Source organism: Streptomyces sp. Inha503, assembly GCF_047215865.1.
Classification (GTDB): Bacteria; Actinomycetota; Actinomycetes; order Streptomycetales; family Streptomycetaceae; genus Streptomyces; species Streptomyces lycopersici.
Map to the genome: position 1 here is coordinate 1318767 of NZ_CP178360.1, position 57671 is coordinate 1376437.

42 protein-coding genes and 2 pseudogenes (2 of these 44 cut by a window edge) are annotated in these 57671 nt (G+C 71.5%); 16 read left to right on the forward strand and 28 right to left on the reverse strand.

Features of this window, described 5'->3' with window-relative positions; translation table 11 throughout:
• From ACJX2R_RS05530 to hemA, 4 genes are all read right to left on the reverse strand, one after another.
• On the reverse strand, nucleotides 1-5599 hold the beginning of the coding sequence (locus ACJX2R_RS05530; RefSeq protein ID WP_413099050.1) for a type I polyketide synthase. It extends 32246 nt beyond the left edge of the window; only the first 5599 of its 37845 coding nucleotides appear in the window; the start codon lies at nucleotides 5597-5599; its stop codon lies beyond the left edge, outside the window.
• 282 nt (nucleotides 5600-5881) lie between these two features.
• The gene (locus ACJX2R_RS05535) at nucleotides 5882-6949 is read right to left on the reverse strand and encodes an arylcarboxylate reductase (protein WP_413099051.1); all 1068 of its coding nucleotides are present in this window, start codon (nucleotides 6947-6949) and stop codon (nucleotides 5882-5884) included.
• Complete coding sequence (locus tag ACJX2R_RS05540; protein ID WP_413099052.1) at nucleotides 6946-7656, reverse strand: ACP S-malonyltransferase; 711 nt, start codon at nucleotides 7654-7656, stop codon at nucleotides 6946-6948. Before ACJX2R_RS05540 ends, ACJX2R_RS05535 begins: the two co-directional genes overlap by 4 nt.
• Nucleotides 7657-8113: 457 nt before the next feature.
• Nucleotides 8114-9361: a 5-aminolevulinate synthase gene (hemA, locus tag ACJX2R_RS05545; RefSeq protein WP_413099053.1), complete on the reverse strand. Its 1248-nt coding sequence runs from the start codon at nucleotides 9359-9361 to the stop codon at nucleotides 8114-8116.
• A 260-nt stretch (nucleotides 9362-9621) separates the two neighbouring features.
• Between hemA and ACJX2R_RS05550 the strand changes: the two genes are divergently transcribed.
• The 3 genes from ACJX2R_RS05550 (at nucleotide 9622) to ACJX2R_RS05560 (ending at nucleotide 14629) form a co-directional block, all read left to right on the forward strand.
• Nucleotides 9622-11163 (forward strand): class I adenylate-forming enzyme family protein, encoded by a 1542-nt coding sequence (locus ACJX2R_RS05550; protein ID WP_413099054.1) that lies wholly within the window; start codon nucleotides 9622-9624, stop codon nucleotides 11161-11163.
• Nucleotides 11160-12701, forward strand: a complete 1542-nt coding sequence (locus ACJX2R_RS05555; RefSeq protein WP_413099055.1) for a long-chain-fatty-acid--CoA ligase — start codon at nucleotides 11160-11162, stop codon at nucleotides 12699-12701. The genes ACJX2R_RS05550 and ACJX2R_RS05555 overlap by 4 nt, the downstream gene beginning before the upstream one ends.
• A gap of 152 nt (nucleotides 12702-12853) precedes the next feature.
• A complete protein-coding gene (locus ACJX2R_RS05560; RefSeq protein ID WP_413099056.1) occupies nucleotides 12854-14629 on the forward strand; it encodes a ricin-type beta-trefoil lectin domain protein in 1776 nt (591 codons plus the stop codon).
• A 78-nt stretch (nucleotides 14630-14707) separates the two neighbouring features.
• On the opposite strand, the pseudogene ACJX2R_RS05565 reads toward ACJX2R_RS05560, so the two are convergent.
• Nucleotides 14708-14806 (reverse strand): annotated as a pseudogene (locus ACJX2R_RS05565) (class I SAM-dependent methyltransferase); the annotation flags it as partial.
• Nucleotides 14807-14991: 185 nt separating this feature from the next.
• Here ACJX2R_RS05565 and ACJX2R_RS05570 point away from each other — a divergent pair.
• Nucleotides 14992-15261 (forward strand): hypothetical protein, encoded by a 270-nt coding sequence (locus tag ACJX2R_RS05570; protein WP_413099057.1) that lies wholly within the window; start codon nucleotides 14992-14994, stop codon nucleotides 15259-15261.
• A gap of 28 nt (nucleotides 15262-15289) precedes the next feature.
• Nucleotides 15290-15556, forward strand: coding sequence for a hypothetical protein (locus tag ACJX2R_RS05575; RefSeq protein ID WP_413099058.1), 267 nt, complete (start codon nucleotides 15290-15292; stop codon nucleotides 15554-15556).
• 711 nt (nucleotides 15557-16267) lie between these two features.
• Here ACJX2R_RS05575 and ACJX2R_RS05580 read toward each other — a convergent pair.
• On the reverse strand, nucleotides 16268-20263 hold the full coding sequence (locus ACJX2R_RS05580) for a protein kinase domain-containing protein (protein WP_413099059.1): 3996 nt from the start codon (nucleotides 20261-20263) through the stop codon (nucleotides 16268-16270).
• A 313-nt stretch (nucleotides 20264-20576) separates the two neighbouring features.
• Between ACJX2R_RS05580 and ACJX2R_RS05585 the strand changes: the two genes are divergently transcribed.
• Together ACJX2R_RS05585 and ACJX2R_RS05590 are read left to right on the forward strand one after the other, a co-directional pair.
• On the forward strand, nucleotides 20577-21467 hold the full coding sequence (locus ACJX2R_RS05585; protein WP_413099060.1) for a DUF6192 family protein: 891 nt from the start codon (nucleotides 20577-20579) through the stop codon (nucleotides 21465-21467).
• A gap of 51 nt (nucleotides 21468-21518) precedes the next feature.
• Nucleotides 21519-22340 (forward strand): annotated as a pseudogene (locus ACJX2R_RS05590) (IS5 family transposase); the annotation flags it as partial.
• A 35-nt stretch (nucleotides 22341-22375) separates the two neighbouring features.
• On the opposite strand, the gene ACJX2R_RS05595 reads toward ACJX2R_RS05590, so the two are convergent.
• The 9 genes from ACJX2R_RS05595 to speB form a co-directional block, all read right to left on the reverse strand.
• Entirely contained in the window at nucleotides 22376-22642 is a 267-nt protein-coding gene (locus tag ACJX2R_RS05595; RefSeq protein WP_413099061.1) for a hypothetical protein, read from the reverse strand.
• A 349-nt stretch (nucleotides 22643-22991) separates the two neighbouring features.
• The gene (locus ACJX2R_RS05600) at nucleotides 22992-23906 is read right to left on the reverse strand and encodes an alpha/beta hydrolase family esterase (protein ID WP_413099062.1); all 915 of its coding nucleotides are present in this window, start codon (nucleotides 23904-23906) and stop codon (nucleotides 22992-22994) included.
• A 107-nt stretch (nucleotides 23907-24013) separates the two neighbouring features.
• The gene (locus tag ACJX2R_RS05605; RefSeq protein WP_413099063.1) at nucleotides 24014-24778 is read right to left on the reverse strand and encodes an SGNH/GDSL hydrolase family protein; all 765 of its coding nucleotides are present in this window, start codon (nucleotides 24776-24778) and stop codon (nucleotides 24014-24016) included.
• 155 nt (nucleotides 24779-24933) lie between these two features.
• Nucleotides 24934-25446, reverse strand: coding sequence for an N-acetyltransferase family protein (locus tag ACJX2R_RS05610; protein ID WP_413099064.1), 513 nt, complete (start codon nucleotides 25444-25446; stop codon nucleotides 24934-24936).
• Between the two features lie 93 nt (nucleotides 25447-25539).
• Nucleotides 25540-26988, reverse strand: a complete 1449-nt coding sequence (locus ACJX2R_RS05615; RefSeq protein ID WP_413099065.1) for a gamma-aminobutyraldehyde dehydrogenase — start codon at nucleotides 26986-26988, stop codon at nucleotides 25540-25542.
• Nucleotides 26985-27488, reverse strand: a complete 504-nt coding sequence (locus tag ACJX2R_RS05620; protein WP_413099066.1) for a YybH family protein — start codon at nucleotides 27486-27488, stop codon at nucleotides 26985-26987. The genes ACJX2R_RS05615 and ACJX2R_RS05620 overlap by 4 nt, the downstream gene beginning before the upstream one ends.
• A 42-nt stretch (nucleotides 27489-27530) precedes the next feature.
• Entirely contained in the window at nucleotides 27531-28175 is a 645-nt protein-coding gene (locus ACJX2R_RS05625; RefSeq protein WP_413099067.1) for a cyclase family protein, read from the reverse strand.
• Between the two features lie 7 nt (nucleotides 28176-28182).
• Nucleotides 28183-29724: a purine-cytosine permease family protein gene (locus ACJX2R_RS05630; RefSeq protein ID WP_413099068.1), complete on the reverse strand. Its 1542-nt coding sequence runs from the start codon at nucleotides 29722-29724 to the stop codon at nucleotides 28183-28185.
• Nucleotides 29717-30679 (reverse strand): agmatinase, encoded by a 963-nt coding sequence (gene speB, locus ACJX2R_RS05635; RefSeq protein ID WP_262701036.1) that lies wholly within the window; start codon nucleotides 30677-30679, stop codon nucleotides 29717-29719. Before speB ends, ACJX2R_RS05630 begins: the two co-directional genes overlap by 8 nt.
• A gap of 110 nt (nucleotides 30680-30789) precedes the next feature.
• Between speB and ACJX2R_RS05640 the strand changes: the two genes are divergently transcribed.
• Nucleotides 30790-32250 carry a PucR family transcriptional regulator gene (locus tag ACJX2R_RS05640; protein ID WP_413099069.1) on the forward strand — a complete coding sequence of 487 codons (1461 nt, stop codon included), beginning with the start codon at nucleotides 30790-30792 and terminating at the stop codon, nucleotides 32248-32250.
• Between the two features lie 64 nt (nucleotides 32251-32314).
• Here ACJX2R_RS05640 and ACJX2R_RS05645 read toward each other — a convergent pair whose 3' ends face one another.
• The 5 genes from ACJX2R_RS05645 to ACJX2R_RS05665 form a co-directional block, all read right to left on the reverse strand.
• Nucleotides 32315-33145 carry a methyltransferase domain-containing protein gene (locus ACJX2R_RS05645; protein ID WP_413099070.1) on the reverse strand — a complete coding sequence of 277 codons (831 nt, stop codon included), beginning with the start codon at nucleotides 33143-33145 and terminating at the stop codon, nucleotides 32315-32317.
• Nucleotides 33142-34746 carry a PucR family transcriptional regulator gene (locus ACJX2R_RS05650; protein ID WP_413099071.1) on the reverse strand — a complete coding sequence of 535 codons (1605 nt, stop codon included), beginning with the start codon at nucleotides 34744-34746 and terminating at the stop codon, nucleotides 33142-33144. The genes ACJX2R_RS05645 and ACJX2R_RS05650 overlap by 4 nt, the downstream gene beginning before the upstream one ends.
• A 96-nt stretch (nucleotides 34747-34842) precedes the next feature.
• Complete coding sequence (locus ACJX2R_RS05655) at nucleotides 34843-36237, reverse strand: NAD(P)/FAD-dependent oxidoreductase (protein WP_413099072.1); 1395 nt, start codon at nucleotides 36235-36237, stop codon at nucleotides 34843-34845.
• Between the two features lie 55 nt (nucleotides 36238-36292).
• Nucleotides 36293-36958: an HAD-IA family hydrolase gene (locus tag ACJX2R_RS05660; RefSeq protein WP_262701041.1), complete on the reverse strand. Its 666-nt coding sequence runs from the start codon at nucleotides 36956-36958 to the stop codon at nucleotides 36293-36295.
• A gap of 38 nt (nucleotides 36959-36996) precedes the next feature.
• Entirely contained in the window at nucleotides 36997-38376 is a 1380-nt protein-coding gene (locus ACJX2R_RS05665) for an MFS transporter (RefSeq protein ID WP_413099073.1), read from the reverse strand.
• Between the two features lie 94 nt (nucleotides 38377-38470).
• Here ACJX2R_RS05665 and ACJX2R_RS05670 point away from each other — a divergent pair, with 94 nt between their 5' ends.
• Nucleotides 38471-38728: a hypothetical protein gene (locus tag ACJX2R_RS05670; RefSeq protein WP_413099074.1), complete on the forward strand. Its 258-nt coding sequence runs from the start codon at nucleotides 38471-38473 to the stop codon at nucleotides 38726-38728.
• Complete coding sequence (locus tag ACJX2R_RS05675) at nucleotides 38721-39692, forward strand: D-2-hydroxyacid dehydrogenase (RefSeq protein WP_413099075.1); 972 nt, start codon at nucleotides 38721-38723, stop codon at nucleotides 39690-39692. Before ACJX2R_RS05670 ends, ACJX2R_RS05675 begins: the two co-directional genes overlap by 8 nt.
• A gap of 37 nt (nucleotides 39693-39729) precedes the next feature.
• Here ACJX2R_RS05675 and ACJX2R_RS05680 read toward each other — a convergent pair whose 3' ends face one another.
• Complete coding sequence (locus ACJX2R_RS05680; protein ID WP_413105776.1) at nucleotides 39730-41334, reverse strand: CocE/NonD family hydrolase; 1605 nt, start codon at nucleotides 41332-41334, stop codon at nucleotides 39730-39732.
• Between the two features lie 234 nt (nucleotides 41335-41568).
• Here ACJX2R_RS05680 and ACJX2R_RS05685 point away from each other — a divergent pair, with 234 nt between their 5' ends.
• On the forward strand, nucleotides 41569-42291 hold the full coding sequence (locus tag ACJX2R_RS05685; RefSeq protein ID WP_413099076.1) for a TetR/AcrR family transcriptional regulator: 723 nt from the start codon (nucleotides 41569-41571) through the stop codon (nucleotides 42289-42291).
• A gap of 35 nt (nucleotides 42292-42326) precedes the next feature.
• Here ACJX2R_RS05685 and ACJX2R_RS05690 read toward each other — a convergent pair whose 3' ends face one another.
• Nucleotides 42327-42785, reverse strand: coding sequence for an RrF2 family transcriptional regulator (locus tag ACJX2R_RS05690; protein ID WP_086880265.1), 459 nt, complete (start codon nucleotides 42783-42785; stop codon nucleotides 42327-42329).
• Nucleotides 42786-42818: 33 nt separating this feature from the next.
• Entirely contained in the window at nucleotides 42819-44015 is a 1197-nt protein-coding gene (locus tag ACJX2R_RS05695) for an acyl-CoA dehydrogenase family protein (protein ID WP_413099077.1), read from the reverse strand.
• 154 nt (nucleotides 44016-44169) lie between these two features.
• Here ACJX2R_RS05695 and ACJX2R_RS05700 point away from each other — a divergent pair, with 154 nt between their 5' ends.
• A complete protein-coding gene (locus ACJX2R_RS05700) occupies nucleotides 44170-47181 on the forward strand; it encodes a SpoIIE family protein phosphatase (RefSeq protein WP_413099078.1) in 3012 nt (1003 codons plus the stop codon).
• A 539-nt stretch (nucleotides 47182-47720) separates the two neighbouring features.
• Here the strand turns inward: ACJX2R_RS05700 and ACJX2R_RS05705 are convergent.
• Nucleotides 47721-48461 carry an SDR family NAD(P)-dependent oxidoreductase gene (locus tag ACJX2R_RS05705; protein ID WP_413099079.1) on the reverse strand — a complete coding sequence of 247 codons (741 nt, stop codon included), beginning with the start codon at nucleotides 48459-48461 and terminating at the stop codon, nucleotides 47721-47723.
• A 226-nt stretch (nucleotides 48462-48687) separates the two neighbouring features.
• On the opposite strand from ACJX2R_RS05705, the gene ACJX2R_RS05710 reads away from it, so the two are divergent.
• Nucleotides 48688-49506: an SDR family oxidoreductase gene (locus tag ACJX2R_RS05710; protein WP_413099080.1), complete on the forward strand. Its 819-nt coding sequence runs from the start codon at nucleotides 48688-48690 to the stop codon at nucleotides 49504-49506.
• 52 nt (nucleotides 49507-49558) lie between these two features.
• A complete protein-coding gene (locus tag ACJX2R_RS05715; RefSeq protein ID WP_413099081.1) occupies nucleotides 49559-51292 on the forward strand; it encodes an IlvD/Edd family dehydratase in 1734 nt (577 codons plus the stop codon).
• 70 nt (nucleotides 51293-51362) lie between these two features.
• Here the strand turns inward: ACJX2R_RS05715 and ACJX2R_RS05720 are convergent, their stop codons facing one another.
• From ACJX2R_RS05720 to ACJX2R_RS05735, 4 genes are all read right to left on the reverse strand, one after another.
• The gene (locus ACJX2R_RS05720; protein WP_413099082.1) at nucleotides 51363-52373 is read right to left on the reverse strand and encodes an alpha/beta hydrolase fold domain-containing protein; all 1011 of its coding nucleotides are present in this window, start codon (nucleotides 52371-52373) and stop codon (nucleotides 51363-51365) included.
• Nucleotides 52374-52506: 133 nt separating this feature from the next.
• A complete protein-coding gene (locus ACJX2R_RS05725; RefSeq protein ID WP_413099083.1) occupies nucleotides 52507-53319 on the reverse strand; it encodes a TIGR03943 family putative permease subunit in 813 nt (270 codons plus the stop codon).
• Nucleotides 53316-54344, reverse strand: coding sequence for a permease (locus tag ACJX2R_RS05730; RefSeq protein ID WP_262701053.1), 1029 nt, complete (start codon nucleotides 54342-54344; stop codon nucleotides 53316-53318). Before ACJX2R_RS05730 ends, ACJX2R_RS05725 begins: the two co-directional genes overlap by 4 nt.
• 128 nt (nucleotides 54345-54472) lie before the next feature.
• The gene (locus ACJX2R_RS05735; RefSeq protein ID WP_413099084.1) at nucleotides 54473-55627 is read right to left on the reverse strand and encodes a Gfo/Idh/MocA family protein; all 1155 of its coding nucleotides are present in this window, start codon (nucleotides 55625-55627) and stop codon (nucleotides 54473-54475) included.
• A 133-nt stretch (nucleotides 55628-55760) separates the two neighbouring features.
• Here ACJX2R_RS05735 and ACJX2R_RS05740 point away from each other — a divergent pair, with 133 nt between their 5' ends.
• Entirely contained in the window at nucleotides 55761-56768 is a 1008-nt protein-coding gene (locus ACJX2R_RS05740; RefSeq protein ID WP_413099085.1) for a LacI family DNA-binding transcriptional regulator, read from the forward strand.
• Nucleotides 56769-56874: 106 nt separating this feature from the next.
• On the forward strand, nucleotides 56875-57671 hold the 5' end (the start) of the coding sequence (locus ACJX2R_RS05745) for an alpha-L-arabinofuranosidase C-terminal domain-containing protein (protein ID WP_413099086.1). 1783 nt of this gene lie beyond the right edge of the window; the window shows 797 of its 2580 coding nt (coding positions 1-797); the start codon lies at nucleotides 56875-56877; the stop codon falls past the right edge of the window.

Here is a 57671-nt window from a genome sequence, read left to right on the forward strand (position 1 = left end):
CGCTCCGGCCATCGCGCAGCACCGACGCGAAGACCGCGTCGGAGACGCACTCCTGCCCCATCCCGGACAGCACTCCGTCCGGACCCAGCTCCAGGAAAGTGGTGGCTCCCGCGTCCGCCAGGCTCCGCACCCCGTCCGCGAACCGCACGGCCTCACGCACATGCCGCACCCAATACTCGGCCGAGCACAGCGCCCCGGGATCCGCCACCAGACCCGTCACGTTCGATACGACGGGGATGCGGGGAGGCGCGTACGACAACCCCTCGGCCACCCGCCGGAACTCGGCCAGCATCGGCTCCATCAGGGGCGAGTGGAAGGCATGCGAGACCCGCAGCCGCTTGGTCTTGACGCCCTCGGCCTCCAGCAGCCCGGCGACCTCCAACACCGCCGCCTCCACACCGGAGATCACGGTCGAACGCGGACCGTTGATCGCCGCCACACTCACCTCAGCCTCACGACCAGCCAGCAACGGCAGCACATCCGCCTCGGCGGCCTGCACCGACACCATCACCCCACCCGGCGGCAACGCCTGCATCAACCGCCCACGAGCCGCCACCAACACACACGCATCCGCAAGCGACAACACACCCGCCACATACGCGGCCACCAGCTCACCAATCGAATGCCCCGCCACACAATCCGGCCGCACACCCCACGACTCCACCAACCGGAACAGCCCCACCTCTACCGCGAACAACCCACACTGCGTAAACGCGGTCTCATCCAGCCCCTCCGCACCCCCACGAATCACATCCCGCAGCGAACGCCCCAACACCCCATCGAACTGCCCACACACCTCATCGAAGGCCTCCGCGAACACCGGGAACGCCTCATACAGCTCCAGCCCCATCCCGGCACGCTGACTACCCTGACCCGAAAACAACACCGCAAGCTTCCCCGGCACCACCGCACCCCGCACCACACCAGCCGCCGGTACGCCATCCACCAGCGCTTCCAGCCCGGCCACGAAGCCCTGACGGTCACCGGCCAGCACCACCGCACGATGCTCGAACACCGACCGGGTGGTCACCAGCGACGAGGCCACATCCACAACGGATGCCTCAGTGTCCAGCTCCCCACGCACCGCCGACAGCAACCGCTCCGCCTGGACCCGCAACGCGCCCTCGGACTTCGCCGACACCACCCACGGCACCGACGCCGGGGCCTCCCGCCCCTCGTCCACCGGCTCGGCAACGCCCGCCTCTGCGGGAGCCTGCTCCACGATCACATGGGCGTTCGTGCCGCTGATGCCGAACGACGACACACCCGCACGCCACGAACGGCCCGTCTCCGGCCACACCACCGCGTCCGTCAACAGCTCCACCGCACCCGCCGACCAGTCCACATGCGGCGACGGCTCATCCACGTGCAGCGTCCTCGGGAGCACACCGTGCCGCATCGCGAGCACCATCTTCATCACACCCGCCACACCAGCCGCCGCCTGCGTATGACCGATGTTCGACTTCACCGACCCCAGCCACAGCGGCCGGTCCTCGGCGTCCCGCTCCCGCCCGTAGGTCGCGAGCAGCGCCTCGGCCTCGATCGGGTCGCCCAGGGCCGTGCCCGTGCCATGCGCTTCGACCGCGTCCACGTCGGCGGGCGAAAGCCCGGCATTCGCCAACGCCGCCCGGATCACGCGCTGTTGGGAGGGCCCGTTCGGCGCGGTCAGACCGTTTGACGCACCGTCCTGGTTGACCGCGCTGCCCCGCACCACCGCGAGCACCTGGTGACCGTTGCGCCGCGCGTCCGACAGCCGCTCCAGCAGCAGCATCCCGGCGCCCTCGGCCCAGCCCGTGCCGTCCGCCGCCGACGCGAACGGCTTGCACCGGCCGTCCGGAGCCAGCCCTTGCTGCCTGCTGAACTCCACGAACAGCCCCGGTGTCGGCATCACCGTCACACCACCGGCGAGCGCCAGCGCGCACTCGCCCTGGCGCAGCGACTGGACCGCCAGATGAAGGGCCACCAAGGAGGACGAGCAGGCGGTGTCCACCGTCATCGCCGGGCCCTCGAAGCCCATGGTGTAGGAGATACGGCCGGAAGCGGCGCTGACGGTGTTGCCGGTCAGCAGGTATCCCTGCAACTCGTCCGAGGCGTCGTGCATCCGCGGGCCGTAGTCCTGGGACATCGCGCCCACGAAGACGCCGGTCCGGCTCTTCTCCCGCCCGGCAGGGTCGATGCCCGCGCGTTCGAAGACCTCCCAGGAGGTCTCCAGCAAGAGCCGCTGCTGCGGGTCCATCGCCAGCGCCTCGCGCGGCGAGATCCCGAAGAAGGAGGCATCGAAGTCCCCGGCGTCGTAGAGGAATCCGCCCTCCCGGGCATACGTCGTCCCAGCTCGTCCGGGATCCGCGTCATACAGCCCGGACAGATCCCAGCCCCGGTCCGCCGGAAACGCCCCGATGGCGTCGCCACCGGAGGCGATCAGCTGCCACAGTTCCTCGGGCGACCGCACACCACCGGGGTAGCGGCAGCTCATGCCCACGATCGCGATGGGCTCGTCCGGAGCCACGCCGACCGGCACCGACGCGATGTCCTCGCGCCCGTCGTCACCCAGGAGCCTGTCCCGCAGATGGCGAACGAGGATCCGGGGCGTGGGGTGGTCGAACAGCAGCGTGGTCGACAGTCGCAGTCCGGTGATGGTGTTCAGACGGTTGCGGAAGTCGACGGCGCCGAGCGAATCGAAGCCCAGTTCCTTGAAGGTCCGGCCGAGATCGACGGCGTCCGGCCCTTCGTACCCCAGCGCGATGGCAACCTGTTCACGTACCAGGTCCGCCAGTGTCTCCCCTCGCTGGGCGTCGTCCAGCGGGGCGAGACGCGCACGCAGGAACGATGCCCCGTCGGTCGCCGAGGTGTGCTCCGCGCTGTCATCCGGGTCGGTCGCGTCGGCCTCGGTGAGCGGGCTCGACTGCGGCAGGGCCTGGACGTCCAGCCAGTACCGCTTGCGCTGGAAGGCGTACGTGGGCAACTCGACCCGACGCGCACCCGTCCCCGCGAACATCCCCGCCCAGTCGACGGAAGCCCCGCCCACATAGGCCTCGGCCACGGAAGTCAGGAAGCGATCCAGGCCACCCTCGTCACGGCGCAGCGACCCGACGGCCGCCACGTCGCAGCCATACTGCTCGGCGGTCTGCTCCACCCCCACTGTGAGTACGGGATGGGCGCTGGCCTCGATGAACACCTGAAGGCCATCCGACAGCAGGGCGCGTACGGTCTCCTCGAAACGCACGGTCTGCCGCAGATTCCGATACCAGTACCCGGCATCCAGCTCGGCCGTATCGAGCACCCCGCCAGTCACCGTCGAATAGAACGGCACTGACGACGACCGAGGGCTGATCCCCACGAGCGCTTGCCGAAGCTCGTCCTCAATGGCCTCAACGTGAGCGCAGTGCGAGGCGTAATCCACCGGAACGCGCCGCGCCCGGACCCCCTCGCCCTCGCAGGCCGCCAGCAACTCGTCCAACGCGTCGGCGTCACCGGAGACCACCACCGACGAAGGCCCGTTCACCGCCGCCACTGACAACCGCTCACCCCACGCCCCAAGCCGCTCCCGTACGGTCTCCACCGGCAGCGACAACGAGACCATGCCGCCCAGTCCCGACAACGCCCGCAACGCCTTGCTCCGCAACGCCACCACCCGCGCCGCATCCTCCAACGACAACGCACCCGCCACACACGCCGCCGCAATCTCACCCTGCGAATGCCCCACCACCGCAGCAGGCACCACCCCATACGAACGCCACACCTCAGCCAACGACACCATCACCGCCCACAACACCGGCTGCACCACATCCACCCACCCCAACGCCACCGCATCACCCAGCACATCGCCCAGCGACCAGTCCACAAACGGCGCCAACGCCGCCGCACACTCACCCATCCGCTCCGCGAACACCGAAGACGACCCCAACAACCCCGCCGCCATCCCCACCCACTGCGACCCCTGACCAGGGAAAACAAGCACCGCACGACCATCACCACCCACAACCACACCCCGCACCAACCCCGGAGCACCACCACCCTCAGCCACCGCACCCAAACCCCCGACCAGAGCCGCACGATCGGACCCCAACACCACCGCACGATGCTCGAACGCACTACGCGTCACCGCCAGCGAGAACCCAACGTCCCCGGCCGACAGCTCCGCCCGCTCCCCCACATACGACGCCACGTACGACGCCAGCCGACCCGCCTGCGCCCGCAACGCCACCTCGGAGCGCCCCGACACCACCCACGGGATCCGGCCCGGAGCACCCGTCCCCTCAGCTCCCTCCGCGTCCCGGGCCGCCACCGGCTCCGGGGCCCCGGAGAGCACCACATGGCAGTTCGTCCCGCCCACTCCGAACGAGCTCACCCCGGCGGTCAACGCCTCCCGCGTCCCCGACGCATCCGCGGTCCACGGCTCGGATGCCGTCTGCACCCGCAGCCTCAGCCGGTCCAGCGGAATGTCCGGGTTGGGCGTCCGGAAGTTGAGGCTGGGGAAGAGCTCGCCGTATTTGAGCCCCAGGGCCGTCTTGATGAAACCGACGACACCGGCCGCGCCCTCCAGATGGCCCACGTTGGTCTTGGCCGACCCCACCAGCAGTGGAGCGTCGGTGGGCCGCCGTGCCGTGCCCAGGACCGCGCCCAGCGCCGCCGCCTCGATCGGGTCGCCGACCTTCGTACCGGTGCCGTGGAGCTCCACGTACTGGACACCGGCCGGGTCGACCCCGGCCTGCCGGTAGGCCCGGCGCAGAAGGTCCTCCTGGGCCGCCTGGTGGGGGGTGGTGAGGTGGTCCCCGCCACCGTCGTTGTTGAGCGCGCTGCCCCGGATGACGCAGTACACGGGGTCCCCGTCGGCGAGGGCGTCCGCGAGAGGCTTGAGAACGACGGCGCCGCCGCCCTCGCCGCGTACGAAGCCATTGGCGCGGGCGTCGAAGGTGTAGGTGACGCCGTCCGGTGACAGCCCGCCGAACCGGGCGGCGCTGATGCCGCTCTCGGGGGCGAGGTTGAGGTGGACGCCGCCGGCGATGGCGATGGATGTCTCGCCGCGGCGGATGCCTTCGCAGGCCAGGTGGATGGCCGCCAGCGAGGACGCCTGTCCGGCGTCGAGGGTGAGGCTGGGGCCGCGCAGGCCGAGGTGGTAGGAGACGCGGTTGGCGATGATGCCTCGGTGGAGTCCGGTGAAGCTGTGCCGGTCGATGGCCTCCGGACCGCCCCGCCGGATCAGCGTGGCGTAGTCGTCCGCGATCACACCGATGTACACGCCGGTGCGGCTGTCGCGGAGCCGGTCCGGAACGATTCCGGCGTCTTCGAGGGCCTCCCAGGTCAGTTCCAGGGTCAGGCGCTGCTGAGGGTCCATGGCCGCGGCTTCGCGTGGCGAGATGCCGAAGAAGGCGGCGTCGAAGTGGTCGATCCGGTCCCGGTCCAGGAATCCGCCCCGGCGCGGGGCGCCGGTGTCCCCTCCCCACCGTCCCTCCGGGGCCTCCGTGATGGCGTCGGCGCCGTCGCGGAGCAGTTGCCGGAAGGTGGCGGGGTCGGGTGCTCCGGGGAGACGGCAGGACAGTCCGACGACCGCGATCGGCGCGTCCGTCGTGCTCGGCGAGGTGCCGTCGGAACCCTTCATGGGCGTAACTCCCTGGATCCAGGAACGTAGGACGCCGGGCGCACACCAGCGCAACGCGAAGGTCTGCGCCGCGTCCGGGCAGGACAGCGGGACAGCGGGACAGGAGGACGAGAGTGGCGAAGCGCGCGGGGAACGGACGGGCATGGGCGGGCGGGGCCCTCCCGCGTGGCGGATGCCACGCGGGGCGCTCATGTCCCGTGGCCGGTGGCCGGTGGCCCGCGGTCCGTGATTCGTGGACCGTGTTCCCCGGGCTCCGTGGATGTCTTGTGGGTCTGGCGGTGCTTAGTAGATGCCTTCCGGCGCCGATCGCACGACCTGTAGTGGCTTGACGTTGGCGACGCCGTCACACGGCCACTCCGGGCCCGTGTCGTACCGCACCGCGAGGTCGCGCTCGAGCACATTGGGCAGGAAGAGGTCGTCATGCAGGACGGTCAGCCGGACCTGGCCCTGTTCGCCGTATCCGACCACCTCGGACCAGTCGTCCTTGTCGACGACCGCCATGGTCACCTGCGGGTAGTTCGGCAGGTACGGCATGAGGGCGCCGTCGTCCTCCGCGGGCAGGCCCACGGTGTTGCCGAAGGTGTTGGCGTAGGTGACGACGACCAGTCCGCCACCCAGGGCCTGGTGGAAGGATCTGCGCATGGCGGGGGTGGCGTGTGTCCCGCTGAGCCGTACGCCCTTGAGCCGCGCCACCAGTTCGGGCCTGGCCTTGATCAGGGCCTGTAGCAGGGCCGGGGTGGTGACGAGGTAGTCGACCGGCTGATGTTCCAGGACCGCGGCGATCTGCTCGGTGATGTGGGCCGTGTACTCCTGCGCGTCCTTCAGCCGGCCGTCGCGGAGCAGCCGCTTGACCCAGCGTGGATCGAAGTCGATGCCGTACACCCGGCCGTCGTACAGGTCGGCCAGATCCACGGCGCCCTGTCCGATGAGATGCGGTCCGGTGGGGGTGGCCTGGAGCCAGGTGCGGCCGGGCTCGAATCCCTCACGCTCGATCACCCAGCGCCGCCACGCGGCGCGGTGCTCAAGCATCGGCTCGGTGTAGAACACCCGGCAGGGGTTGCCGGTGGTGCCTCCGGAGTCCCAGATCCGGCCGGTCAGGGGCCGGGGCACGGACTGGGGCACGAGCTCGGCGGGGTCCAGGGTGCGCAGCTCGCCCAGCGGCATCGGGCCGAACGCGGTGAGCTCGTCGTGGCGGGTGATGTCCCGTGGATCGATGGCGAGTTCGGCGGCACGCTTGAGCCAGTACGGGGTGCCGGTGTCCGGGTCGAAGTGGCGGCGGACGACCCGACGGGTCCAGGCGTCGATGTCCTGTGACAGCCACTGGTCGATCTGCTCGGTCACGTCCTTCACTGGGTCACCCCGGCTTCCGTGGAAGGGAGTTCGATGCCGAAGTCGTAGACCGCGGTCATCGCCTCGAAGACATGGTCCGGGGATTCCACGTGGACCACGGGGAACTCCGCGTTCTGAAAGGTGCCGAACGCGGCGGGGCCGAGCACCAGGCCCAGTTCGATGCCGCCGTCCTCCAGTCCGCCGATCATGTGCGGGACGCTCACGGGGGCGGTGGGGTTGCGGCGGAAGAGATCGCGGATCTCCTCGGCGGTGGTGAGGGCCTTGCGCTCCATGCACGAGTGCACCGGCACCCGTGGGTCATGGAAGGCCATGGCCTCCAGCGTGGGCTCGAGGTAGTCGCTGATGTGCTGCTGGAGTGGCGAGTGGAAGGCCGCGCCGTGGTCGTCGGACACGTGCAGCGCACCGGCCGGGAACCCCGCGCCGAACTCCTGGAGCGCGGAGCGGTAGCCGCCCAGCAGCACCATGCGCTCCTGGCCCGTGCCGACCTTCCCCAGGTCGGCGGAGAGATACACATCGGGGACGCCGGCGAGCAGGTCGTCGGCGGCGGTGTCGTAGGGGATCCGCAGCATGGCGACGGCCTGCGGGCCGTTGTCCGCGGCCGGCGGGGGTACTTCCCGCAATCGCATCAGAAGGGTGAAGAGATCCTGACGCCCGACGGCTCCGGCGAGTGTGGCGCCGACCAGTGCGCCGAAACTCAGTCCGCACACGGCGGCCGGTGTTATGCCGTATTCCTCGGCGAGAACATCCGCAATTCCTAATACGGCCGCGGCCTGACGAATGGCACCGATCCCTTGTCGGTGCTCCTGTCCGGGTTGCCGTTCTTCTTCGAATATCCGCTGGACGTCGATACCCGTCCACTCGGCGATTCGTTGATAGGTGTGCTGCACACTCGGAAAGAGCTCATACAGCTCTGCGCCGGCTCCCGGCTGATCGTTCATACCACCGTCGAGGACATACGCAAGCGTCACCCCGAAACCCCCGTTTCCGCCCGTTCACGCCGGGCCAAAGCGTGCCACATCGCCGCGGCACCCCATGAACTGCTCCCCCGAGATCCCCGTTCCGCTAGCGGGTCTCAAGAATCACCCAACTGTTCGCGTGGGCTCATCAAACCTCCCGCCGCCAAGGCGTGTCAAGCAAGATCGACATGCCTTGCGCCACCTTTGCCTAACCCCGGTGGGCCCCATTGCGCACCCGTATTTCGGCCTCCTCGCGGGGGCCGCCGAGCTCCTCCCAGACCTGGTCAAGGGCCTTGACGAACATCTCCACCTCGGAGGTGGAATGCACGGCTCCGGGTGCCACCCGGAGGATCTCCTCACCGGCCCGTACGCTGGGCGCGTTGATCGCCTGCACATAGATGCCGTGCCGCTCCAGCAGGGCCGCGGACATCCGCTTGCACAGGGCCTCGTTCCGCACCAGCACGGACACTATGTGGGTGAGGTCGGAGATGAACGGTATCCGGCGCTCCTTCAGCAGCCGGTGCATCAACTGTGCGTTTGCCCACAGCCGTTCCCTTTCGGCCTCCGAGGAGCGCAGATGGCGGACGGCGGCGAGGGCCGCGGCGGCCACGGCGGGCGGCATCGCGGTGGTGAAGATGAAGGAGCGGGAGAACATCCGCACCGCCTCGATCACCTCGGCCGGGCCCACGATGTACCCGCCGTTGGTACCAAAGCCCTTGGCCAGCGTGCCCATGATGACGGTGAACCGGTCGGCCAGCCCCTCGCGCGCCGCGATGCCCGCGCCCTGCGGGCCGTACATGCCCACCGCGTGCACCTCGTCGAGGAAGGTCATGGCACCATGGCGCTCGGCGATGCCGGCGATCTCCGCGAGTGGCGCGATGTCGCCGTTCATCGAGTAGACCGACTCGGCGACGATCAGCTTCGGCGCACCGGGGTCGGCGGCCGCGAGCAGCTCCTCCAGGTGCGCGGTGTCGTTGTGCCGGAAGACCCGCTTCTGGGCGCCGCTGTGGCGCAAACCATCGATGATGGAGGCGTGGTTCAGCGCGTCGGAGAAGACGACGCACCCCTCCATGCGGCCCGCGATCACGGACAGCGCACCGTCGTTGGCGGTGTAGCCCGAGGTGAACAGCAGCGCGTCGTCCTTGCCGTGGAGCGCGCTGAGCTCCTTCTCCAGGGTCACGTGGTAGTGGTTGGTGCCGCCGATGTTCCGCGAGCCGCCGGCGCCCGCCCCGTACTCGTCGACGGCTTCCTTCATGGCCTCCAGGACGGCCGGGTGCTGGCCCATGCCGAGGTAGTCGTTGCTGCACCAGACGCTGATCCGGGAGGTGTCCTCGACGCCGCTGACGCTGGCGGCGGGGAACTGACCGGCGAGCCGTCCGATCTCCAGGAACTCCCGCTTTCCACCGTCAGAACCTTCGGTGAGGCGCGAAAAAAGGTCCAGATATTGGGTCGTCACGTCCACTCACTTCGCTTTTAGGCTACTTGAGGATCGCGCAGAAAGCGGGATGAGCCGTAGCGACCCCCCGCCGACGCCAATCTACATGCGGTCGGCCGCCAATCGGTATGCCGAAAGGCAACCTCCGCACATCCGACCCGGTTTCACGGCAGGAAACTGACGGGTGGTTGGAAGAAGGTTGCCATGCCGGGGGCAGGGTGTCATCCTTCAGCGGGAAACGGCACCTTGAACTCATCGGCACACGGCGAACTGGAGTTTCGATGTCTCCGACCGACAATTACGTCCGACGGGTCCTCGAGGCTCTATCGGCCGATTCGGAGCGGGTTGCCCTGCTCCGCGACGGCGAGCGGTTCACCGCCGGTGAGTTCACCCGCACCGTGGTCGCTGCGGCGGAATTGCTGCGCCGCCAGATAGCGGAGGAAGAAATTCCGGTCGTGGCCGTGCTGACGGTCGCCAACACCCCGGCCACCATCATTCTGCGCTATGCGGCGAACCTCATCGGCGCCACGGTGGTCCATCTGCACTCCACCAACGCGGTGGACCCCACCGATCAGCTGGCCGCCCGCGAGCGGCACGAGATCCTGAAGAAGACGGGCGCCACGTTCCTCGCCGTGGACGAGGAGAACCTGGGACTGGCCCGGGAGCTCTGCGAGCGTCTGCCGGAACCGCCCCGGCTCGCCGCGCTGGGCTCCCTCGGCCCCGATGTGCTGGACCTGACCACGGGCGACGCGGACGCCTTCGATCTGACGGTCGTGGAGACCGACCCCGAGCGCCCGGCCGTGGTCCTGTTCACCAGTGGCACCAGCGGCTCCCCGAAGGGTGTGACACTTCCCTTCCGCGTACGAACCCTCTATCTGCGGGCGGGACTTGAGGCGCCCGGTCCGATCACCTATCTGTCCACGCTGCCGGTGAGCCACTCCAACGGCTCCGGCGCCGACCTCGCGCTCGCCTCCGGTGGCACGGTGGTGCTGCACGAGGGCTTCGACGCGAGCGCGGTGCTCGACGCGGTGGAGGGCCACCGGGTGTCCGCGCTCACGCTCACCCCTCCGCAGCTGTACATGCTGGTGGACCACCCGGCCATCAAGGACACCGATCTGTCGAGCATCCAGATCATCTCCTACGGCGGCTGCCCCGCCGCCCCGGCCCGGCTGGCCGAGGCGGTCGAGGTGTTCGGCCCGGTGCTGCTCCAGTTCTACGGCACCACCGAGACCAGCGGGATCAGCGTGCTCGCCCCACCGGACCACTTCGACCCCGAACTGCGGTCCACCGCCGGCCGGCTGACCGCCGAGGTGCGCATCCGTGACCTGGAGGACCAGCGCGATCTACCGGTGGGCGAGATCGGCGAGATCTGTGTACGGTCGCCGTTCAACATGCTCGGCTACTGGCGGGAGCCGGAGCTGACCGCGGAGACCGTACGCGACGGCTGGGTGTACACCGGCGACCTCGGCTCCCTCGACGAGCGCGGCTATGTACGGCTGCACGGCCGGGTGGGCGAGGTGATGAAGACCAACGGGATCAAGGTCCATCCCACCGCCGTCGAGAACGCGCTGCTGACCCACCCCGATGTGGCCCAGGCAGCGGTGTACGGAGTGGCCGACGGGGACCGGGCGGAGCACATCCACGCCGCCGTGGTGCTCCGGCCCGGCGGGGCCGCCGACTTCACCTCGCTGCTCGACCATGTATCCGGTGAGCTCTCGCCCAAGCATGTGCCGGCCGCCATCACCTTCCACGACGGCCTTCCGCTGACCGGCGCGGGCAAGCCGGACAAGCAGCGGCTGGCCGCCCAGCGGGCCGGGGCATGACGCTCACCGCGGCGGCGGTGCTCGCCGAGTCCGCACTGCGGCGCCCGGACCACCCCGCGCTCGTCTTCGGCCCGCGGCGCGTCACCTACCGCGAGCTGTGGGACGCCACCCGGCGGTACGCCGCCGTACTGCGCGACCAGGGCATCGGCCCCGGCGACCGGGTGGCGCTGCTGCTGCCGAACACCCCGCACTTCCCGATGGTGTACTACGGGGTGCTGGCGCTCGGCGCCGTGGCCGTCCCGGTGCACGGTCTGCTGCGCGCCGATGAGATCGTCCATGTGCTCCGCGACTCGGAGTCGAAGGTGCTGGTGTGCGGAGCGCCGATGCTCACCGAGGGCGCCAAGGGCGCGGAGATGGCCGGAGTTCCGGTGGTCACCGTGCTGGAGGAGCACGACGGCGGCCGTCCGCGGCTGGACGCCCTCGCCGAAGGCGCCACGCCAGTCGAGCGGTGTGTTCCGCGCGAGCCGGGCGACCTCGCCGTGGTCCTGTACACCTCGGGCACCACCGGCCATCCCAAGGGCGCGATGATCACCCAGTTCAACCTGGTGATGAACGTGAGCACCACGATGCGCTCGCCGTTCGACCTCGGCCCCGACGATGTGCTGCTCGGCTGTCTGCCCCTGTTCCACACCTTCGGGCAGACCTGCGGAATGGGCACCACCTTCCTGGCGGGCGGCACGATGGTGCTGATGAGCCGGTTCGACGGCCCCCGGGCGCTGGACCTCATGGTCACCGAGGGGTGCACCGTCTTCATGGGCGTGCCCACCATGTATCTGGCCCTGCTCGACGCCGCCGCCGAGGACCCCCGCCGCCCCGCCCTCGACCGCGCCTTCTCCGGGGGCTCGGCACTTCCGGTGAAGGTGCTCGAGGACTTCCAGGAGGTCTTCGGCTGCCCGATCTACGAGGGGTACGGACTGACCGAGGCATCACCGGTGGTCGCCTACAACCAGAAGGCGTGGCCGCGTAAACCGGGGACGGTGGGGCGTCCTATCTGGGGTGTAGAGGCGGAGATCGCCGCGGCCGACGTGGAGGACCGCGTCGAGCTGCTGCCGACGGGCGCGGTCGGTGAGATCGTCATCCGTGGCCACAATGTGATGGCCGGATACCTCAACCGCCCGGAGGCCACGGCCGAGGTGCTGGTCGACGGGTGGTTCCGCTCGGGCGACCTCGGCACCAAGGACGCGGAAGGCTACCTCACCCTCGTGGACCGCAAGAAGGACCTGGTGGTGCGCGGCGGCTACAACGTCTACCCGCGTGAGGTGGAGGACGTGCTGATGCGCCACCCGGCCGTCGCCGAGGTGGCCGTCATCGGACTGCCCGACGAGGTGTACGGGGAGGAGGTGTGCGCCGTGGTGCGGCCACGCCCGGGGACGGCTCCGGACGCGGCGCTCGGCTCCGGGATCGTGGCGTGGGCCAGGGAGCGGCTCGCCGGGCACAAGTACCCGCGCCGGGTGGAGTTCATCGACGCCTTCCCCCTGGGCCCCAGCGGCAAGGTGCTCAAACGCGAACTCGTCGGCCGCTTCACCACCGGCCGGTAGCCAACCCACCGGTAGCCAACCGGCCGGTAGCCAACCGACCGGTAAAGATTTGTCGCCTCAGGGGAGTTACCGGCGGATACATTTACCCGCACCCGCGCCCTCCACCACCATGGGCACTCGTCTCACTGTCGGTGACACGAGGAGTGGTGAGGGTGATCGACCCGCACGGAACCGAACCCGATGCCACCACCGGGCAGCGGTCGTACGCCCAGCTGTCCGACACCGAGCTCACCGAGCGGATCCGCTCCGGCGCGCCCACCGCCCTCCCCGCCACCCAGGAACTGAGGGAGCGCCATCTTTCGGCGGTGCTCTCCTACGCCCGGCTCTGCGGCAGGACCCAGGCCGACGCCGATCAGCTCGCCGACCTCTCCTTCGGCCTCGCCGCGCAGGAGACCTGCCGGGGTATCGATCCCTGGGGGCCGTGGCGCCACCATCTGCTGCTGCTCGTCCAGCGGGTGGCCGCCACCTGGGCGGAGGGCAGCCGGGAGGAGCGGCTGGATCCCGCGTTCGCCGAATGGCTCGGCCACGCCGGTACCGCCACGGGCGGCGCGGCCGGACTCCCGGGGCCGAGGGAGCGTTCGCCCATGCTCGGCGGCTTCCGCACCCTCTCGGCGCGCACCCGCGATGTCCTCTGGTACAGCGTGGTGGAGGAGGAGCGCGACACGGTGGTGGCCACCTTCGCGGGCGTGGCGCCGCACACCGTCCCCACGCTCCGGGAGACGGCTCAGGGCGCGCTGCGCGAGGCATGGCTGCGGACCCATCTGGAGCGTGGCGGCGAGCAGATGTGTCGGTGGTTCCGGGGCCTGATCGAGGCGGCGGTACGGCCGGAGAACCCCCGGCGCTGCGACGACCTGGACCGCCATCTGTCCGGCTGCCTTTCGTGTGCCGGGGTGTACGGCGACCTGATACGGATGGACGAGGATCCCCGGCCCGTGATCGCCGATGGTCTCCTGGGGTGGGGCGGAACGGCCTATGTCACGGGGGAAGCGATCGGCGGTGTGCCCTCGGTGGGATCGGCGGCGCCGTCGCCCGCGGAGCCGCCGCGGCCGGAGCCTCCCTCGGCCCCCGCTTCCCCGCCGCCGTATCCGCCGGTGGGGCCCACCGGTGTCGCCGGAGTCGCGGCGAATGTGCCGATGGACGGTGGGTCCACGAGAGGTTGGCGCCAATGGGCCCGGACGGGTTCCCGGCCGCCCGCGACGGCCGCGCTGGTCGCGGTGGCGGCCGTGGCGGCGGTGACTCTCACCGTCGCCCTCCTGGTGTCCGACGGGGACGACATGGCCCCGGCCGGCCGCGCGAACACCTCCGCTCCCACGGCCACTCCGGCGGCTCCTTCGTCGGACCCGCCGACGGATTCACCGGCTCCGACGAAGCGGCCACAGCCCCCGCCGAACCCCGGTGGCATGACCGAACCGCCCACGACCGCCCCCGCCACCACTCCCCCGAGCACCGCCCCCGCGCCCGCCGCCCCGATTCCGGACGACAGCTTCACGGCGGTGATCAACGCCGCCTCCGGGCTCTGTCTGGACATCCGCGACCAGCGGTTGGAGAAGCGCACGGACGCCGTCCTGGCCCAGTGCAGCGGGAGCGACACCCAGCGGTGGCGGCTGGACTCCGAGGGGCTGCTGCACACCGAGGCCGACCCCGACTTCTGTCTGGACTCGCGCGGGGACACCGACCGGGGCGTCGGCATCTGGCCGTGCTCGTCCGCCGACGGGGACAACGGCGAGAACCTGCGGTTCGCGGTCGACCGCGCCGGGGTGATCCGCCCGCATATCGCACCCGACTTCGCGGTCACCCCGGACGGCGACGACCCCGACAGTGAGGTCGAGCTGCGCTCGGCCGAGGACCGTAACGACCAGCGGTGGAACACCGGCCTCGGGGACGCCTCGGCCGATGTGTCGGTGTCGGACCCCGCTCCGGCGCGCTGACCTCGGCGGCACCTCAGGCCACGGTGCGGCCTGGTGGTAGAAGGCCGCGTCGGGGGCGAGCTCACCATCGGTGAGGGCGAAGGCGTCGCCACGGTGGAACCGGATCCCGGCCCCGGCCTCACGGGCGCGTTCCTCGGCCCAGGACACGGCCGTGGGCGAGAGGTCGACGGCGTCCACCGTGAAGCCCCGGGAGGCGAGGTGGAGGGCGTTAGAAGCTGTTTCAGATCGGATGATCTAGGCACTCCGTGCCGGGTGAGAGTTCTTGATCGAAGCGATCGTTAACGCTCAAGCGGCGCCGGGGTGGTATCCCGCTAGCTGGGTTCTTGGGAGCAGCGCCACCCTGACCGAGGAGATTCAGCCTGATGAGCGTGCTCGACACTTGTGTGCCGAAGGCCCTGGCCTGGGGCAGGGTGCTCACGATGCCGAGCTGGTGGGCGAGTCCTGGTGAGGACCGCGGGCCGTTCCGGTCCGGAGTCGAGCCGGCCTACCGGACCCGTCGTCAGGTCCGCCGCAGCGGCCTGTGCCGGACGTGCTGGTTCAACGAGAGCGACCCCAGGTTCTGCGACGGCGGGAGGTGCCCGAACGCGGAGTGCCGGAACGTGGTGGTCCTCGCCAGTCGGCGGTCCGGGTGACGTGCTCAGATCTGCGAGGGAGGTCCCCATGGGACGTGCGAAGGTGGGAAAGCCGCGTCGTGAGCGGCCGGTGACCGAGACCCACGAACCGGATTCGCCGCTGCCCGGATGGCCGCGCAGTCACGTCGACAGCGAGCTGACCGATCCGGACAGTGACGAGTGTGTCGTCGTCACCATCCACGGGATCCGGCACTACCTCCATGCCACGACGGCGCGCGAACTCCAGGCAGCCCTCGGAAAGACGCTGGTGGAGTACAACGAGCTGTGCGACAGGACGGGAGTCCCAGGGGTGTGACTCAGGGACGGGCAGCGCCCAGGGCTGCGCGGGGATCAGCGCAGGACAGCGGGCGCTAGCCGGATCACCCGCGGACACAGGGGCGTATGGTGTCCCACCATTCGCCGACCGGACGATGCGCCGTGGTGGGGTGGCATGCAGCTGTCCGCGAGGGTCGGCGTCCCGCACGTCGAGGATGACGGGTGCCCTAGCGCTCAGCGTATTCCTGCGGTCGGGCACGAGCTCGGCCGGCAGTCAGCGCGGCCGGGCATCTGCGCCTCTATGCCACGTGCGGTTTTCGCGGCCTGTGATCCGTGCTGGATCAGGGCAGGGAGCAGACGGTCGAGCAGCGCGGTGAGTGCACATGGTGACGTGATGCGGCTCGACCGGATCGCGCTCGCCGAACGCCGCACCGGCCAGACCTGGAACCGGGTCACCACCCAGCTTGGCCCGTGCACGAGGTCACCCTCACCGGCAACGCCGGACAAATCACCCAGACCGTCCCGCTGAGCAGCGAGCAGGCCACCCCTACCGCGACTGCGGCATCAAGCCGCCACCCCGGATCACCGCTGCCGCCCCGGCCTGACCAGCCACAACGCGACCGCGTGGGCACACGCCTCCGCGACCGTTCCCTCAACATCTCCGCAGCTCAACACCCATTTTCGACACATCCGCGTGCCCACCAACTGCAGAACTCAGGGGCGTGACCGGCCGGTTAGGGTGAGGGTGGGCTCAGTCGCAGAGCTTCCGGTACGGGGTGTCCGGGATGTTCTGTCGCCATTCCGATCGGGTGAGGTTCTTCGGGCGGTTCAGGCGGGTGCAGATCCTGGTGGTGAGGGTGTCCGGGTCGAGGGACATGGCGTACGAGCGGATGTTCTGGCCGGCGAGGTGGAGGTTTCCCCGGTCGTCGAAGGCCACGTCGTGGAGGGTGTCTCCGCTTCCTGGCAGGGCCGCGCCCAGCGGTCGGCGGGACGGTACATCCCAGAGCCGGAGTTGCTCCGAGTCTTCGACGCCGGCGAGTGAGTGTCCGTCCGGGGAGAACCGCAGGGGCGTGACCGGGGGGCCGGGCATGCGGCCCAGGCGTTGGGTGGCGTCCGCATTCCAGAGGGCGACGCCGGTGGGGTCGCTGACCGCCAGGGTCTTTCCGTCGGGGCTGAACGTGACGGCGTACAGGTCGGTGTTTCCCAGGGCGTTGCGCGTTGCTCGGCCCGTGCGCAGGTCGACCCTGTCGCTCGATGTCGTGACGAGGACCAAGTCGTCGCCGGATCCGCCGAGTGCCGTTCCGGATCCGCCGACGTCGGTCAGGGTGCGGGATATGCGGCCCGTTGTGGTATCGATGATGTCGGTGGACCAGTCGGCGTGGTCCTTGGATGCGTTTCTGCTCGCGGCGAGGGTCCGACCGTCCTTGCTGAACGCGAGCGCGGCGACCGGGCCGCGGTCCGCGGCGTCCAGGACGACGGAACGGCGGATTCTTCCGGAGTGTGTGTCCTGGAGGACCAGGCGGTACAGCTTTCCGGTCCGTGGTTCCGGGCCGGAGTAGGCCAGTGTCGTGCCGTCGGGGCTGAGTGCGGACTGCATGTTCTCCCCGCCGGTTGCCCCCTGGTGTCCGTAGGGCGCGGTGGGGAAATCGTGCGTCTGCCTCGGCACCGTCGCCTTTGCCGGGGGTGCGGCGGGGTTTGCGGCGTCCGTGCCGGCGGGCACTGCCCAGGTCCGTATTCGGGAGGCCCCGTTCACGGTGTTGAGGGTCAGGAGACTTGCGGCTTTCGGGCCGTAGTGGCCGACGTCGTTCGTGGCCTGCCGGGGAAGGTCCAGCAGGCTCAGGTCCAGCGTCTGTACCACATTGCCGTCGAGGTAGCGCAGCGCGCGTGCTTCGGAGTCGATGGCGAGGGGCTGGTCGGCGCCCTCCAGCAGGCTCCCGAGGCTTTGCTCCGGGTGCAGGAGCAGCGTGTTACCCAGGTCGTCGCTCCCGCTGACGTCGACCGCACCGTTTCCCATGACGGCCACGAACCTGCCGTCCGGGCTCATGCGCATGATCGTTCGCTTGGTCGGGTCGTCCTTGCCTTCCTCCGCCAGCGACGACCAGGTGGTGGACAGCAGCTTCCCGGTCGAGGTGTCCCATGTGGACAGATATCTGCCGGTGAAGATCGCCAGCCTGCTGCTGTCCGCGCTGGAGGACACCATGGCCGTGGCGCCGCATGTGGCACCGTCCTTCATGCCCCGCAGCGGCTGCGAGCTGCCGGAGTCGATGTCGTACAGGACCGGGTCCCGCCCCTTGGGGCAGGACACGAGGTAGCGCCCGTCCTGGGTGAGGCTCGCGTCCTGTGCGTCGGGGACCTGGAGCAACGGGTCGCCGGTGCGGGTGTCGATGACGGTGAACCCGGTGTCCTGCGAGCCCATGCCGCTGGTGAGCGCCCGCTCGCCGCCGGACGCGAGGGCGTCGACGAACCTGTCGCCGGGGTCGCCGGGGACACCGACACCCGGTACTTTCCCGACGGACCTGCCAGTGCCGAGGTCCCGGACCGCATCGCCCTCCGTCGCGAACCGGCCGTCAGGTGCCAGTGAGTCGATCCGGATCCCGGACTCTGCGGGGAGTGGTCTTCCCGTACGCGCGTCGAAACGGTGCAGTTCCCAGGTCTCCGACTCGCGTACCTCCGTCACGAGCACGCGGCCGTCCTCGGACAGCGAGCGGAACATGTCCGCCGTGCTGTCGCTGACCTGCGGTGACTTCGTCGGATCCTGGAAGACGGCGGTCTCCTGCTGCCAGGCCGACTGGTACAGGGCGCCCCGTGCCTCCTCTGCGGGGGCGATGCGCCATGCGGCGATGCTCAGCAGGGCGGCGGTCTCCGGGTCGGAGGCACGCATGCCGTCGGCGACCGATGCCACGTTCCGGGCGGTGGCGAGGGCCTGTTGTTCGGCGTTGGTCCGCTGGAGCTGCCAGGCGATGCCGCCCGCGGTCAGCGCCAGCGCCAGGAGTACGGCGATGCCGCCGCGCAGCCGGTTGCGCTGGCGCTTCCTGCGGGACTCGTGGGCACGGGAGGCCGCCAGGAACGCCCGTTCCAGGTGGCTCGGGCGGAGTGCAGCCGGGGCGGTCGCGGCCTGGTCCAGGGCGGTGCGCAGGATGCCGCCGTGCTGGAGGTGGTCCGGGCTCCGCCCGGCCCGGTCCCAGGCGCGGGCGTCGTCGCCCGTCCTGCGCAGCACGCGGAGGCCGTCGCGGTGCTCGGCGGTGAGGGCCCGCAGGCGGGGCCATGCCCGGTGGAGTGCCGCGCCGACCGGGCGGACCGAGGCGACGGCGGAGGCCGGGTCCGGGTCCGGGTCGGTGCCGGTGCTGGTCGGAGTCGGAGTCGGAGTCGGGGGGAGGGTGGCGTTGTCGGAGGTGGAGGCAGAGGCAGAGAGGGGAAGGGTATCGGGGGCGGGGGTGCGGATCAGGATGCCTTCGGCGGCGAAGGCGTCCAGGGCCTGCTGGAGAGCGGCTTGCTCGTGGGCGGGGCGGCCGTCGAGCAGTTCGGCGTAGGAGGCGGTGCGCACGCCGTCCTGGGAGCCGTCCGGGGCGTCGCCGGGTACGACAAGCCGGAGGAACAGTTCCTCGGCGGCGGCCTGGACGGCGGGCTCCAGCGCGGTGAAGACGCGCTCGGCCACGGCGCCCCACTCGGGCAGTGCGCCGGTGTCGGCGGCACCGGTGCCGTCCGGGGCCGCGGCAGGCGGCGGGGCCGCCGGGTACGCTGCCGCGCGGGCGCCTCGGGCGAGCAGCTCCGCGGCTGGGAGCGCCGTCGCCGCGGTCTGCGGTGCCGGGGGCGAGCACGGGGTCTGAGTGTCCAGCTCGTGGATGTCCGGGTCCTGGGGTGCCGATGCCCCGCACACGGTGGCCTGGGCCTGCGCCTGGCCCCGAGCCTGACTCTCCGTCGGCCGCTCCGCTTGGCCCTGCGGCCCCCCGGTCAGCAGCCCCAGCAGCAGCTCCGACGACGTCGGCCTGGCGGCCGGGTCCTTGGACAGCGCGGCGCCCACGAGGGGGCGTATCCGCTCCGGCAGCGGGCCCAGGTCCGGCTCCAGCTCCGCGACGCGGAAGACGATCTCGCCGAGGTTCTCGCCGTGGAACGGCGCCCGGCCGGTCGCCGCGAAGAGCACCACGGCGCCCCACGCGAACACGTCGCTCTTCCCGTCCGCCCTGCTGCCCCGCAGCACCTCAGGTGCCATGTAGCTGGGCGTGCCCATTAGCTTGCCGGTCTCGGTCAGCGACATGTCCTGCGTACGGGCGATCCCGAAGTCGATGACGCGGGGCCCGTCCGGACCGAGGAGCACATTGGCCGGCTTCAGGTCCCGGTGCACCACGGATGCCGCGTGAATGGCGGTCAGCGCCGTGGCGATACCGGTGGCCAGGCGTACGAGCGCGTCCCCGGCGACGGGACCGTCGTCCCGTACCACGGTCTCCAGGTCACGTCCGTTAATGAGTTCGCTGACGAGGTACGGCGGGTCCGCTTCCGCGTCGGCGTCCAGCACCCGGGCCGTACAGAAGGAGTCCACCCGCTGCGCTGCCGCGGCCTCCTTGCGGAACCGGGACCGGGCGAAGCCGTCGGCTGCGGACCCTGTCCGCAGGACCTTCACGACGCAGCGTGCCCCGGCGCTGTCGTATGCCTCGTAGACGACCCCCTGACCGCCGGCGCCGAGGCGTGAGGCCAGCCAGTAGGGGCCGATGCGTTGCGGGTCGTCAGATGTTAATAGTTCCCGGCTCAATGCATCCTCGTCTGCTGCGTCTGCGACCCTTGCGGGTGTGTCTGTTACGGGTGTGGAATCCGTTGTAGGGGTGCTGGGTTCTCAACGGCTCAGACACCCATCAGCCCGGCTGGCGTTCCAGATTCTGGTCACTTTCGACGGGCTGCACAACTTCGGCCGTGAAGCGCATGCGTCGTGAAGTTCCTGGTCAGAGGGGTGGCGTGATCAGAAGCTGTTTCAGATCTGATGATCTAGGCACTCCGTGCCGGGTGGGCCTGGGTGAAGTCGGTCGGGGGTAGGTGTTGAGGGGGTCCAACAGGGTTTGTTTTGGGCCATGTTGGCTTGGAGTCTGGTGATTTTGGTGGTGCGGGGTGAAGCCTGGGAGGGATCGCCGGGCCAGGGTTCCGCAGCCGACGCGAGGACGCCGACGCTTCGGTCCGCGTCGGGTGGTACGCCATGGATCCTCTGGTCGCTGCGGCGGTTCGCCGAGGAGATCGGGCTGTCCTTCTTCACCGTGCGGACGCAGCGGTGGGTGGCCGCGCAATGGCCTGCCGAGTACCGGCGGGCGGGGGTGTCGTGGGAGGTGCACCGGATCCTGGCGTCCGCGGAGGACCGGTTCGAGCTGATCGGAAATCCGCCGCTGAGTGAGCGGACGGGCCGGCGCCGGTGGAGCGCAGAGGTGGCGAAGAAGGTGGTGGGCTGGAAGACGGAGGAGGTCCACGTCCCGGTCACCACGGAGGAGAAGGTCGAGGCGATCCGTGAACTGGCGCGTGATGACGAGGCGGCGGCCGCGCAGGTGGCCACCGACTTCCTGCACCGTCCGGAGGTGGCGTTTCGGGCGATGCGCGACGCGGAGGCCCGGGACAACGTGAACGAGGCCCAGTTCGAGCAGGCCGGCCTCGACGAGGACGACGGGTTCGATGAGGAGTACGAGGAGGCGTTCCCCGAGGGGGACGGGCTGATCGAGGATCCGGCCCGTATCGTCCGGGGATTCCGCAGGTCGATGGAGTTCAGCGACCTGATCGGGATCTGCCAGGGGTTCATCGCGGGAGCCACCCGGCTGGTGCCGAAGCTGCGTGGGCACGAGTTCACCGAGACGCAGACGAAGGTGTTGGAAAACCACCTGGAGAAGATCCGCGCGACGGCCGACTGGATTGAAACCGCCGCCGCGACGGGGGAGGTGGATCTTGACGAACAGCTCGCCCAGCTGCTGCGGGGCCAGTAGTCATGGGGCGGGCGGGGCTTCCCGCCCACGTCCACGGCCAGGCGGTACGCAAGGAAGCACCCGCGCCGCAACGTCGTGGACGCCATCCGCTACGTCAACGACAACGGCGTGAAGTGGAGGGCGATTCCGGTCGACTTCGGGATCCCATGGCGCACCGTTTATGGGTTCTTCCAGAGGTGGAGGGCGAGCGGGGACCTGGCCCGCATCCACGCCGAGCTGCACGAACTGGTCCGTCTCCACGACGGTCTCAACCCTCGCACGGTCGCGGTGATCCTGGACTCCCAGTCCGTCAAGGGCGCCGAGACGGTCGGTCAGGACACCCGCGGCTTCGACGGCGGGAAACTCATCAACGGCCGGAAAAGGCACCTGGCCGTCGACATGCGCGGCATGCCGCTCGCCGTCATGGTCACTCCCGCCGCACCGCACGACAGCATCCCCGCCCGCGACCAGCTGTTCCGGCTGCGTCTGAAGCGTCCCGAACTCGCCGTCGCCTGGGCGGACTCCGCCTACGGAGGGACCCTCGTCGACTGGTCCCACACCTTCCTCAACATCACCCTCAAGACGGTGCCGCGCCGCAAGGACCAGGACGGCTTCGCCGTCCTCGCAAAGCGGTGGCGGGTCGAGCGGGCGATCTCGTGGATCATGCGGGCCAGGAGAAACGTGAGGGACTACGAGAGGCTGATTTCCCACAGCGAGGCCCACATCACCTGGACCTTCATCACTCTCATGGCCCGACGCCTCACCCGCCCGCCGAGGCCGCCCCGCACCGAGCCCCACCCTGTCGAACCGGTGAAAACAGCTGCCGAACCTACCCCCATACGCATCCGGAAACAGACGCGGGTGATCCGGCTAGCGCCCGCTGTCCTGCGCTGATCCCCGCGCAGCCCTGGGCGCTGCCCGTCCCTGAGTCACACCCCTGGGACTCCCGTCCTGTCGCACAGCTCGTTGTACTCCACCAGCGTCTTTCCGAGGGCTGCCTGGAGTTCGCGCGCCGTCGTGGCATGGAGGTAGTGCCGGATCCCGTGGATGGTGACGACGACACACTCGTCACTGTCCGGATCGGTCAGCTCGCTGTCGACGTGACTGCGCGGCCATCCGGGCAGCGGCGAATCCGGTTCGTGGGTCTCGGTCACCGGCCGCTCACGACGCGGCTTTCCCACCTTCGCACGTTCCATGGGGACCTCCCTCGCAGATCTGAGCACGTCACCCGGACCGCCGACTGGCGAGGACCACCACGTTCCGGCGCTCCGCGTTCGGGCACCTCCCACCGTCGCAGAACCTGGGGTCGCTCTCGTTGAACCAGCACGTCCGGCACAGGCCGCTGCGGCGGACCTGACGACGGGTCCGGTAGGCCGGCTCGACTCCGGACCGGAACGGCCCGCGGTCCTCACCCGGCACGGAGTGCCTAGATCATCCGATCTGAAACAGCTTCTAACGGCCGGGGCCGCACCATGGGTCCGGAGAAGGACCAGGGCGCCAAGGGGCCGGTTTCGGCGGCCCCGAGGCGCCCTTGTTGTCAGAGTGTCATCCGGCGTCCAGGCCGAAGAAGGTGATGGCCCGTGCGGCCATTCCGGCAGTCGGGAGGGAATGTCCAGTGCCCTGAACGCTGATCGCCTCAACGGGGGCCTGGTTGCCCGTGGCGCCGTAGCGGGTGCGGGTCCAGGAGGACTGCGGATGGTCCGTGAGGACGGGGGTCTGGCTCACCCCGAGCACATTGGTCCACTGCTTGATCTCCTCGCCGAAGTTCGGATAGCGCAGGGTGGTGTCCGCGGTGCCGTGCCACAGCTGCATCCTCGGCCTGGCGCCCTGGTATCCAGGGTAGGCCCCGCGTGCGAGATCGCCCCACGCCTGCGGCGTCTTGGTGATGGTGCCGTTGGCGCAGGCGGTGTTCCAGCCGGATCCGTCGGTGGTGGCGAAGCAGCCGAAGGGCACGCCCGCGAAGGCCGCGCCCGCCTTGAACACATCCGGGTAGTCGCCCAGCAGGACGTTGGTCATCATGGCGCCCGACGAGGCGCCGGTGACATACACCCGGTTGGGGTCGGCGTTGTGGCGCTGCTGGGCGTAGCGGACCATCGAGACGATGCCCACCGGGTCGCTGCCGCCGTCGTGCCGCAGCGCCTGCGGGGAGGAGACGTCGAAGCAGGCGCCGCTTCTGGTGGCGGAGGGATAGATGACGATGAAGCCGTACCGGTCGGCCAGGGAGGCGAACTCGGTACCGGAGTAGAACGCTGGCCCCGAGCCTGTGCAGTAGTGCACCGCCACGAGGATGGCGGGCCGTGCCGCGACGTTGTTCGGCACGTACTCGTGCATGCGGAGGTTGCTCGGATTGTTGCCGAAGCTCGTGACCTCGGTGAGCGAGGCGGCCGCCGCGGGTGGCGGTGCCAGCAGTAACAGTGCGGCGAGCAGCGGCAGTACGCCGCCGAGTAACGCCGCGGCCATCGACCTCGGTGTCCTTGGGCGTCGCCCGGGGGTGCGCGTGGTTTCCGCGGAGGCGGGGGTGTGGTTCATGGACGGTCCTTCCTGGGCTGTGACGGTGAAGGGGCGGCTCATGCCGCCCGTGCGGCCGACCCGTTGCCATCCGCCCCGGACCCGGTGGTGGTGAACGAGGGGTTGCCGATGCTGCCCGGCACCGACCGCAGCGCCCGCCACCAGACGTCGGCCATCTTGTCGTAGCCACCGGCGTTGGGATGCACTCCGTCGGCCAGGTCCGCGGGCGTCAATGCGCTGTACATGTCAACCAGATGGACGCGCTTGCCCGCGTTGACCTTGCTCTGCACGATGCCGGGGATGGCCGCGTTGTACGCCCGTACGGTCGAGTCCATGAAGCCCAGCGGGGTGATGGTGGCGACGAAGAGCTCCGCGTTCGGCGCCTGGGCGGTGATGTGGTCGATCAGGGTGGAGAGCCTGGCCGGCGCCCCGGCGGGGTCGCTGCCATAGATGTCGTTGGTCCCGATGTGCAGCAGGACCGTGTGCGGGTTCTGGGTGCGCAGCCAGTTCACGACGTTGTTGTCGATCTGCTGGATCGTCCAGCCGGAGTGGCCCTCGTGGTCGTGATCCCCCAGGCCGGACGGGCCGTTGAAGAGCGAGCCGACGAAGTCGACCTTGTAGCGGCCCGCCGTGAGCTTCTGCCACAGGCCGACGCGGTAGCCGCCCGGGACGTTGAACCCGTCGGTGATCGAGTCGCCCAGCGGCATGACCTTCACCCCGCCGTTGGACTCGGCGTGGGCCGTGCCGGCGCCGAGCGGGACGAGAACGGCGAGGAACGCGAGTAAGGGGATCAGGGCGGCGAGCGGGTGTCTGGTGCGTGCCATGCGCTTTCCTTTCGGCGGTCCATGAGGTTCGGTCCGTGGGCGCCCGCGGAACGGGTACGGACGCCCTGGTCGTGGAACACGTCACGGGAGCCATGGGAGCGCTCCCATACTGGTGTAGAGCAGCACCCCATCACCGTCAAGCCCTCTCGTCCCCCTCAGGGGCGAACGGCGATCCGTCGGCGGAAGCACACCCGGTGCTGCCCGGGTCCGTCGTAATCGCCGTGCACGGGAAGGCCGTTGACCTCACGGTCGCCCTCCTCGAGCATGAAGCCCATGGCCCGGTGGAAGGCCACGGAGCCGGTGTTCAGTGGCGAGGTGATGGCGTGCACCTCACGGCGGCCCGCCTCGGCGGCGCGCCGGAAGAACTCCATGTAGAGCCTGCGGCCCACGCCCTGCCCGCGCAGCTCGGGCGCCACCCCGACGAAGTGGATATACGCGTCGTGGTCGTTGTCGGCGGCGTGGAAGCCCACCAGGAACGCCTTGATGCCGTCGCCGTCCTCCAGTACCAGGCTGGTGCCGGCGAAGAACTGAAGAAACAGCCTGGGCAGCAGCATGGAAAGCTCACGCGCCTGGTCGGGGGTGCGTGAATCGCCCCACCACTCCCGCACACACTCGACGATCGTCCCGTGGTCGGAGACTTGGGCCCGGCGCAGTGTCATCTCGCTCATGGCGCACCAGGCTACGCACGTACGGCACCGGGTGTGTCGGCACCGCGCCGGTCGGCGGCGCGGTGGTGACAGGCCGGAAGTGGCGGCGGTCGTTCAGAGGGCCGTCATGACGTGCTTGACGCGGGTGTAGTCCTCGAAACCGTACGCGGAAAGGTCCTTGCCGTAGCCGGACTTCTTGTAGCCGCCGTGCGGCATCTCGGCGGCGAGGATCATATGGGTGTTGATCCAGACACAGCCGAAGTCCAGGGCCTTGGACATCCGCATCGCGCGGGCGTGGTCCCTGGTCCACACCGATGAGGCCAGGGCGTACTCCACACCGTTGGCGTACGCGACGGCCTCGGCCTCGTCGCGGAAGGACTGCACGGTGATGACCGGGCCGAAGACCTCGTTCTGGATGATCTCGTCGTCCTGCTCGAGCCCGGAGACCACGGTGGGCGCGTAGAAGAAGCCCTTCTCACCGACCCGGTGGCCACCCGTCTCAACGGTGGCATGCGCGGGCAGCCGGTCGATGAAGCCGGTGACCTGGGCCAGTTGGTCGGCGTTGTTCAACGGGCCGTACAGCACGTCCTCGTCGTCGATGCCACCGCCCGTCCTGACCGCGGCGGCGGCCTTGGCGAGCGCGCTCACGAACGCGTCGTGGACCGACTCGTGGACGAGGACACGCGTGGCCGCGGTGCAGTCCTGGCCGGCGTTGAAGAATCCGGCGAGGGAGATGCCCTCGACGGCCACCGCGATATCGGCGTCCTCGAAGACCACCGCCGGGGCCTTGCCGCCCAGTTCGAGGTGGACCCGCTTGATGTCCTTCGCCGCCGACGCGGCGACCTGCGTGCCCGCGCGCACCGAGCCGGTGATGGCCGCCATCGCCGGGGTGGGGTGCTCGACCATCAGCCGGCCGGTCTCGCGGTCGCCGCACAGCACGTTGAAGATCCCGGCCGGAAGGCCCAGCTCCGCGAGGATGTCGCCGATGATGCCGGCGAGCAGCACGGTGGAGGCGGGGGTGGTGTCCGACGGCTTGAGGACGACGGTGTTGCCCGCGGCGAGGGCCGGCGCGAACTTCCACACGCCCATCATCAGCGGGTAGTTCCAGGGCGCGACCTGCGCGCACACCCCGACCGGCTCACGCCGGACGATCGAGGTCAGACCCTCCATGTACTCGCCGGCCGACCGGCCCTCCAGCAGACGCGCGGCTCCGGCGAAGAACCGGATCTGGTCGACGATCGGGGCGATCTCCTCGGTGAGGGTGAGGGCGCGCGGCTTTCCGGTGTTGCGGCACTCCGCGTCCGCGATCTCCTCCGCCCGCGCCTCGACCGCGTCCGCGATCTTCAGCAGCAGCTTCTGCCGGGTGGCCGGGGTGGCGTCGCGCCAGGTGGGGAAGGCCGCCGCGGCGGCGGCCATCGCGGCGTCGACATCGGCGGCGCCGGACCGGGGCGAGGTGGCGTACACCTCACCCGTGACGGGGTCGGTGACCTCCAGGCGGCGGCCGTCGGCCGCGTCGGTGTACTCGCCGTCGATGTGGTTGCGCAGTACGAGAAGCTCGCTCATCGTTCCGTTTCCGTGCTCGTGGCCGTCGCCGTCGTCATGGCCGTGTCCGTGGCCGTCGTCGTGGCCGTGGCCGTGGTCGTCGTTGTGGCCGTGTCCGTGGCCGTGGCCGTCGTCGTGCCGGGCGCTGCCGAGAGGTGTTCGTGCACGGCCAGCCAGTGGCCGCGGGTCTGACGGCGGAAGACGATGGTCTCGCGCTCGTGGGTGGTCTCCGCCCCGGCCGTGGTGCTCACCGTGGTCTCCACGAGGTGGGTGAACACCGCGCTGTCGCCGAGGAGTTGGACCAGCCGGTCGGTGGAGGTGCAGGAGACGACGCGGAAGTCGTCCTCCGCGACCCAGCGGTCCCACAGGGCCCGGTAGTCCGCGGTGGAGCCGAGGCGTTCGGAGGCGGTGTGGAAGACGAATGTGGCGTCGGGCGCGAACGCCGCGAAGTAGTCGTCGAGGCGGCCTTCGCCGAACGCCGCCACCAGGGCGTCGGCGGCCCGCAGAACCTCGTCGTGCATGGGGGTGGTGCTCCTTGCGTGGGTTCCTTGCGTGGGGGTGGTTCAGCCGACGCGGGCCACGGCCCGCACCGGGGCGCCGTCGGCGGCGGGGAGCCGCAGCGGCAGCAGGGAGACCTCGATGGGCTCTCCCGCCGTCTGGGCGTCGAGCAGGGGGTCGAGACCGGTGAGGTTCTCGGCGATGACGGCGTGGGCGCCGCACAGGATCCGGTGGGCGGGGAGGTCGTCGGCGGGGGTGGCGTCGACGCTCAGCGCGTCGATGCCGACGGTGCGGATCCCTGCGTCCACCAGGAGTCCGGCGGCCTCCGGGGTCAGATACGGATGGGCGAGGTAGTCGTCGTGCCCCCAGTGCCGCGACCAGCCGGTGGCCACCAGCACGATGGCCCCGGCCCGCAACCGGCCCTCGAACAGGGACGGCCCGAGCGGTGTCCGCGGCTCCGCGCCACGGGCGTCCACCACCACCGCCGGGCCCCAGAAGCGCTCCAGGGGCAGCCGGTCGAGGGTGGGCAGCGCGTCGTCGATGTGGAACGGGGCGTCGACATGGGTGCCGGACTGCGACCCCATGTCCAGGTGCAGCACGTTCACCCCGTTGGCGGCGACGCTCAGCGCGGGGGCGATGGCCACCCGCGGATCGCCGGGGTAGACCGGCATGCCCGTGACCACGGGCACGGAGAGGTCGATGAGGCGCACCGCGTCCTCACGCCCCTTCCGCCACGGCGGGCACGGGCGCGCCGGCCTCCGTGGTGATCGGCGGTACGGGCGCGTCCGAGGCCCGGACCAGTCGCGGCCCCTCGGGCCCGTACACCTCGCGCGGCTCGGGGAAGAGCCACAGCAGCGCCAGATAGAGGAGCGAGGCGGTGGCGAGTCCCACCAGCAGCGAGATGTCCGCGCCGCCGGCCAGATCGCCGAGCGGCCCGACGAACTGGCCGGGGACGTTGACGAAGAGGAGGGCGAGCACCGCCGCGGTCAGCCAGGCGCCCATGCCACGCCAGTTCCAGCCGTGGTGGAACCAGTAGCGGCCGCCACGCTGGCGCCGGTTGAACACCTGGAGCGAATCGGGGTCGTACCAGCCGCGCCGGGTCACATAGCCGAGCACCATGATGATCATCCAGGGGGCGGTACAGGTGATGATCAGCGTGGCGAAGGTCGAGATGGACTGGGACAGATTGGCGGCGAACCGGCCCAGGAAGATGAACCCGATCGAGAGCACCCCGACGAACAGCGTGGCCTGCACCCGGCTGAACCGGGTGAACACGCTGGAGAAGTCCAGGCCGGTGCCGTAGAGCGAGGTGGTGCCGGTGGACAAGCCGCCGATGAGCGCGAGCAGGCACACCGGCAGGAAGTACCAGCCGGGCGAGATGGCCAGCAGTCCGCCGACGTAGTTCGGCGCCCCCGCGTCCATGTACGGCGCGGCCTTCTTGGCGATGATCGAGGCGGTGGCCAGGCCGAAGAAGAACGGCAGGATGGTGGCGATCTGCGAGGCGAACGCCGCCGTGACGACCTTGCGGCGCGAGGTGTCGGCGGGGATGTAGCGCGCCCAGTCGCCGAGGAAGGCGCCGAAGGACACCGGGTTGGACAGCACGATCAGCGCCGAGCCGATGAACGCGGGCCAGAACCCGGCCGTGGACACCGAGGGGAACACCCCCTGGTAGCCGGGGTCGAAGTCCCCCACGAAGGCGAAGAAGCCGAGGACGAACAGCGTCGAGGCCGCCACCACCGCGATCTTGTTGACGAAGAGCATGAACCGGAAGCCGTACACGCACACCGTCAGCACCAGCGCCCCGAAGACGCCGTAGGCGAGGGCGAACATCCCGTCGTTCTGCTCCACACCCATCAGCCGGTGGGCGCCGCCGACCAGCGCGTCACCGCTGGACCACACCGAGATGGAGAAGAACGCGATGGCGGTGAGCAGCGACAGGAACGAGCCGACGATCCGCCCGTGCACTCCCAGGTGTGCCGAGGAGGAGACCGCGTTGTTGGTGCCGTTGCACGGGCCGAACACCGCGAGCGGGGCGAGGATCAGGGAGCCGCCCACCACGCCGAGCAACGTTGCCGCCAGGCCCTGCCAGAAGGAGAGCCCGAAGAGGATCGGAAAGGCGCCGAGCACACAGGTGGCGAAGGTGTTGGCGCCGCCGAACGCGACGCGGAACAGGTCGAAGGGGGTCGCGCTGCGGTCCGCGTCGGGGATGCGCTCGACCCCGTAAGCCTCGACCTCGGTCAGTGCCGGGGATTCACTCATCCGTCTGCTCCCGCTTCCCTTGGAGTGCCAGCAGGCTGATCAGGTCGTAGGCGACGTGGGAGGCCGCTACCGAGGTGATCTCGGCGTGGTCGTAGGCGGGCGCCACCTCCACCACATCCGCGCCGACCAGGCGGCATCCGGCCAGGCCGCGCAGAATCTCCAGGAGCTCGCGGGAGGTCAGGCCGCCCGCCTCGGGGGTGCCGGTGCCGGGGGCGTGGGCCGGGTCGAGGCAGTCGATGTCGATGGAGATGTAGAGCGGCCGGTCGCCGATGCGCTGGCGCAGTTGGTCGGCCACCTCGTCGGCGCCGCGCCGATAGACATCGGCGGAGGTGACGATGCCGAAGCCCAGCTTCTCGTCCTCGGTGAGGTCCTGCTTGCCGTAGAGCGGGCCGCGGGTGCCGACGTGCGAGAGGGCGGAGGTGTCGACGATGCCCTCCTCCACGGCCCGGCGGAACGGGGTGCCGTGGGTGTGCTCGGCGCCGAAGTAGGTGTCCCAGGTGTCCAGGTGGGCGTCGAAGTGGAGCACCGCGACCGGGCCGTGCCTCGTCGCGGCGGCGCGCAGCAGCGGAAGCGCGATGGTGTGGTCGCCGCCGATGGTGACCAGCCGGGTTCCCTCGGTCTGGAGGCTGCCCGCGGCGTCCTGGATGGTCTCGATGGCCTCCCCGATGTCGAAGGGGTTGACGGCGATGTCACCGGCGTCGGCCACCTGCTGGGTGGCGAACGGGGACACGTCCAGGCCCGGGTGGTAGGGGCGCAGCAGCCGGCTGGCCTCGCGGACCGCGGCGGGCCCGAAGCGGGCGCCGGGGCGGTAGGAGACACCGCCGTCGAACGGGACGCCCACCACCGCCACGTCGGCCCCCGCGACCTCGTCGAGGCGGGGCAGCCTGGCGAAGGTGGCCGGGCCGGCGAAGCGCGGGACCCGGGAGGAGTCGACGGGCCCTCGGGGTTCGGTCATGGTGTTGCGGTCCCTTCTTGACGTGCGCCGGTGGGGTCCGGTCGAGCGAGTCTGCACAGCGGGGGAACCGCGGGACAATCGTTGCTGACACAAAGAGTTAGGCTCAATTTGTGGTGAACAACAAAGAGCAGGGTGTGACGGTCGACGATCTGCTGTCGTATCCGGCCCTTCAGCTGCGTTTGATCGCGGGTGGCGCGGGGCTGCACCGCTCGGTGTCCTGGGCGCATGTGAGCGAGCTGGACGACCCCACGCCCTGGCTGCTCGGCTCCGAGATGATCATGACGACGGGGATAGCGATGCCCCGCTCGGCGGCCGGGCAGCGCGCCTATCTGGAGCGGCTGGACGACGCCGGGGTGGCAGCCCTGGCGGTCTCCGCCCAGCTGCGGATGCCCCCGCTGCGCCGCGCGTTCTTCGACGCCGCCGAGGAGCGGGGGATACCGGTCCTGGAGATTCCGCTGGCCGTGCCGTTCATGGCGGTGGCGCAGGAGGTGGCCGCCGCCGTCCAGGAGGACGCCCGCCACCGGCTGGGCGCCCAGCTCCAGGTGTTCGGCGCGCTGCGCTGGCTGACCTCGGAGAACCTGGACACCGCGACGTTGTTCGGCCGGCTGGAGAAGCTGTCCGGCTACGACATCTATCTGTGCACCACCCAGGGCCGGCCACTGCTGCCCGGTGTGCCCGCGCCCGACGCGTCGGTGATCCCCGGCTCGGCGGACGCCCCGCCGACCATCCCCGGTGGCTTCGCCCTCCCGGTCCCCTCCCCCGGTGGCCCGGCGGGCTTCCTCATCGCCTTCGAACGGGAGGGCGCGCGCCCGGCGGGGCTCGCCGTGGTGCAGCACATCGCCACGGTGGCCGCCCTCCAGCTCGCCATGGTCCGCACCGAGCGGGAGACGCTGCGCCGCGAGGGCGCGGAGATCCTCGCCGAGCTGCTCCAGGGCGCCCTCGAACCCGCGGTGGCGCGCCGCCATCTGCTGCGCCACTCCATCGAGGGCGAGACGGTGCTGGCGGTGGTCAGGGGCGTCACCGAGGATGCCGTACTGCGGGCGCTGGAGGATCAGCCGTGTCTGCTGCTCAAGCGCGGCGAGGACCGCTATCTGCTCGGCTCGCCCGAGCTGGGCGAGGCGGTCGAGTCCCTGCCGGGAGTGGCCGCCGGGATGAGCCGCCCGTTCAGCCCCGGCTCCCCGCTGCGGATCGCCCAGCGCGAGGCGCTGTGGGCGGCGTCCCACGCCGTCGCCTCCGGCCGCGCCCTCGTGCGGTACGGCGACGATGTCACCGGCCGCTGGCTGCCCGACGACCCGGCCGCGCTCACCGATCTGGTCGAGCATGTGCTGGGCGAGGCGCTGCGCTATGACACCGGCCACGGCTCACGGCTGCTGACGTCGGTGCGCACCTGGATGGAGCGCGACCGCCGTACGGACGAGGCGGCCGCGGCGCTCCATGTGCACCCCAATACGCTCGCCTACCGGCTGCGCCGCTTCCATGAGCTGACCGGCCGCGATCTGTCCACCACGGGCGCGTTCGCCGAGGTCTGGCTGGCGATCCGGGCGGCGAGCCAACTCGGTCTGCTCGACTGAGCGTGGATTCCCGGGCTGAGTGTGGCTCTGCGGGGCTGAGTGTGGCTCTCGGGGCGTTCGGCGCTCAGTGCGGGCGGCGGCCCCAGCAGGTGATGAGCGGGGCGGTGGTGACATCCATGCCCTCGCCGCGCAGATGGTCCAGATGGCGCTCGATCTCCTGCTCGGTGGCCAGGCCGCCCGCCACCAGTTGCCCGCGCAGCTGACGCACGGTGGCCGCCTCCAGCTCCCGGCAGGCCGGGGAGGTCAGCGGGAAGCAGCCCTCGGCGCGTACGTCGTGCAGGCCCGCGCCGCGGAGCAAGGCGGGCAGGGTGCGGCCGAAGGCGAGGTCCACACCGCGCCCGGCGAGCAGCGCGCGGAATCCGCGGCGGATCCGGTTGGCCAGCTCCTCGGCAGGGCCGCGCTCATCGGGGCAGGCCAGGGGCTGGAGCGCCGGGTCGGCGTCCTCCACGACCAGCCATCCGCCCGGCCGCACGGCCCCGGCCATCCGCCGCAGCGCCTCGGCCCGGTCGGGCAGATGCACCAGCACCAGCCGGACGTGGACGAGGTCGAAGTCACCGCCCGGCGGTTCGTCGCGGGCCACGTCATGGCGCCGCACCTCGACCGGTCCGGTGGCCGATCCGGTGGCCGGTCCGGTGGCCGGTCCGGACAGCTGCGTCAGCCAGGAGGTGTCGATGTCGGTCACCAGCACCCGCCCGCTGGGCCCGACCCGCTCGGCGAGGGCGGTGGGCACCGAGGGCCCGCCCGCTCCCACCTCCCAGCAGCGCCATCCGGCGGCCAGGCCGAGCTGGTCGAGGTGGTCCAGGGTCCAGGGGTCGAAGAGCTCGGCCAGCGCGTCGAAACGGCGGCCGGCCTCGCGCTGCCGGTTGTCCAGCAGATAGCCGGTCTCGGATGTCATGCGCCCCATCCTGCCGCGCCGGACGCCGTCAGCGTGTCCAGGGCGGTGATGGCGACATGGAGCTGGGTGCGCTGCACACCGGACTCCAGGTCGCGGCCGAGGAGCCGTTCGATGGTGTGCAGCCGCTGGTAGAACGCCTGGCGGGACAGGCCGATCTGTTTGGCGGCGATGGACTTGTTGCCCGCGGCGAGGTAGTGGCGCAGCGTGGTCAGCAGATCGCCCGCGTGGCGCTCGTCGTACTCGATCAGCCTGCCCAGCTGGTGCTCGACATACCTCTGCACACGGACGTCGTCGCGGAGCGCGTACAACAGCTCGGGCAGCCCGACGTCGGAGGGCACGTGGAACGGCCGGTGCGGGGTGGTGGGGCCGATGGCGTCCACGACCTCCTCGGCATCCCGGAACGCCCTCGCCACCTGGTCGATCTCGGTCACCCCCGGGCCGACCGCCACCACCGCCGGCGCGCCCAGTGTCTCCTCGGCGAGCCGGCTGACCCGCTCCACCACCGGCTGCCAGGCGCTGGCCCGGGCCAGGGCGAGCAGCACCCCGGTCCGGTCCGGGGAGAGCCGCCCCACCAGGGCCCGGGTGCCGGAGCCTCGCAGGGCGTCGGCGAGCCGGTCGTCCAGGCCCGTCTCGTCGGCGGTGGCGCCGTGGTGGCCGATGGCGAGGGCGATGAGACGGTGGCCGACGACCGGTATGCCGAGGGCCTCGACGCGGATGCGTGCCTCGGTGCGGCCGCGGTAGCTCCAGCGCAGCAGCTCCAGCAGGGCGCAGGTGTGGGCCTGGCGGTCCCACTGGGTGTGTCCGGTCAGCCGGGCGAGGGTGAGGGCGGTGGCCGCCCGGCCCAGGATCATGGTGTGTTCCGGGTCGGCCGCGGGGGCGGCCGCGTTCGGCACCGCCACCAGCCGCCCCCAGCGTCGGCCGTTGTGTTCGACGGGGGCCACCAGCCAGCCCTCCGGTCCGCTGGCCTGCGTGGTGTCGGGGGTGGGCGTGGCGCGGGAGCGGCGTTGCCACGCCTCCAGGATCTGACCGGCCGTGCCGCCCGCCGTACAGGAGAACACCGCGTGGTGCAGCAGGTTCTCCAGGACCACCGGGCGGCCCATCAGATCGGCGGCGGCGCGCACCAGCTCCTTCGGTTCGGCGTTGCGCAGCGTCAGCCCGGTGAAGATCTCATGCACCTGCTGGGAGCGGCGCAGCAGCTCGCCCTGTGCGTCGAGGATCAGCGCGTGGACGTTCTGGGTCACCTCGATGAAGCGGATGCCACGGGACAGGACGATCAGCGGCAGGTCCCGGGCGCGGCAGGCGGCCACCAGGTCCGGTGGCGCCTGCTGGTAGCGGCGGCCGAGCTCCACCACGAGCCCCGCGGCGCCGATGTCGGCCAGCTGGTCCACATAGCCGCGCAGCCGGCTGGGGTCATTGGGCTGGGGCATGCCCGTGGTCAGTACGAGCTCACCGCCTTCGAGGAACGAGGCGGGGTCGAGCAGCTCGGTGACGTGCACCCAGCGGACCGCACGTGCCAGCTGCTCCTCACCGGCCATCACACGCGGAAGTCCCGCGACGATGACGGGAAGGCGCAGGACGTCGGCAACCGTGAGCAACGGCATCTGGACGGACTCCCTCCGGATACCGCTCATCATCGCAGAGCCGGGCCGCCGCGCCCAGGCCCGTCCGACCGGGCCCGGACGCGGCGCCACCCGGCCTCACGGGCGGCGTGCGATGAGGTCGGCGATGGTGGCGATGGGTGAGGTACGGACACGTCCGCCCGCCTCATGGCGGTCGGCGAGGCGGTAGGCGGTATACAGGCCGCGCACCCCCAGCCAGCGGAACGGCTCGGGCTCCCAGGTGCCCGGGGCGTGGCCGGTCCACGGCAGCCGGGTGAGCCGGGTGTCGCGGGCCAGGACCAGATCGGTGAGGGTGCGGGCGGCCAGGTTGGTGGAGGTGACTCCGTGGCCGACGTAGCCACCGGCCCAGCCGAGCCCGGTGGCCCGGTCCAGGCCGACGGTGGCGGACCAGTCGCGGGGCACGGCCAGCACTCCGCACCAGGCGTGGTCCACCCGGGCCCCGGCCGTCTGCGGCAGCATCCGCTCCAGGGTCCGGGTGAGCTGACCGATCGTGCGCTCGCCGACCCGCCCCTCGTGGTCGGTGCGCGAGCCGAAGCGGTAGGGCACCCCGCGCCCGCCGATCGCGATCCGGTCGTCGGCGGTGCGCTGGGCGTACATATGGCCGTGGGCGGTGTCCCCTAGGGTCTCCCGGCCCTCCCAGCCGATCTCCCGCCAGATCCGGGCGGGCAGCGGTTCGGTGACGATCATGGAGCTGTTCATGGGCAGCCAGGCGCGCCGCAGCCCCTTGAGGGACGCGGTGAACCCCTCGGTGGCCCGGAGCACGACGGGGGCCCGTACGGTGCCGTGCGCGGTGATCGCACGGCCCGGTTCGATGGCGGTGACCGGGGACTTCTCATGGATGGTGACACCGAGCCGTTCGACGGTGTCGGCGAGGCCGCGGACCAGGGTGGCCGGCTGGAGCCGGGCGCAGTGCGGGGTGAAGGCGGCGGCGGTGACCCCGTCGATACGGATGCGCGCCGCGGATTCGGCGGGGGTGAGCAGCACCGAGTCGGCCACCCCCCACTCATGGTCCTGTTCGACCTTGTGGCGCAGCCGGGTGGCCTGGGCGGGGCTGCGGGCGACGCGCAGGGTGCCGCCCTTGACGATGCCCGCGTCGATGCCCTCGCGGGCGGCCACGTCGATCACCTCGTCCACCGCCTCGTTCATGGCCCGCTGCCAGTCCAGGACCGCGGGCCTGCCGTAGGCCCCGGCCATCCGGTCGCGGGCGCCGGGGATCAGCCCGGAGGCCCAGCCGCCGTTGCGGCCCGAGGCGCCGAATCCGGCGAACTCGGCCTCCAGGACGGTGATCCGGAGACCGGGGTCGGCGTGTTTGAGGTAGTACGCGGTCCACAGCCCGGTCAGTCCGGCGCCGACGACGCACACATCCGCGTCTCGGTCGCCGGGCAACGCCGGGCGGGGGGTGGGGAGTTCGGCGAACCAGTGGGCGACGCGGCCGTTGACCGGTGCCGGACGGCCGGCCGTGGTGGCGGTCATGGATTCCCTTCGCGGCGAAGAGCGGTGGGGTGGGTGGCGGTGGGACCGGGCAGGGTCAGACGCCGAGCAGCGGGGGCAGCTCGGACAGGTCCTTGATCTCCTCGTACGGCTGGAAGGCCGACGAGCCGGGGAAGCCGTAGCGGTTCACCCAGATCCGCCGCATGCCCGGGTACCGCTTGGTCGGCATGATGTCGTACTCCCAGCCCTGGGCGGTGTGGATGATGTCCTCGGGGCCACGGCCGGTGGCCGTCATGAGGTACTCGAACGCCCGCGGCAGCGGCTTGTAGGCACCGGCCTGCTCGGCGGTGAGCACATGGTCGAAGTCCACGCCCAGCGCCTCGACGGCGTAAGCGATCAGGTCGTCCTCGCTGTTGGAGAGGATCGCGATGTCGTACTCGCCCTTGAGGCGGCGCAGCGCCTCGGGGACCTCGCGGAACGGGGTGAACTTCTTGATGGCCTCGATCAGCGCCTCGCCGTCCTCGTCCCGGTACTCCAGGCCGTGCAGCGTCATGACGTTGCGCAGGGTGCGGCGGACGACTTCCCGGTAGGGCAGGTACTCGTCCAGGACGCCCTGGAAGCGCATCACATACGCGTCGTGGTGGAACTGATCGGGGTCCACGCCGAGCTCGGCGAGCCGGTCCTTGACGATCTCGTGGGTGGCGGTGCGGGTGTCGAAGTTGATGAGCGTGCGGTAGCAGTCGAAGGAGACCAGCTTGCGCATGGGCGAGTCCTTTCCGGTGAACGATATTTGACGGGGCGTCAGGCGCGGCTGCTGGCTTCGGCCAGGCCGAGGTTCTTGGTCTCGGGGGCGAGGACGACGGACACCACCAGACCGATGAGCGTGATGGCCACCCCGATGGCGAGGGTGCCGCGGACCCCGAGGTCGGCGGTGGCCATCGGGAGCAGGAAGGTGCTGGAGGCGGAGCCCACCCGGCTCATGGCGGTGGCGACGCCGACGCCGGTGGCCCTCAGATCGGTGGGGAACAGCTCGCTGGGGTAGACGAACTGGAGTCCGCTGCCCGCGGCCTCGAAGAACTGGAAGGCGGCGAAGAGGGCCACCACCAGGGCCGCGTAGTGCAGTGGCAGCACGGTGAGCGCGATCAGGGAGACGTTGACGCACAGGAAGCTGCCGATGAGCAGCGGACGCCTGCCGATGCGGTTGACGACGACCAGCCCCAGACCCGTTCCCGCGACCGCGATCGTGGTGATCAGCGCGCTGGCGCCGAAGGTGCCGGTCACCCCGAAGGACTCCAGCATCTGCGGCTGGAAGGACCGCACCGCGAAGGCCGGCGCCACCTGACAGATCCAGAACAACGAGCAGAACAGCGCGGGGATCCCATAGCCACGGCGGAACATCTCGACGAGGTTGCCGAGCCCGGAGCCGCCGCGCCGGTCCTGGCGGACCTCCGCGAGCAGTTCCTCGGCGCTGACCTCCTGGCCGAGGTGGCGGCGTACGACCTCCCTGGCCTCCTCCACCCGGCCCCGGGACGCCAGCCAGCGCGGCGACTCGGGCACGCCCGCCCGCAGCAGCAGGAAGAGCGCGGCGGGGACCGCGCCGGAGGCGAGCATCCAGCGCCAGGCGTCGTCGCCGGTGCCCAGCAGCAGCCAGCCGGCCCAGAAGCTGACCCCGTACCCCACCCACCAGGCCAGGACCAGCCCGGACAGGGCGGGGCCGCGCATCCGGCGGGGCACCAGTTCGGTGGTGAGGGCGGAGGCGATCGGGTAGTCGGCGCCGATCGCGATGCCGATGAACAGCCGCACCACCACCAGCTGCCACGCCTCGGTGACGAAGAACTGAAGCGCGGAGCCGATCACGAACGCGACCAGGTTGAGCACATACATCAGATGGCGGCCCACCCGGTCGGTGATCGGGCCGAACACCACACCGCCGAGGAAGACGCCGACGAGGACGGACGCCGCCACCAGCCCGGTCCACATCGTGTCCAGGTCCAGGGCCGGGGTGATCAGGCTGAGCGCCACCCCCATGATGCCGAGCAGATATCCGTCGCAGAACGGACCGCCCATGGCGACGGCGACCATTCTGCGGTGGAAAGCGGTGACGGGGGCGTTGTCCAGGGTGGCGGCGGAGCCCTCGATGGGCTCTCGGGAGGGATCGCGGGAGGTTCTGGGAAGGGACATGCTTGCATCTCCTGGGGACGAGGAGGGGCGCTGCGGCGCGGGCCGATGCCGGGGCGGTGGCGGGCGGTGGCGGGCATCGTGGATCAAGCATTCGGTGGACACGCACGGCGGGGTGGCTCCGGAGCGACCGGTGGCCGCGTTCCGGCTGGCCATCACCCTGGTTCAGCCGTCGGCCACCGTCAACGTCCACCGTGTTCCGTCCCTCGTCATCGGGTGGACACTCTGTCCGTTGTCCACTGCCGTGGTCTCGGCCACGCTTGAGGCGTCCGCCCGTACCCGTCGCGCCCGTGGGAGCCCCGTCATGACCGATGTCACCGCCGTGGCCGACTCCGTGGGAGCCGGACGTGGCTGACCGGCTGGTCGTCCTCTACCGGGACCATCTGCCGCCCAACCGGGCGCGGATCGAGTCCCTCGCCGAGACGGTGTACGCCACCGAGGAGGAGTTGCCGCTGTTCCTCCCCGGCGCGGACGCCCTGCTCGCGTGGTGGCCGCTGACCTCCGCGGTGGCCGGCGCCTGGCCGGACGACCCGGCGGAGGCACCGCGCTGGGTGCATGTGGCCGCGGCGGGGGTGGAGCCGTTCCTCTTCCCCGCGCTGACCGGCAACCCCGAGGTGGTGCTCACCAACGCGCGGGGCGTCTACGACCGGCCCATCGCCGAGTACGTCCTGGGGCTGGTCCTCTCCCTCGCCAAGGACTTCCCCGGCACCTGGGAGCACCAGCGCCGCCGGGAGTGGCGCCCCTCGGACAGCGAGCGCATCGGCAACCGTACGGTCCTGGTCTGGGGCACCGGCTCCATCGGGCGGGCCGTCGCCCGGCTGCTGCGCGCGGTCGGCATGCGGGTCAGTGGCGCGGGCCGCACACCGCGGACCGCCGACCCGGACTTCGGCGTGGTGCACGGCCCGGCGGGCCTGCGCGAGGCGCTGGGCGAGGCGGACTACGTGGTCCTGGCCGCCCCGCTCACCCCCGCCACCCGCGGCATGGTCGACGCGCCCGTACTGGCGGCGATGAAGCGGGGCGCCCGGCTGGTCAACGTCGGACGTGGCCCGCTGGTCGACGAGCGGGCCCTCGTGGACGCCCTGGCCCAGGGCAGGCTGGCCGGGGCGGCGCTGGATGTCTTCACCCATGAGCCGCTGCCGGTGGAATCGCCCCTGTGGGAGATGCCGGGTGTCATCGTCTCCCCGCATACCGCGGGCGAGGTCACGGACTGGCGCGCCGACCTGGGCGAACTCTTCCTCGACAATCTGCTCCGACACCGCGAGGGCCGCCCCCTGCGCAATGTGGTCGACAAGGCCCTCGGCTATGTGGTGGACGGATGAGACGGCCGCTGACGCCCCCCGCGCGCCAGCGACCGTTTCACCGTTCGGCGCGGACCTGAGGCAGCTCAAGCGCCGAGCCCCCGTGCACGGTGATGCGCACGGGAGTGAGGGTGGTCGCGTCGAGCGTCGGCTCGCCGCTTCCGGTGTTGCGGGCGAAGCGCGGGTGGGCGCCACCGCTGATCTGGAGCCGGATCCGGTGGCCGGGCGCGAAGCGGTGGGCGGTGGAGCTCATCGGCACGGTGACCTCCAGGGGGTGCGCCGACGTGGTGGGCAGCCGCACCAGCCCGTCGCACACATTGACGGAGCGGCCCTTTTCGTCGACGTCGCAGAGCCGGGCGAAGACATCGGCGTAGCCGGTGTCCGTGGAGATCCGCAGCCGTGCGGCCACCGGGCCGAGGACGTCCATGGGCTCGTTCACCGGCTCACTGGTGAACGTCAACACATCGTTGCGCCCCTCGAGGTCGCCGTTGTCACGGCTCCCCGCGGTGGCCGAGAGCAGTGGCCCGCCGATGGACGGGGTGGGGTCGGCCGGATCGTAGCGGAAGGCGGCGAGCGGGACGGAGTCCTCGGACGGCTGCCGGATGAGCCGCCCGTCCCCCGCCGGGAACCACTGGCCGACGGCCGGGGACGGCGGCCACTCGGCGAGGTCCCGCCAGCGCCCCTGGCCGCCGATGTGCACCCGCACCCTGGCCGGGCGCAGCCCCGAGGGGTCGTCGCACAGATGCGCGCGCAGCCAGGCGAGGCTTTCGGCGAAGACCTCCGGCCAGCCCTTCTGGAGCGCGGAGGCGTGGGTCCAGGGGCCGACGAGCAGGGAGGTGTCACAGCCCGCCCCGCGCAACCGGCCGTATTGCTCGAAGGTCTGGTCCACCAGCACGTCATGCCACCCGCTGATCAGACAGGTGGGGACGGACGAGCCGGCCGCGGCGCCACCCGTGGAGGCGCCCTCCCAGAACGGGTCGTCGGCGTCCGGGTGTGACATCACCTCGTCCAGCCAGGGCACTTCACCCCCGAGCCCGCGGACGTGACTGCCGCGCAGCGGCAGCGCCCGGGTCATCTCCGCGAGGTGGCGCCGCAGCCGCAGCGTGGCCCGGAGGAAGGGGCCGAACCCCCGGTGCTGGGAGGTCATACCGGAGCCGACGAGCAGCGCGTTCTCCAGTTGCAGGGCGCCGTCGCGGTGGAACAGGGCGTGCGGGTCGGACAGGCCGACCTGCACCACCATCGCCCGCAGCTCCGGCGGCGGGTCCAGGGCGAGCGCCCACTGCGCATAGCCGAGGTAGCTCGGGCCGAGGGTGCCCAGCGCCCCGTTGAACCAGGGCTGGTCCCGCAGCCAGCCCACGGTGGCCAGGCCGTCGGCCGCCTCGTTGCGCCAGAAGTGGAACTCGCCGCCCGAGCCGCCGGTGCCACGGCAGCTCTGGAGCACGACATGGAAGCCCTGCTCGGCGAAGAGCATGCCGTACATGGGTGACCAGGGCACACCCCTGCCGTAGGGCGAGCGCACCAGCACGGTGGGGAAGTCGCCGTCCGCGCGCGGGAAGTAGTGGTCCGTACGGAGGAGGCTGCCGTCGGCGGCCGGGACCTCGAGGCCCGGCTCCCATCCGGCCTCGTACCGCTTGGCCGGAAGGCCGCGCCAGGTCGCCCTCATCATCCGTGCGGACAGCGGCGGCTTGCCCGGGGGCGCGATCCAGGTGGCCCCGGCCCCACCGTCCGCGGCCCCGGACACTCCATCGCGCGTGTGTGACGTCATCCGCGTTCCCCTCCCCTAATCCCGTACCGCGTACGAGAATAGTAGGTGCTTGGATGGATTCCGCAAGTCGCCATACGGGGGCGAGCCGCCACGCGGGGGCGAGCCGCAGGGCGGGGAAGGAGCGATCAGGTCGTGGTGCGCGGTGACGGGTCGGACGCCGGAGGCGTCGACCCCCAGCAGCTGTGGCTGAACTCCGACCGCCCCCGCAAGGGGCGCAAACCCGCCTTCAGCCGGGGGGCGATCACCACCGCGGCGGTCGCCCTCGCGGACGCGGAGGGAATCGACGCGGTCACCATGCGGCGGGTGGCCTCGGAGGTCGGCGCCGGGGTCATGTCGCTCTACAGCTACGCCCCCGACAAGGAGACGCTGCTTCAGCTGATGGTCGACCACGTGAGCGGCGAGCTGTCACCGCCGGACCCGCTGACCGGCGACTGGCGTGCCGATCTGAAGGCCATCGCCCACGCCCAGCGGGCCCTGATGCTCCGCCACCCCTGGCTCCCCACCGCGCTGTTCGACCGCCGCTGGTCCCTCGGCCCCAACACCCTGGCCTTCCTGGAACACGCGCTCGCCGCCCTGCGGCCCACCGCGCTGGACGGCGGCGCGAAGCTGGAGGTGTTCAGCCTGATCACGGGGTTCGCCGCCAGGCTCGTCGCCGATGAGATCGCCCAGGCCGCGCTCTCCGCCTCACCCGAGCGGGCCGCCGCCGAGGCCCGCTATCTCGCCGCGGTGGCCGCCGACGGACACCATCCGGAGCTCGCCGAGGCCCTCTCCGCCCCGGCACGCCCGCTCACCCCCGACGCCACGTTCGCCCGGCTGCTCGACCGCATGGTCGACGGTCTGGACGCCGGCTCGTAGGGCGACCCGGGCGCAGGCGGCCGGACACCAGGACCCTAGGGGTTGGTCCACGCCTCGGGGTCCTCGGCGAGGCCCAGGACGTCGCCGGGCAGCTTGGCCGCGGCCACCTCCGCGAGGGTCACCTCGCCGAGGATCTTGCGTACGTTGGCCCGTACCGCGATCCACAGCGGCAGCAGCGACTCCGCGGGTCCGCAGTACGACAGCTCGGGCGGGCGCACTCCGCGCACCGACACCAGGGGGCCGTCGACCACCCGGATCACCTCGGCGATGCTGATGGTGTCCGCCGGGCGGGCCAGCCGGTAGCCGCCCTTGCCGCCGCGCTGGCTGGCCACCAGGCCGCCCCGGCGCAGATCGCCCAGGATCCCCTCGAGGAACTTGTGCGGGATGCCCTGCGCACCGGCGATCACCTCGGCCTTGACCGAGGTGTCCTCCCCCGCCACGGCCAGTTCCAACGCCGCCCGCACCGCATAGTCCGCCTTCGCCGAGATCCGCATGCGCTGATTATCCGCCCCTTGAGCACCGGGCCGTCAGAAGGGCAGGGTGAACGGGGGGTGCTCGCCGTTGAGGAAGTAGTCCCCGACCTCGTGGAGCCGGTGGGCGACGGGGTCGTAGAGGGTGTGGGTGCGCGCGTTGCGCCAGAAGCGGTCGAATCCGTAGGCCGAGGAGGCGGAGCGGGCGCCGACGACGTCCAGGGCGCGGGCGGTGGCGTCGTGGGCGGCCCGGGAGGCGGCGGCCTCGGCCGCGGCGGCGAGCACGGTGATCTCGGCGCATTCGTCGTCGGTCAGGTCCTCGCCACGCGCCAGCCCGCCGTCCAGGGCCTCCAGCGCCTGGTCGGCGAGGGCGGCGGCGGAGAAGGTGGCGACGGTGAGCTCCCCGTAGGTGGTCAGCGCGTACGGATCGCGCGGGGAGGTGTGCGGCCAGGGCGCGTGCACCGCCCTGGTGTACTCGCGGGCCTCGGCGAGCACTCCCTGCGCGATCCCGAGACATATCTGCGCCGAGACCAGCCGGCCGGTCGGCGCGGCCAGTCCGCTGAACGGCGAGAGGGTGTCCTCGTCCCAGGAGAGCGGGCCGAGCACCGCGTCCTCCTCGACCGGCACTCCGTCGAACTCCACACTGCCGCCGGCCGCCAGCCGCTGCCCGAAGGTGTCCCCGTCGTCGCTGCCGCACACCACACCGGGGTGGGCGGTGTCGACGAGCACGGCCAGCGGTTCGCCGGTGTCCGCGTGGGTGGCGCGGACGGCCAGCCGGTCGGCGACCAGCACGCCGGTGGCGTACCCCTGGCGTCCGTTCACCAGCCGGCCGTCCCTCCCGGAGGTGAGCGTCAGCCGTGGCTCGCGCGGAGACAGACCGCCGCCCCAGCACCACTGCCCGGCCGCCGACTCGTGCTCCACCCGGGCGGCGAGATCGGCCCCGCCGAAGAAGCGGGCGCTGAAGGACAGCACATAGTGACAGCCGAGCACCTGGCCGATCGCGCCGTCGGCCGCGGCGATCTTCCGTACGACGGCGCACGCCGTCGACCAGCCCGCACCCCCGCCGCCGCGCTCGACGGGGATCAGCAGCGCCAGCAGCCCCGCCTCGCGGAGCCGCGCGATCTCGCCGTACGGCGTCTTGCCGGCCTGGTCGCGGACGACCGCGTCCGTGGCGAGGTCGTCCGCCACCTCACCGGCGATCTGAAGCCACCACGCGCGGTCGAGTGTTTCGGCCGCCGCATCCACCACCGTCACGCCCGCTCCCCTCCATCGGCCGGACCTCATCATTCCCTATTTTTCCAGTAGGGAAAATAGGGAATCCGACGGCGGACGTCCAACGAGTGATGCCCGGCATATGCCAGTGCTACGTTTGTCCGAGAACGCCCTATTCCGTGAGTGAGGTTCTGGGATGGCGGAGTGGCGCGGAACAGACGCGGTGGGGCGCGCCCACTCATGGGGCGATGAACGGCTCTCCCTCCTCTCGGCCGTCGGCACCGCGCTCACCGACCGCGAGGTGATGCGGCACGCCCTGGACCAGGCGGTCTCCGAGCTGGGCGGACTCGCGGGCCTGGTGCACTGGTCCTGCGGTCCGGCCGGGAGCCGTACTCTGCGGCTGGTCCTCGCCAGCGGGCTGCCGCTCGCCGCCCTCGGCGGCTGGGAGGAGATCCGCCAGGACGAGGCCCCGCTCGCCCCCGCGCGCGCCGTGCGGGACGGCCGCTTCGTATGGCTGCCTGCGGCCTCCGGCGAGGCTGCCGGGGCCGGCGAGGTCCCCGGCCCCCGGGAGACCGCCCGCGCCGCCTCCGGGAGCCTTCCGGCGGCGACCACGGTGGCGTCCGTTCCGCTGACCGGTCAGGACGGGCCGGTGGGCGCGCTGTCCGTCCTCACCGGCCCGCGGGAGCCGACCCCCGAGCAGGCCACCTTCCTCGAGGCGGTGGGGCGCTGGGCGGAGCGCCGCCTCTCGCGCTCGGGAATCGGGGTCGGCGACTGCGACGAGTACCCGTGGTGGCAGCAGCGACCGGGCGGCTCGGTGGTCCAGCAGTCCCTGGACGCGGTCAAGGCCGGCTCCTGGGAATGGGGCATCCACACCGGTGAGATGCGCTGGGACCGGGCGGGGCTGACACTTCTCGGCCTCCCCGGCGGCTATCAGCGGCGGATCGAGAGCTGGCTCAACCTCATCCACCCCGAGGACATGCCGCGGGTGATGGCCGCCACCGAGAAGTCGCTGCGCGAGCGGAGCGGCTACGAGGCCGAGTACCGGGTCCGCCGCCCCGACGGCACCACCGGCTGGGTGCAGAGCCGCGCCCATCTCGAACTCGACGCGAACGGCGAGCCGGTCCGCATGCTCGGGAAGGTCTGGGACACCACCGAGAGCCGGATGGCGCGGGAGTCGGTGGGGCAGGCGCTGCGGTACATGAGCGACGCGTTCTTCGCGGTGAACCGGGACTGGCGGATCACCTTCCTCAATGTCGAGGCCGAGCGCCTGGTCGGCCCGGCCGGAGAGGTGCTCGGGCGGCCGCTCTGGGAGGGCCCCGCGGGCACGGTCCCCGAGCTGGAGGACCGCTGCCGGCGCGCCGCCGCCGACGGCAGGCCGACCGGGTTCGACATCCGGTGGCCCACCGACGACCGCTGGTACCACATACGGCTGGTCTCGGTCCCCGATGGGCTGACGGCCTATCTCACCGATGTCACCGAACGGCGCACCCAGGCCGCGCGGCGCGCGGAGGCCGAGCGCGTCGGCGCCGAACAGGCCGCCAGGATAAGCGAGTTGGGCAACGCGCTCGCCGAGGCGGTGACCACCCAGGACGTCATCCAGGTCATGGCCGCCCATGTGCTGCCACCGTTCGGCGCCTCGGGTCTGCTGATGCTGTTCCTGGAGGGCGGCCGGCTGAACGTGGTGGGGTCCGTGGGCTATCCCCGGGCCTTCCTCAGCAGGGTCGACGGGGTCCCGGCGTTCGGGGGCTACCGTCTGCTCAACGAAGTGCTCGGCTCGCGCCGGCCGCGCTTCATCTCCTCGACCGAGGAGTACGAGCAGCTGTTCCCGGATCTCACCGGCAACCCCGCCATCGCCCGGAAGAACGCCTGGGCCGTGCTTCCCCTGATCGCCTCGGGCAACGCCATCGGCACCTGCACCGTCTCCTTCGACCGGCCCCGCCGCCTCTCCGCCGACGAGCGCACCCTGCTGACCGCCCTCAGCGGAATGGTCGCCCAGGCGCTGGCCCGGGCCCGGCTCTACGACACCGAGCACGCCCGCGCCCAGGCGCTCCAGCGCGGTCTGCTGCCCCGGGTCCTGCCCTCCCCGGCCGCCCTCACCCCCGCCGTGCGCTATCTGCCCGCCAGCAGCGGTACGGACATCGGCGGCGACTGGTACGACGTGATCCCGCTGTCCGCGGAGCGGGTGGCCCTCGTCATCGGCGATGTGATGGGCCACGGTCTGGCGGAGGCGGCCACCATGGGGCGGCTGCGCACCGCCGTGCACACGCTCGCCAACCTGGAGCTGCCCCCCGAGGAGGTCCTGGCCCATCTGAACGAGGTCGTCAGCGATCTGGGCGACGACTCCTTCGCCACCTGTCTCTACGCGGTGTACGACCCCATCACGGGGCACTGCTCCCTCGCCCGCGCCGGTCATCCCCCACCGCTGATCGTGCACCCGGACGGCAGCGTGGAGTGCCTGGAGCCGACGCCCGATCCGCCGCTGGGCGCCGGGCAGCCGCCGTTCTCCACCGTGGATCTGCGGTTGCCCGACGGCAGTCTGCTGGTGATGTACACCGACGGCCTCGTGGAGTCCGCGGCGCGCGACATCGACACCGGTATCGCCGAGTGCACCCAGGTGCTGACCAGCGAGTACGGGCGGCTCCTCACATGTCCTCCGCCCCGTCCGCGTACCGGTGGCCACAGGGCGGGCGGCCGACACGGGACGGACCACGACCGGCTCGACCGGCTCTGCGACCTCCTGGTCGGGGCCATGCTGCCCACGAAGCGGCTGACCGCCGACGACACCGCCCTGCTGATCGCCCGGCTCCACGGGCTGGCGTCCGGGAACACCGCCGGGTGGCCGCTGCCGGAGGACCCGGTGGCCGCCGGTCTCGCCCGCGCCCATGTGCGCGAACAACTCGAGGCTTGGGGTCTCGACGAGCTCGTCGTGACCACCGAACTGCTGGCCAGCGAGCTCGTCGCCAATGTCGTCCGGCACGCCAGGGGGCCCACCCGGCTTCGGCTGATCCGCGGCAGATCGCTGATCTGCGAGGTCTCGGACGCCAGCGCCACCACGCCCCGGATTCGCCGGGCCGCCGAGACGGACGAGGGAGGGCGGGGGCTCCAGTTGATCTCCGCGCTCTCGCAGCGCTGGGGGACCCGTTACACCGCCGAGGGCAAGTGCATCTGGACGGAACAGCCCATCGCGTGGCCCGGCACACCACCGTAAGACCCGGCGCCGCGCCCTGAGGCCGTCCTACGGAACGTCCGGCGAACCGCGCGGCGAAGCCGCGTTTGGGTGCTTTCCCCTCCCCGCCCCTTCCCGAAACTGGGGCTCTGCCCCAGACCCCGAATAGGGGCTTCGCCCCGAACCCCGAACCCCGAACCCCGAGGCCCGGGACGAAGCCCTGCCCCGCAGCGGAGCCGCATACCGATGCCGCGAGCGGAGCCCCGGTACGGGCCCTGGGGCGAAGCCCCCGTACGGGCCCGGGGCGGAACCCCCGTACGGGCCCGGGGCGGAACCCCCGTACAGGCCCGGGGCGGAACCCCCGTACAGGCCCGGGGCGGAACCCCCGTACGGGGCCCCGGTACAGAGCCCGGGGCGACGCCCCCATCCGGGGTCCGAGGCGGAACCCCGGTACGGGCCTGGGGCGAAGCCCCGGTACGGGGCCTGGGGCGAAGCCCCAGTCTCGGGAAGGGGCGGGGAGGGGAACAGCCCGCCGCAGGCGTCACCATCCGTGGGACACCAGCACCAAGCTCCGGCGCACGTCAGCCCAGGGCAAGCTCACCGCCCCGGGCCTCCAGGACGGCGCCGGTGATGTAACTCGCGCGGGAGGAGACGAGGAAGAGCACGGCCTCGGCGATCTCCTCTGGCGCCGCGGGCCGGTCCAGAACCGTGGCCCGCGCCACGGCCCGCAGGGCCTCCTCCCCCATCTCGGAGGTGCCCGGGGTACGGACCGGACCCGAGCGGACGGCGTTGACCCGGACTCCCCGGCCGCCGAACTCATCGGCCCACACCCGGGTCAGCAGTTCCAGCGCGGCCTTCGAGGCGCCGTACGCCCCGGCGTTGCGGGCGGGGGCACCGGCGGCGATGGTGCTGAGGTTGACGATGGCCCCGTGGCCCCTGGCGGCCATACCCGGTGCGAGCCGCCCCACCAACAGAAGCGGCGCGCGGGCGTTGATGGCCATATGGACGTCGAACATCTCGGACGAGGTCCCGGCGGTGTCCGCGAACCGGTAGACACCCGCGTTGTTGACCAGGATGTCCACGTCCCCGGCCTCGGCGGCCAGCCGCCCCACATCGTCGGCCTCGGCCAGATCCGCCGCCACGAACCTGGCCGTGGCACCCGTCGCGGACACCTCCTGGACCACGTCCGCGCCCCGGCGCGCGTCCCGGCCGTGGACGACGACCTCGGCCCCCAGCGCCCCGAGCCGCAGGGCCACGGCCCGGCCGATCCCCGCCGTGGCGCCCGTGACCAGGGCCGTGGCACCGGACAGCTCACCACTCATACGGACACTCCTCACCGTAGGCCGGAAACCGATCCACACCACACGCACCGGATGCATACCGCACCCGCCCCCACCGGGCCGTACGGCTCGCCGCCGCAGGGGCTGAACGGACGGTCCGCGCGGAGCCGCCGGACGGCGCCGGGCCGAAGCACGGCCGCGCCAAAGACGCCGAGGACGACGAGGACACGATCTTCCGCGTGGCGCTCGTCTTTGCTGTACTGCGTGGGTGCGGGAAACACGGTCAACCAGCCATGTCGCCCTGGTGACGGGCGCGAACCAGGGGATCGGCGCCGCGACGGCACGAGCGCTGGCGGCCCGCGGTGCCGCGGTGCTCTGCACCTATCTGTGCCCGCCACCCGGCGGCGGCGAGGGGGCCGCCCCGGATCCGTACCACACCGCGCGATCCACCGACGGTGAAGAGGTCGCGGCGGAGATCCGCCGGGCCGGAGGGCGGGCCGAGGCCGTTGAGGCGGACCTCGGCGACCCGGCGGTTCCGGGGCGGCTCTTCGACCTCGCCGAGGACCGCCTGGGCCCGGTCGACATCCTGGTCAACAACGCCTCGGGGTGGGTCCAGGACACCTTCACCCCCGATCCGGCCGACCGGTTCGACCGGCCGCTGCGCCCCGTCACCGCGGAGACCTGGTCCCGGCAGTTCTCGGTGGACGCGATGGCGCCCGCGCTGCTGATCGGCGAACTGGCCCGTCGCCACCGGGCACGCGGTGCCGGCTGGGGGCGGATCGTGGGCCTGACATCGGGAGGGGAGCTCGGTTTCCCGGGAGAGGTGTCCTACGGCGCGGCGAAGGCCGCACAGACCGACTACACCCTGTCGGCGGCCGCGGAGCTGGCCGGCCTCGGCATCACGGCCAATGTGGTGCAGCCGCCCGTGACCGACACCGGGTGGGTCACTGATGAGGTCCGGCGGTTCGTCGCCGCGAGCGCCACCCATTTCCATGTCGCCGATCCGGCCGAGGTCGCGAAGACCATCGTCTTCCTCGCCTCGGACGAGGCCGCGCTCATCACCGGAAACGTCATCACCCTTCGCTGACAAGGATTTTCGCCATTCGCCAGAGGGAGTCCAGAGGGAGTGGAGTGCCGAAGTGACTGACACGGGAACACACGGACGTCGGCGCAGCGCGGCCTGGTTCGGCGCGGAGGGCCGGTCCGGGATGGTCTATCGGTCCTGGATGCGCAACCAGGGCTATACCGGTGAGGTGTTCGACGGCCGCCCGGTGATCGGCATCGCCACGACGTGGTCGGAGCTGGCGCCCTGCAACAGCCATCTCCAGCGGGTGGCGGAGTCGGTGAAGCGCGGGGTGTGGCAGGCCGGGGGCTTTCCGCTGGAGTTCCCCGCGATGGCGCTGGGCGAGACGCTGATGCGGCCCACCGCGATGCTGTACCGCAATCTGCTGGCCATGGAGGCCGAGGAGCTGATGCGGGCCAATCCGCTGGACGGCGTGGTGCTGCTGTCCGGCTGTGACAAGACCACTCCGGGGCTGCTGATGGCCGCCTCCAGCGTCGATCTGCCGGCCATCATGGTCACCGGCGGCCCGATGCTCAACGGCAAGTACCGGGGCGGGGACGTGGGCTCCGGCACCCAGGTGTGGCGGTTCGAGGCCGAGCTGGCGGCCGGGCGGATGACCCAGGAGGAGTGCTTCTTCGCCGAGGGCTGTATGGCCCGGTCCAACGGGCACTGCATGACCATGGGCACCGCGTCCACCATGGCGTCGATGGCCGAGGCACTCGGTATGCAGCTGCCCGGTTCGGCGAGCTGGCCGGCGGTGGACTCGCGGCGGTACGAGACGGCGCAGCGCGCCGGGCAGCGGATCGTGGCCATGGTGGAGGAGGATCTGCGGCCGTCGCAGATCATGACCCGGGAGGCGTTCGAGAACGCGATCCGGGTCAACGCGGCCATCGGCGGCTCCACCAACGCGGTGATCCATCTGCTGGCCATAGCGGGGCGGCTGGGGGTGCCGCTGGCTCTCGACGACTTCGACGCGCTCGCCCGGGAGGTGCCCACACTGGTCGATCTCCAGCCCTCCGGACGGTTCCTGATGGAGGACTTCTGCTACGCCGGTGGGCTGCCGGTGGTGATGCGCGAGCTGGGCGCGCTGCTGCACCCGGAGCCGACCACGGTGACCGGCCGTACGGTGGCGGAGAACGTCGCCGACGCCGAGTGCTGGAACCGTGAGGTGATCCGGACGCTGGACGACCCGTTCCAGGAGGCGGGCACCGGCACCGCCGTACTGCGCGGCAATCTCGCGCCGAACGGCGCGGTGATCAAACAGTCCGCCGCATCGCGCCATCTGCTCACCCACCGGGGCCGGGCCCTGGTGTTCGACACGCCGGAGGACTACCTGGCCGTCCACGCGGATGAGGATCTGCCGGTGGACGAGAACACCGTGCTGGTGATCCGGGGCAGCGGCCCGCGCGGCTACCCGGGGATGCCCGAGGTGTCCAATGTGGTGCTGCCGCCCAAGTTGCTGCGCAAGGGCGTCGAGGACATGGTGCGCATCTGTGACGGCCGGATGTCCGGCACCGGCTTCGGCACCGTGGTGCTCCATGTGTCCCCCGAGTCCGCCGTCGGTGGCCCGCTGGCGCTGGTGCGCGACGGCGACTGGATCACCCTGGACGTCCCGGCGCGTACGCTGACCCTGGACGTGGACGAGGAGGAGCTGGAGCGCCGACGGGCTGCCTGGGAGCCCCCGACGCCGGTCGCCGACCGGGGCTGGAGCAGGCTCTACACCGAGCATGTGCTACAGGCGGACCAGGGCCTTGACCTGGACTTCCTGGTCGGCGGCAGCGGACATCCGGTGCCCCGCGAGTCCCACTGACCACTGACGCTCACGGTCGTGTGGTGGTCCGCCCGCGGATCACCACACGACCGTCCCCGCGCGGCCGCCGTCAGTTCGCCAGAAGCCTGCGCAGCCACCGCAGCCGTGCCTCCCGCGCGTCCCGCGAGACGGCCGCCCGCGGCGCCATGCCCGAGAATCCGTGGAAGGCACCCGGCCAGACGTGCAGTTCGGCCTGTCCCCCGGCTCGCCAGATGCGGCCGGCGTAGTCGACGTCCTCGTCACGGAAGGTTTCCGCGGCCCCTACGTCGATGAACGCGGGAGGCAGACCGGACAGGTCCGTCGCCCGGGCCGGTGCGGCGTAGGGCGATACGTCGTCACCACCGCGCGCGGCGCCGAGCAGCGCGGTCCACCCGGCCTCGTTGGCAGCCCTGTCCCACACCCCGACTCCCGCCATCTGCACGGCGGAGGGCGTGTCGTTGCGGTCGTCCAGCATGGGGCACATCAGCAGTTGTCCGAACGGGGCTGGACCACCGCGGTCCCGGGCCATCAGGGCGACCGCGGCGGCGAGGCCGCCACCGGCGCTGCCCCCGACGACGATGAGGCGCCCGGGGTCGATGCCCAGCTCGGCGGCGTGTTCCGCCGTCCACACCAGACCGGCGTAGCAGTCCTCGACCGGTCCGGGGTGCTGGGTCCCGGGTGCCAGGCGGTACTCGACGGAGACCACGGAGAGCCGCAGTTCCTGGGCGAGGTCGAGCATCTCCGGCACGCCCGTGCGGTTGTCCCCGACCGTCATGCCACCGCCGTGGATGTGGTAGAGCGCGGGCACCGGAGTGGCCGTGTCCGCCAAGTGGCAGATCAGCAGGGAGACGTCCGGCGCGCCCACCGGGCCGGGGACGGACCGCTCCTCGACCCGGAACGCCCCGTCGCGCTCCAGGGCCTCGTTCGTCACCGGCTCCATGCCGGGGACGTCCTGAGGGGGTGTCGCACCAGGATCGGCCCCGGAGCCGCCGGGTGGCAGGAGCTCATAAATCGCCGCGAGCGCCGTGGTGAGTTCCGGGTCGAACGGCGGCGGTGGCCCGAGTGGTGCGCTGGCCGTACGTACGGGCGGGGTGTGCTCCATGGTCGACTCCCAGGGCGATGGCAGGGGGAACTCCTGTGGTCGGCCGCCCACTGCCCCAAGATCAGCAGCCGCTCGGCGGATTCTAGCCACCGGGTGGCGGGGCGGCGAGGGAGGCCTGACGCGGGGTCAGCCATCAGCCGTTCCAGCTCTCGTCGTACGGATCGCGCGGGGCCGGCACCGGCCTGGACCGGCTGACCTCGAGGTACGGGATGGCGCCACCGCCCACCGGGTCCCTGGTCCGTTCGCGGGTGTAGGTGCCGATGACCTGGAGCCAGGTGTCGGGTTCCAGCACCGCGGGGATCCGCCCGGTCAGGCCGATCTTGACGGGCTGGGCGTCGGCGGCGCAGCAGTTGAGCGCCATCCGGACGAGATAGGGGGCGCCGTGGCCGTCGAGGGCGACAAAGCCGGTGATCTTGACCCTTCGGTGCTCCAGGGAGCGCCCGTGGTCGTACACCGCACGCCCGGCGTAGTCGGCCACGTTGAGCGGCAGCGGGTCCCCGGCGGGGAGGGCGGGGAAGCCCCAAGGGCGTTGCAGCGCCGTGCCGGTGTGCATGGCGGTGTACGAGCCGAGCGCGGGCGGCGCCACCAGGATGAGGGCGAACAGCGGGAGCACGAGGAGCCAGGAGACACGTGGTTCCCGGTGGGCGTGGCCGCCTTCACCGTGGCCCTCTTCGCCCTCACCCTGGCCGCCTTCGCCCTCACCGCGGCCCTCGTCGCCCTCCTCACCGTGGCCCTCTCCCCCCTCCCCCGCGTCCTCACCGGCCGGGCGCGTCCGCCGCTCGTACCAGACGGTGGCGACGGCGGCCGCCATCAAGACGACACCGGCCGCGAGGAGCAGCGGGCGCAGCCCCGCCTTCACATAGCGCAGATAGAGGTCGGTGGATCCGGCCCGCAGCACCGCCCCGCCGACCAGGAACAGCACGATCGCCTGAGCCTTCCTGTTCACAGCAGCACCGCCCCGACCAGGGCCGACACCAGGACGGCGAGGACGAAGGTGGCGGGCGCGAACCGCAGCGCGAACCCGCGGCCGAACGTGCCGGTCTGCATCGCGAAAAGCTTCAGGTCGATCATCGGGCCCACGACGAGGAACGCCAGCCGGGCGGTGAGCGAGAACTGCGACAGGGACGCGGCCACGAAGGCGTCGGCCTCGGAGCAGATCGACAGCAGCACCGCGAGGACCGCCAGGGCCAGGATCGACACGACCGGGTCATCGGCGGCGCCGCGCAGCCAGCTCGCCGGGACCACGGCCTTGAGGGTGGCCGCGGCCATGGCGCCGACGACGAGGAAGCCACCGGCGTGCATCACATCGTGGCGTACGGACGCCCAGAAGGCGGCGCCCTTCCCATGGCCGTGGAAGGCGGGGCGGGCCGGTGGGCGCAGCCAGTCGGCGCGCCCCAGCCGCTGCCACAGCCAGCCCATCGCACACGCCACGAACAGACTCGCCACGAACCGGGCGAACACCATCTGCGGCTGGCGGGGGAACGCGACGGCGGTGGCGGTCAGCACGATCGGGTTGATCGCCGGGGCGGACAGCAGGAACGCGAGCGCCGCCGCCGGGGTGACGCCCCGGCGCACCAGCGCCCCGGCCACCGGTACGGAGGCGCATTCACAGCCGGGCAGCACCGCCCCGGCCACGCCCGCCACCGGCACCGCGACGGCGGGCCGCCGAGGCAGCGCGCGGGCGAAGAACGACGGCGGGACGAAGACCGCGATGAGCGCCGACAGCAGCACCCCGAGCACGAGGAAGGGCAGGGCCTGGAGGACCACCGCGGTGAACACGGTCATCCAGCTCTGCGCCACCGGAGCCGACAGCGCCCGGCGGACCGGCCCCTGCGCGACCACCACCACCAGCAGCAGCATGATGAGGCCGAGGGAGGAATCGAACCGCCCGCCCCGCGGATCGCCCGCGTCGCGGCGGCCGGCCCCGGTCGGGGCCGCTTCGGTCGGGGCCGCTTCGGTCGAGGTGGTCACGGGTGGGATACCTCCGGCGTCGAGGGTGCGTGGCGCGGTTCCCCGCCCCCTCCAGTACGCCGGTTCGGCCCCGCGTGCTCACCGCGGCCACCATGAGCCGGAAGTCACCCCGGCGTCCGCCGCCTCGCTCAGCCGGGGCTCACCCACGCGCCCAGGTCGGCGGAGCGGGTCATGGCGTCCAGCACGGTGGCGCTGTGCACGGCGTCGTCCAGGGTGGCGCCGTGGGCGGTGCCCTCGGCGATGGAGCGCAGGAAGTGGTACGCCTCGATCACCTTCAGATCGTCATAGCCCATGCCATTGGCCGAACCGGGCTGGAAGGCGGCGTACTCGCCGTGCCCGGGGCCGACGTACACGGTGGAGACGGGCTGGTCCTGGTACGCGGTGCCACGGCTGACGCCTAGTTCGCCCATGCGCCGGAAGTCCCAGAACACCGCGCCCTTGGTGCCGTGGATCTCGAAGCCGTAGGTGTTCTGTTCGCCGACCGAGACCCGGCACGCCTCCAGTACCCCGCGGGCGCCGGAGGCGAAGCGCAGCAGACAGGAGACGTAGTCCTCGTTCTCCACCGGGCCCAGCTCGCCGCCGGTGGCCCGGGTGTGACCGGCGGTGGCGCCCGTGGGGCGGGCCCGCTCGGGCACGAACACGGCGGTGTCGGCGGTCAGCGCGTCGATCTCGCCGAGCAGGAAACGGGCCAGGTCCACCCCGTGCGAGGCGAGGTCGCCCAGCACTCCGCTGCCGCCGCGCGCACGTTCGTACCGCCAGGTCAGGGCCCCCTCCGGGTGGGCGGCATAGTCGCTGAAGAGGCGGACGCGGGCGTGGGTGACGGCGCCGATCTCCCCGGCGGCGATCATGGCGCGGGCGGTCTGGACGGCGGGTGCGTTGCGGTAGTTGAAGCCGACCGCGCCCTGGACCCCGGCCTCGGCCGCGGCCCCGGCGACCGCGCGGGCGTCGTCGGCGGTGAGCCCGACGGGCTTCTCGATCCAGATGTGCTTGCCCGCCCGGGCCATGGCGACGCCGATCTCGCGGTGCAGGAAGTTCGGCGCGGCGATGCTCACCGCCTGGACCCGGGGGTCGGCGGCGACCTCTTGCCAGTCCCGGGCGGCGGTGGCGAAGCCGTACCGCCCGGCGGCCTCCTCGGCTCGGCCGGGCACCTCGTCGGCGACGGCGACGAGTTCGGGCCGTACGGACAGCCGCGGGAAGTGGTGCGGCAGCCGGACGTACGCCTGGGTGTGTACCCGTCCCATCCAGCCGAATCCCACGACGGCGACCCCGAGCGTACTCACCATGACTGCCCTTCTTCGGACTTTCTCCGGGACGTATTTGGACCGTTCCAGATCTCTCCCGGCCCACACTGAAAGCCCTCCCCGCAGGTGTCAACCCCTTTGACAACCGTGTCTGCCCTGTGGAACGGTCCAGAGCATGAGACCACCGACGATCCGCGATGTCGCCGAACGGGCCGGAGTGTCGAAGTCGCTGGTCTCCCTGGTGCTGCGCGGCTCGCAGCAGGTGCGCCCCGAGAAGCGGCGGGCCGTCCTGGCCGCCGTCGAGGAGCTCGGCTACCGGCCCAACGCCGCCGCGCGCAGCCTCAGCGAGCGGCGCACCCGGACCGTCGGGGTGCTCCTCAACGATCTGCGCAACCCCTGGTTCGTGGAACTGCTCGACGGCCTCAACTCCGAGCTGTACGCGAGCGGGCTGCGCACCCTGCTGGCCGATGGCCGGCAGGGTCGGCGGCTCGGCGAGGACCTCACCCACACCTTCACCGAGCTGCGGGTGGACGGCCTGATCGCCGTGGGCACGCTCCCAGACCCGGCGGCGGTGCGCACGGCGGCCGCGCGGGTGCCCACGGTGGTCGCCGGCACCCGCGAGCCCGTGCTGCCGAATGTGGACATCGTCGCGGGCGACGACGAGCGGGGCGCCCGCCTGGCCACCGAGCACCTGATCGGCCTGGGCCACCGGCACATCGCGCATATCGCCGGGCAGGGCGTAGTGGGCGAACTGCGCCGCCGTGGCTTCGAGGCGGTCATGCGCGAGCACGGCCTGTCCGGGTCGGCGACCGTGGAGCAGGGCGATCTGACCGAGGAGGGCGGCTACCGGGCCACGGTCCGGCTGCTGGGCGCGCCGCACCGGCCCACCGCCGTCTTCGCGTTCAACGACATGGCCGGGGTGGGCGCCCTGTCGGCCGCCGAGGAGCTGGGCCTGCGGGTGCCGGGCGACCTCTCCCTCGTCGGCTACGACAACACCTATCTCGCGCGGCTGCGCCATCTGTGGCTCACCACCGTGGACAACGCCGGTCATGACATCGGCCGCCGCGCCGCGCGCCGGCTGCTCGACCGGATCGCCGACCCCGCCCGCCCCGGCGAGGTGGCACTCACCGCCCCGGTCCTCGAGGTCCGGGGCACGACGGCGCCGCCGCGTCCCGCGGACTGACCGTCGCGCACCGGCCATTGACGCCCCGTCGGTCCGCTGCCTATCGTCCGTTCGAAGTACTGAGCGATGTCCGATATTTCGAACACATTGCGGTACAGGAGTCGCCATGCGAACAACGGGACGTACCAGACGGGGCCTCGGCCTCACCGTGAGCGCTCTGCTCACCACCGCGCTCACCGCCGCGTTGCTCACCGACCCCACGGCCGCCGGGGCCTCCTCCGCTGCCGTGACCGACTACTCGATCACCGTCGATCCGGACCGCGCGGGCCCGGAGATCGACGACGCGATGTACGGCGTCTTCTACGAGGACATCAACCGCGCGGCGGACGGCGGGCTGTACGCCGAGCTCGTCCAGAACCGGTCCTTCGAGTACGACGCCGCCGACAACGCCTCGTACACCCCGCTCACCTCGTGGACCGAGACCGCGACCGGCGGCGCCACCGGCACGGCGCGCGTGGTGAACGACGCGGCGCGGCTCAATGAGGACAACCGCGACTATCTGCGGCTGGACCTCCGCGGGGACGGCGGCGGCACCGGCGCGGGGTACGGCGTCACCAACTCCGGCTACAACACCGGCATCGCGGTCCGGGCCGGAAAGAAGTACGACTTCTCGGTGTGGGCCCGCACCGACAACCCCTCGGGCACCCCGCTGACGATCGGTCTGCACACCGCCTCGGGCTCCACCGCGCTCGCCACACCGCTGCGCACCACCGTCCGCGGGGACCGCTGGACGAAGTACACCGGGACGCTCACCGCGCGCGCCACGGACACCACCGGACGGCTCGCGGTGACCGCGGGCGGCGGTGGCACCGTCCGGCTCGACATGGTCTCCCTCTTCCCCCGGGACACCTACAAGGGCCGCCCGAACGGGCTGCGCAAGGATCTCGCGGAGAAGATAGCCGC

Coding starts and splice junctions, on each gene's coding strand:
- ACJX2R_RS05665 (WP_413099073.1), bottom strand. CDS start 38,376: ATGTCCCTTCCCAGAACCTCCCGCGATCCCTCCCGAGAGCCCATCGAG.
- ACJX2R_RS05600 (WP_413099062.1), bottom strand. CDS start 23,906: ATGGCCGCGGCGTTACTCGGCGGCGTACTGCCGCTGCTCGCCGCACTG.
- ACJX2R_RS05720 (WP_413099082.1), bottom strand. CDS start 52,373: ATGGAGCACACCCCGCCCGTACGTACGGCCAGCGCACCACTCGGGCCA.
- ACJX2R_RS05630 (WP_413099068.1), bottom strand. CDS start 29,724: ATGAGTGAATCCCCGGCACTGACCGAGGTCGAGGCTTACGGGGTCGAG.
- ACJX2R_RS05700 (WP_413099078.1), top strand. CDS start 44,170: ATGGCGGAGTGGCGCGGAACAGACGCGGTGGGGCGCGCCCACTCATGG.
- ACJX2R_RS05740 (WP_413099085.1), top strand. CDS start 55,761: ATGAGACCACCGACGATCCGCGATGTCGCCGAACGGGCCGGAGTGTCG.
- ACJX2R_RS05555 (WP_413099055.1), top strand. CDS start 11,160: ATGACGCTCACCGCGGCGGCGGTGCTCGCCGAGTCCGCACTGCGGCGC.
- ACJX2R_RS05575 (WP_413099058.1), top strand. CDS start 15,290: ATGGGACGTGCGAAGGTGGGAAAGCCGCGTCGTGAGCGGCCGGTGACC.
- ACJX2R_RS05680 (WP_413105776.1), bottom strand. CDS start 41,334: ATGAGGGCGACCTGGCGCGGCCTTCCGGCCAAGCGGTACGAGGCCGGA.
- ACJX2R_RS05690 (WP_086880265.1), bottom strand. CDS start 42,785: ATGCGGATCTCGGCGAAGGCGGACTATGCGGTGCGGGCGGCGTTGGAA.
- ACJX2R_RS05620 (WP_413099066.1), bottom strand. CDS start 27,488: ATGCACGACGAGGTTCTGCGGGCCGCCGACGCCCTGGTGGCGGCGTTC.
- ACJX2R_RS05550 (WP_413099054.1), top strand. CDS start 9,622: ATGTCTCCGACCGACAATTACGTCCGACGGGTCCTCGAGGCTCTATCG.
- ACJX2R_RS05645 (WP_413099070.1), bottom strand. CDS start 33,145: ATGACATCCGAGACCGGCTATCTGCTGGACAACCGGCAGCGCGAGGCC.
- ACJX2R_RS05570 (WP_413099057.1), top strand. CDS start 14,992: ATGAGCGTGCTCGACACTTGTGTGCCGAAGGCCCTGGCCTGGGGCAGG.
- ACJX2R_RS05595 (WP_413099061.1), bottom strand. CDS start 22,642: ATGGAACGTGCGAAGGTGGGAAAGCCGCGTCGTGAGCGGCCGGTGACC.
- ACJX2R_RS05615 (WP_413099065.1), bottom strand. CDS start 26,988: ATGAGCGAGCTTCTCGTACTGCGCAACCACATCGACGGCGAGTACACC.
- ACJX2R_RS05660 (WP_262701041.1), bottom strand. CDS start 36,958: ATGCGCAAGCTGGTCTCCTTCGACTGCTACCGCACGCTCATCAACTTC.
- ACJX2R_RS05605 (WP_413099063.1), bottom strand. CDS start 24,778: ATGGCACGCACCAGACACCCGCTCGCCGCCCTGATCCCCTTACTCGCG.
- ACJX2R_RS05650 (WP_413099071.1), bottom strand. CDS start 34,746: ATGCCGTTGCTCACGGTTGCCGACGTCCTGCGCCTTCCCGTCATCGTC.
- ACJX2R_RS05705 (WP_413099079.1), bottom strand. CDS start 48,461: ATGAGTGGTGAGCTGTCCGGTGCCACGGCCCTGGTCACGGGCGCCACG.
- speB (WP_262701036.1), bottom strand. CDS start 30,679: ATGACCGAACCCCGAGGGCCCGTCGACTCCTCCCGGGTCCCGCGCTTC.
- ACJX2R_RS05585 (WP_413099060.1), top strand. CDS start 20,577: ATGTTGGCTTGGAGTCTGGTGATTTTGGTGGTGCGGGGTGAAGCCTGG.
- ACJX2R_RS05610 (WP_413099064.1), bottom strand. CDS start 25,446: ATGAGCGAGATGACACTGCGCCGGGCCCAAGTCTCCGACCACGGGACG.
- ACJX2R_RS05735 (WP_413099084.1), bottom strand. CDS start 55,627: ATGGTGAGTACGCTCGGGGTCGCCGTCGTGGGATTCGGCTGGATGGGA.
- ACJX2R_RS05655 (WP_413099072.1), bottom strand. CDS start 36,237: ATGACCGCCACCACGGCCGGCCGTCCGGCACCGGTCAACGGCCGCGTC.